The 57671-nt window shown below is 38.5% G+C and carries 47 protein-coding genes and 3 tRNA genes (1 of these 50 only partly in view); 14 read left to right on the forward strand and 36 right to left on the reverse strand.

The annotated features are described in order from the left end of the window. The 4 genes from pgeF to gap all read left to right on the forward strand — a co-directional run. A protein-coding gene (gene pgeF, locus ACYSN2_RS07690) for a peptidoglycan editing factor PgeF (protein WP_461749671.1) crosses the window boundary here: on the forward strand, positions 1-626 show its 3' portion. It extends 202 nt beyond the left edge of the window; only the last 626 of its 828 coding nucleotides appear in the window; the start codon falls outside the window, past its left edge; its stop codon occupies positions 624-626. Between the two features lie 171 nt (positions 627-797). After that, positions 798-2141: a tRNA (N6-isopentenyl adenosine(37)-C2)-methylthiotransferase MiaB gene (gene miaB / locus ACYSN2_RS07695; protein WP_461749672.1), complete on the forward strand. Its 1344-nt coding sequence runs from the start codon at positions 798-800 to the stop codon at positions 2139-2141. A 241-nt stretch (positions 2142-2382) separates the two neighbouring features. After that, a complete protein-coding gene (locus ACYSN2_RS07700) occupies positions 2383-3876 on the forward strand; it encodes a leucyl aminopeptidase (protein WP_461749673.1) in 1494 nt (497 codons plus the stop codon). Positions 3877-4094: 218 nt separating this feature from the next. Beyond that, complete coding sequence (gene gap / locus ACYSN2_RS07705) at positions 4095-5090, forward strand: type I glyceraldehyde-3-phosphate dehydrogenase (protein WP_461749674.1); 996 nt, start codon at positions 4095-4097, stop codon at positions 5088-5090. Positions 5091-5248: 158 nt separating this feature from the next. Here gap and ACYSN2_RS07710 read toward each other — a convergent pair whose 3' ends face one another. The 6 genes from ACYSN2_RS07710 to ACYSN2_RS07735 all read right to left on the reverse strand — a co-directional run bounded on the left by ACYSN2_RS07710 (position 5249) and on the right by ACYSN2_RS07735 (position 11839). Then, on the reverse strand, positions 5249-5689 hold the full coding sequence (locus ACYSN2_RS07710) for a hypothetical protein (RefSeq protein WP_461749675.1): 441 nt from the start codon (positions 5687-5689) through the stop codon (positions 5249-5251). Between the two features lie 83 nt (positions 5690-5772). Beyond that, positions 5773-6201, reverse strand: a complete 429-nt coding sequence (locus tag ACYSN2_RS07715; protein ID WP_461749676.1) for a hypothetical protein — start codon at positions 6199-6201, stop codon at positions 5773-5775. A gap of 35 nt (positions 6202-6236) precedes the next feature. Next, positions 6237-7004, reverse strand: a complete 768-nt coding sequence (locus ACYSN2_RS07720; RefSeq protein WP_461749677.1) for a response regulator transcription factor — start codon at positions 7002-7004, stop codon at positions 6237-6239. Beyond that, positions 7001-8458 (reverse strand): sensor histidine kinase, encoded by a 1458-nt coding sequence (locus ACYSN2_RS07725; protein ID WP_461749678.1) that lies wholly within the window; start codon positions 8456-8458, stop codon positions 7001-7003. Before ACYSN2_RS07725 ends, ACYSN2_RS07720 begins: the two co-directional genes overlap by 4 nt. Before the next feature lie 122 nt (positions 8459-8580). After that, positions 8581-10236, reverse strand: a complete 1656-nt coding sequence (locus ACYSN2_RS07730) for a porin (protein ID WP_461749679.1) — start codon at positions 10234-10236, stop codon at positions 8581-8583. Positions 10237-10585: 349 nt separating this feature from the next. Continuing rightward, a complete protein-coding gene (locus tag ACYSN2_RS07735; protein ID WP_461749680.1) occupies positions 10586-11839 on the reverse strand; it encodes a multidrug effflux MFS transporter in 1254 nt (417 codons plus the stop codon). A gap of 444 nt (positions 11840-12283) precedes the next feature. On the opposite strand from ACYSN2_RS07735, the gene cysS reads away from it, so the two are divergent. The 3 genes from cysS to ACYSN2_RS07750 all read left to right on the forward strand — a co-directional run bounded on the left by cysS (position 12284) and on the right by ACYSN2_RS07750 (position 15320). Further along, on the forward strand, positions 12284-13648 hold the full coding sequence (cysS, locus tag ACYSN2_RS07740; protein WP_461749681.1) for a cysteine--tRNA ligase: 1365 nt from the start codon (positions 12284-12286) through the stop codon (positions 13646-13648). Further along, positions 13645-13920 (forward strand): HP0495 family protein, encoded by a 276-nt coding sequence (locus ACYSN2_RS07745; protein ID WP_461749682.1) that lies wholly within the window; start codon positions 13645-13647, stop codon positions 13918-13920. The genes cysS and ACYSN2_RS07745 overlap by 4 nt, the downstream gene beginning before the upstream one ends. Before the next feature lie 170 nt (positions 13921-14090). Beyond that, a complete protein-coding gene (locus ACYSN2_RS07750; protein WP_461749683.1) occupies positions 14091-15320 on the forward strand; it encodes a hypothetical protein in 1230 nt (409 codons plus the stop codon). 148 nt (positions 15321-15468) lie between these two features. Here ACYSN2_RS07750 and rluA read toward each other — a convergent pair whose 3' ends face one another. Beyond that, positions 15469-16128, reverse strand: coding sequence for a bifunctional tRNA pseudouridine(32) synthase/23S rRNA pseudouridine(746) synthase RluA (rluA, locus tag ACYSN2_RS07755; protein WP_461749684.1), 660 nt, complete (start codon positions 16126-16128; stop codon positions 15469-15471). Between the two features lie 11 nt (positions 16129-16139). Beyond that, positions 16140-16535, reverse strand: a complete 396-nt coding sequence (locus ACYSN2_RS07760) for a DUF4377 domain-containing protein (protein ID WP_461749685.1) — start codon at positions 16533-16535, stop codon at positions 16140-16142. A gap of 82 nt (positions 16536-16617) precedes the next feature. Between ACYSN2_RS07760 and ACYSN2_RS07765 the strand changes: the two genes are divergently transcribed. Further along, the gene (locus tag ACYSN2_RS07765) at positions 16618-16929 is read left to right on the forward strand and encodes an NGG1p interacting factor NIF3 (protein WP_461749686.1); all 312 of its coding nucleotides are present in this window, start codon (positions 16618-16620) and stop codon (positions 16927-16929) included. A gap of 34 nt (positions 16930-16963) precedes the next feature. On the opposite strand, the gene ACYSN2_RS07770 is transcribed toward ACYSN2_RS07765, so the two are convergent. From ACYSN2_RS07770 to ACYSN2_RS07785, 4 genes are all read right to left on the reverse strand, one after another. Next, positions 16964-17284 carry a hypothetical protein gene (locus ACYSN2_RS07770; RefSeq protein WP_461749687.1) on the reverse strand — a complete coding sequence of 107 codons (321 nt, stop codon included), beginning with the start codon at positions 17282-17284 and terminating at the stop codon, positions 16964-16966. Positions 17285-17415: 131 nt separating this feature from the next. Continuing rightward, positions 17416-20856, reverse strand: a complete 3441-nt coding sequence (locus tag ACYSN2_RS07775) for an FAD-dependent oxidoreductase (RefSeq protein WP_461749688.1) — start codon at positions 20854-20856, stop codon at positions 17416-17418. A gap of 137 nt (positions 20857-20993) precedes the next feature. Continuing rightward, entirely contained in the window at positions 20994-21554 is a 561-nt protein-coding gene (locus ACYSN2_RS07780; RefSeq protein ID WP_461749689.1) for a regulatory protein RecX, read from the reverse strand. Next, complete coding sequence (locus tag ACYSN2_RS07785) at positions 21541-22182, reverse strand: hypothetical protein (RefSeq protein WP_461749690.1); 642 nt, start codon at positions 22180-22182, stop codon at positions 21541-21543. The genes ACYSN2_RS07780 and ACYSN2_RS07785 overlap by 14 nt, the downstream gene beginning before the upstream one ends. A 188-nt stretch (positions 22183-22370) precedes the next feature. Between ACYSN2_RS07785 and ACYSN2_RS07790 the strand changes: the two genes are divergently transcribed. After that, entirely contained in the window at positions 22371-24008 is a 1638-nt protein-coding gene (locus ACYSN2_RS07790; RefSeq protein ID WP_461749691.1) for an FMN-binding glutamate synthase family protein, read from the forward strand. Between the two features lie 779 nt (positions 24009-24787). Here the strand turns inward: ACYSN2_RS07790 and gabT are convergent. Further along, positions 24788-26071 carry a 4-aminobutyrate--2-oxoglutarate transaminase gene (gabT, locus tag ACYSN2_RS07795; RefSeq protein ID WP_461749692.1) on the reverse strand — a complete coding sequence of 428 codons (1284 nt, stop codon included), beginning with the start codon at positions 26069-26071 and terminating at the stop codon, positions 24788-24790. A 360-nt stretch (positions 26072-26431) separates the two neighbouring features. Here gabT and ACYSN2_RS07800 point away from each other — a divergent pair, with 360 nt between their 5' ends. After that, complete coding sequence (locus tag ACYSN2_RS07800; protein WP_461749693.1) at positions 26432-27910, forward strand: PucR family transcriptional regulator ligand-binding domain-containing protein; 1479 nt, start codon at positions 26432-26434, stop codon at positions 27908-27910. 53 nt (positions 27911-27963) lie between these two features. On the opposite strand, the gene ACYSN2_RS07805 is transcribed toward ACYSN2_RS07800, so the two are convergent. Genes ACYSN2_RS07805 through ACYSN2_RS07815 form a run of 3 tightly spaced genes read right to left on the reverse strand, consistent with a single transcriptional unit; the run spans position 27964 to position 31398 of the window. Beyond that, positions 27964-28950: an asparaginase gene (locus ACYSN2_RS07805; protein WP_461749694.1), complete on the reverse strand. Its 987-nt coding sequence runs from the start codon at positions 28948-28950 to the stop codon at positions 27964-27966. 14 nt (positions 28951-28964) lie between these two features. Then, positions 28965-30278: an MFS transporter gene (locus tag ACYSN2_RS07810; RefSeq protein ID WP_461749695.1), complete on the reverse strand. Its 1314-nt coding sequence runs from the start codon at positions 30276-30278 to the stop codon at positions 28965-28967. Positions 30279-30306: 28 nt separating this feature from the next. Next, positions 30307-31398, reverse strand: coding sequence for a tartrate dehydrogenase (locus ACYSN2_RS07815; RefSeq protein ID WP_461749696.1), 1092 nt, complete (start codon positions 31396-31398; stop codon positions 30307-30309). A 185-nt stretch (positions 31399-31583) separates the two neighbouring features. Here ACYSN2_RS07815 and ACYSN2_RS07820 point away from each other — a divergent pair, with 185 nt between their 5' ends. After that, positions 31584-32489, forward strand: a complete 906-nt coding sequence (locus ACYSN2_RS07820; protein ID WP_461749697.1) for a LysR substrate-binding domain-containing protein — start codon at positions 31584-31586, stop codon at positions 32487-32489. Between the two features lie 16 nt (positions 32490-32505). On the opposite strand, the gene yddG is transcribed toward ACYSN2_RS07820, so the two are convergent. Then, positions 32506-33393 (reverse strand): aromatic amino acid DMT transporter YddG, encoded by an 888-nt coding sequence (gene yddG, locus ACYSN2_RS07825; protein WP_461749723.1) that lies wholly within the window; start codon positions 33391-33393, stop codon positions 32506-32508. Positions 33394-33411: 18 nt separating this feature from the next. Beyond that, on the reverse strand, positions 33412-33885 hold the full coding sequence (locus tag ACYSN2_RS07830) for a hypothetical protein (protein ID WP_461749698.1): 474 nt from the start codon (positions 33883-33885) through the stop codon (positions 33412-33414). 678 nt (positions 33886-34563) lie between these two features. Between ACYSN2_RS07830 and ACYSN2_RS07835 the strand changes: the two genes are divergently transcribed. Continuing rightward, positions 34564-34743, forward strand: coding sequence for a hypothetical protein (locus ACYSN2_RS07835; protein WP_461749699.1), 180 nt, complete (start codon positions 34564-34566; stop codon positions 34741-34743). A 391-nt stretch (positions 34744-35134) separates the two neighbouring features. Here ACYSN2_RS07835 and ACYSN2_RS07840 read toward each other — a convergent pair whose 3' ends face one another. The 18 genes from ACYSN2_RS07840 to ilvD all read right to left on the reverse strand — a co-directional run bounded on the left by ACYSN2_RS07840 (position 35135) and on the right by ilvD (position 54285). Beyond that, a complete protein-coding gene (locus ACYSN2_RS07840) occupies positions 35135-36985 on the reverse strand; it encodes an SLC13 family permease (RefSeq protein WP_461749700.1) in 1851 nt (616 codons plus the stop codon). 101 nt (positions 36986-37086) lie between these two features. After that, positions 37087-37632: an isochorismatase family protein gene (locus ACYSN2_RS07845; protein WP_461749701.1), complete on the reverse strand. Its 546-nt coding sequence runs from the start codon at positions 37630-37632 to the stop codon at positions 37087-37089. 158 nt (positions 37633-37790) lie between these two features. Continuing rightward, a complete protein-coding gene (locus ACYSN2_RS07850) occupies positions 37791-37994 on the reverse strand; it encodes a hypothetical protein (RefSeq protein WP_461749702.1) in 204 nt (67 codons plus the stop codon). A 662-nt stretch (positions 37995-38656) separates the two neighbouring features. Further along, positions 38657-39469, reverse strand: coding sequence for a tryptophan synthase subunit alpha (gene trpA / locus ACYSN2_RS07855; protein WP_461749703.1), 813 nt, complete (start codon positions 39467-39469; stop codon positions 38657-38659). Position 39470: 1 nt separating this feature from the next. Next, positions 39471-40655 carry a tryptophan synthase subunit beta gene (trpB, locus tag ACYSN2_RS07860; RefSeq protein WP_461749704.1) on the reverse strand — a complete coding sequence of 395 codons (1185 nt, stop codon included), beginning with the start codon at positions 40653-40655 and terminating at the stop codon, positions 39471-39473. Positions 40656-40936: 281 nt separating this feature from the next. Beyond that, positions 40937-42349 (reverse strand): bifunctional indole-3-glycerol-phosphate synthase TrpC/phosphoribosylanthranilate isomerase TrpF, encoded by a 1413-nt coding sequence (gene trpCF / locus ACYSN2_RS07865; RefSeq protein WP_461749705.1) that lies wholly within the window; start codon positions 42347-42349, stop codon positions 40937-40939. Between the two features lie 198 nt (positions 42350-42547). Next, positions 42548-43585 (reverse strand): anthranilate phosphoribosyltransferase, encoded by a 1038-nt coding sequence (gene trpD / locus ACYSN2_RS07870; RefSeq protein WP_461749724.1) that lies wholly within the window; start codon positions 43583-43585, stop codon positions 42548-42550. A 431-nt stretch (positions 43586-44016) separates the two neighbouring features. Beyond that, complete coding sequence (locus ACYSN2_RS07875; RefSeq protein ID WP_461749706.1) at positions 44017-45195, reverse strand: metallophosphoesterase; 1179 nt, start codon at positions 45193-45195, stop codon at positions 44017-44019. A gap of 410 nt (positions 45196-45605) precedes the next feature. After that, positions 45606-46619, reverse strand: a complete 1014-nt coding sequence (locus tag ACYSN2_RS07880) for a hypothetical protein (RefSeq protein WP_461749707.1) — start codon at positions 46617-46619, stop codon at positions 45606-45608. A gap of 80 nt (positions 46620-46699) precedes the next feature. Then, positions 46700-47704, reverse strand: coding sequence for a hypothetical protein (locus tag ACYSN2_RS07885; protein ID WP_461749708.1), 1005 nt, complete (start codon positions 47702-47704; stop codon positions 46700-46702). 254 nt (positions 47705-47958) lie between these two features. Further along, on the reverse strand, positions 47959-48291 hold the full coding sequence (locus tag ACYSN2_RS07890; RefSeq protein WP_461749725.1) for a transposase: 333 nt from the start codon (positions 48289-48291) through the stop codon (positions 47959-47961). A 1-nt stretch (position 48292) separates the two neighbouring features. Beyond that, a complete protein-coding gene (locus tag ACYSN2_RS07895) occupies positions 48293-48484 on the reverse strand; it encodes an IS630 transposase-related protein (RefSeq protein WP_461749726.1) in 192 nt (63 codons plus the stop codon). A gap of 308 nt (positions 48485-48792) precedes the next feature. Next, positions 48793-49575, reverse strand: a complete 783-nt coding sequence (gene nadE / locus ACYSN2_RS07900) for an NAD(+) synthase (protein ID WP_461749709.1) — start codon at positions 49573-49575, stop codon at positions 48793-48795. A gap of 324 nt (positions 49576-49899) precedes the next feature. Continuing rightward, the gene (locus ACYSN2_RS07905; RefSeq protein ID WP_461749727.1) at positions 49900-51012 is read right to left on the reverse strand and encodes a nicotinate phosphoribosyltransferase; all 1113 of its coding nucleotides are present in this window, start codon (positions 51010-51012) and stop codon (positions 49900-49902) included. Between the two features lie 358 nt (positions 51013-51370). Further along, positions 51371-51447, reverse strand: a tRNA-Asn gene (locus tag ACYSN2_RS07910). Between the two features lie 384 nt (positions 51448-51831). After that, positions 51832-51908: transfer RNA gene (locus ACYSN2_RS07915), tRNA-Asn, on the reverse strand. A gap of 350 nt (positions 51909-52258) precedes the next feature. Then, positions 52259-52335: transfer RNA gene (locus ACYSN2_RS07920), tRNA-Asn, on the reverse strand. 96 nt (positions 52336-52431) lie between these two features. Then, positions 52432-54285 (reverse strand): dihydroxy-acid dehydratase, encoded by a 1854-nt coding sequence (gene ilvD, locus ACYSN2_RS07925; protein ID WP_461749710.1) that lies wholly within the window; start codon positions 54283-54285, stop codon positions 52432-52434. A gap of 957 nt (positions 54286-55242) precedes the next feature. On the opposite strand from ilvD, the gene ACYSN2_RS07930 reads away from it, so the two are divergent. Beyond that, positions 55243-56718, forward strand: a complete 1476-nt coding sequence (locus ACYSN2_RS07930; RefSeq protein WP_461749711.1) for a basic amino acid/polyamine antiporter — start codon at positions 55243-55245, stop codon at positions 56716-56718. A 182-nt stretch (positions 56719-56900) separates the two neighbouring features. Next, positions 56901-57557: a fumarylacetoacetate hydrolase family protein gene (locus tag ACYSN2_RS07935; RefSeq protein WP_461749712.1), complete on the forward strand. Its 657-nt coding sequence runs from the start codon at positions 56901-56903 to the stop codon at positions 57555-57557. The last annotated feature ends 114 nt before the right edge of the window (positions 57558-57671 follow it).

Raw genomic sequence — 57671 nt, forward strand, 5'->3', positions numbered from 1 at the left:
GTGAACTGCTCTATGAGACATTTCATGTGCCGAAAAATAATTTCTTTCTCACACAGATTCATTCCAATTTGTGTGTGCCTATTGAAAAAGAGTGGAATCATGCCGGCGCTGATGCGTCTTTCACCAATAAAGTAAATACGCCTTCAGTCATTTTAACGGCAGATTGCTTGCCTGTTTTAATCACCAATCGCCAAGAAACCATTGTTACCGGCATTCACGCAGGTTGGCGTTCTCTGCTCATGGATATTATCGAAAATAGCGTTACCGCATTAGGACAAAATCCTGAAGATCTATTTGTTTGGCTTGGGCCGGCAATCTCGCAGCAAGCGTTTGAAATTGGCGAAGAAGTAAAATCTGCCTTTGCTTTTCGCAATACGTTATTACGCAATATTCCGAAGCAAGATCGCAATCCTGAATCGCTATTCCTACCTTCAAGTAATGCCGGCAAATATTATGCCGACATCTATGCGCTCGCCAAACTTCGTTTGCAAAACCTCGGCATTCCGCTTTCTCAAGTTTACGGCGGAGATCTCTGTACTTATAGCGATCCTGATCGTTTTTACTCTTATCGCCGAGATGGAAATCGTTCCGGCCGTTTAGCGAGCTTTATTTGGATCAATGAATAGAGATCGGCAACAAGTGATGGTATCAATGAATCCATCACTTTTAGAGCATTTCTTACGCACTTCTCTTCAGATCAGAAAGTAACCTGAAGTTCCCCTGAAAATAGGCTAAAATGGGGAATTAAAATTTTCGACATCTATTCGACATTTAACTTACGAGATTCACTAACAATTATGTCTACAGCTCAATATAAAAACTTTTATATTCAAACTCAAGGCTGCCAAATGAATGAGTATGACTCAAAGAAAATGGCAGATTCTCTCAAAGCTTTCTGTAATTTAGATCAGACTCAAGATGTAGATGCAGCTGATGTATATATCTTGAATACCTGTTCTATCCGCGAAAAAGCACAAGAAAAAGTTTTCTCTGAATTGGGTCGTTGGCGCAAATTGAAAGAAAAAAACCCGCATATCGTCATTGCTGTTGGTGGCTGTGTGGCGTCTCAAGAAGGCGAAGCCATTAAAAAACGTGCGCCTTTTGTTGATATTATTTTCGGACCACAAACGCTCCATCGTCTGCCGAAAATGCTTAATGATGTTTGGCAAGGAAATGGCACACAAGTAGACGTTTCTTTCCCTGAAATTGAAAAATTCGATCACCTTCCAAAACCAAGAGCAGAAGGCGTTACGGCATTTGTTTCTATTATGGAAGGCTGTAACAAATATTGCTCTTTCTGCATCGTGCCTTATACACGTGGTGAAGAGATTTCCCGTCCGTTTATTGATGTCATTGGCGAAATTGCAGCATTAGCAGATCAAGGTGTTCGTGAAGTAACGCTTCTCGGTCAAAACGTGAACGATTATCAAGGCGAAATGCCGGATGGTAAAATCGGCGACCTTGCGCTCTTAATTGAATATGTCGCAGAAATTGACGGCATTGAGCGCATTCGTTACACCACATCTCATCCAATTGCTTTCTCAGATCGCTTAATTGAAGCTTATGCAAGAGTACCGAAACTCGTTTCACACCTGCATTTACCGATTCAATCAGGTTCTGATCACATCTTAATGATGATGAAACGCAATCACACGGTTTTAGAATATAAAGCGAAAATCCGTAAACTTCGTGAGCTTCGCCCAGATATCTCTATTACGACAGATCTTATTGTCGGCTTCCCCGGCGAAACAGATGCGGACTTTGAAGCCACGATGAAACTTGTAGAAGATATTCATTACGATCACTCATTTAGCTTTATCTATTCTCCACGCCCAGGAACGCCGGCAGCGAATCTTCCGGATGATGTTTCTATGGAAGAGAAAAAAGCACGTCTTGCTCGCTTACAAGCAAAATTATCGACTCAAGCAAATGCGATTTCTGAAAGCATGGTAGGAACGATTCAGCGCATCTTAGTTGATCGCCCTTCTCGTAATAATCCAAAGGAACTTTCCGGCAGAACCGAGAATAATCGCATCGTGAATTTTGAAGCTCCAGAAGAGCTTATCGGACATTTCTGCGATGTACTCATTACAGAAGCGCAAGCAATCTCATTGAGAGGAAGATTAGTTCTTCCCCAATAAATCACATGAAAGAGATCAACCCTTGTTGATCTCTTCTTGTTTTAGCAATCAGGTAACAAGTTAAAATCCGTTATAACTTCCTGAAATAAGCAATCGGTTTTTAGAAGCTTTTAGAGATTTTTAGAAGTTTTTAGAAATTTTTAGAATCACTCTTAAAACCGATGATGAAATATGACAGGGTTATTACCTGAAATTACATATCACCTGTTTTTAAATTGAAGATCACAAAGAGGAATGAAGCATGAATATTAATAAAATGATGTTCCAAGTATCAAACGATAGCCTTGATCAACACATTACTGATTGTTTAGTTATCGGTGCGTTTGAAGGAGAATTAAGCGATGATGCGAAAACTCTCGATACGGCACTCAATGGTCAATTATCTGCGCTTTTAGAAAGTGGCGATATTACCGGTAAAGCCGGCGATCTATTACCGCTCATTGGCTTAAACAATATTAAAGCAAAGCGCTTACTTGTTGTGGGTCTTGGTAAAAGAGATAAATTCTCTCTTGATATCGTTCGCAAAGCCGTATTAAGCGCAACAAGATGGGCAAAAGCAACGCCGGCAACAACGATTACATTCTCTCTTTTACAACAATGCAAAAGAAAATCTGTATCGATCGCGACGCTAGCACAAGCAGCGGGCGATGCGCTCTACCAATTTGCAGCGCCAAAGAAAGATCCTGTGAAAGCATTAGATCTTGAGCAAATCACAATCCTTGATCAAAATGCAGATCAAGAAGTGCAAGATGCTGTTGCTTACGGACAAGCGCTTGTAAACGGTATGAGCCTTACTAAAGATTTAGCGAATATGCCGGCAAATCTTATGACACCAACAAACCTTGGCGATATGGCGTTAGAGCTTGCGAAAGAGTTCTCTAATATCAAAGTAACGGTTCTTGATAAAGCGGCGATTGAAGCACTCAACATGGGTTCTTTCTTAGCAGTTGCACAAGGTTCTGTGGAAGAGCCACGTTTTATCGTTCTTGAATATAAACATGATTCTAAGAAAGATGAAGCGCCGATTGCGCTTGTGGGTAAAGGTGTCACATTTGATACCGGCGGTATCTCTCTCAAACCAGGCGCCTCCATGGATGAGATGAAATACGACATGGGTGGCGCTGCTTCTGTACTTGGAACATTCCGTGCACTTGCAGAACTCAACATTCCGGCAAATGTTATCGGCTTAATTCCGGCAACAGAAAATATGCCGGCAGGTGATGCGCTTAAACCAGGCGATGTGATCACTTCTATGTCAGGTCAAACGATTGAAGTATTAAATACAGATGCGGAAGGCCGTTTAATTTTATGTGATGCATTAACGTATGCAACACAATTCAAGCCAAAAGCGATTGTGGATATTGCAACGTTAACGGGCGCAATCATCATTGCTTTAGGTCATGATGTTTCAGGTCTTTTTGGTAACAATGAAGAACTCACGAATAAGCTCAAAGCATCAGGCGCAACAACACGCGATCACGTTTGGGAATTCCCAATCTGGAATGATGTTTTCCAACCAATGTTAGATTCTAACTTCGCAGATATGGGTAATATCAGCGCAGGTCGTGGCGCAGGTTCTATTACAGCGGCATGTTTCCTTGAGCGCTTTGTAGAAGATTATCCATGGGCGCATTTAGATGTTGCCGGCACAGCATGGACTTCAGGCAAAGAAAAAGGTTCAACCGCTCGCCCTGTTCCACTTTTATTAGATTTCATCAAAAACTATGAAGCATAACTATGAAGCGTAATTTTCACGACTGATAGCAATATCAATTTGAAAGTTTTACGGTTTCATAATTTATTTTTATAGTTTGTTTTTAGATTTTTTTATCGAACCTTTGAGTTTAAACAGTACAATTTCTGTCAATTCCTTTAAACTCAAAGGGGCATTTTTCAATTTAACTTTTAAGAGTTTTCTCACTCAAGTTCTACTCTCGAAAAGGAGATGTCAAAATGGCAATTCGTGTAGGTATTAATGGTTTTGGTCGTATCGGTCGTTTCGTATTCCGCGCAGCATGCGAGCGCAATGATATTGAAATCGTTGGAATTAACGATCTTATTGACGTTGATTACATGGCGTACATGCTTAAATACGATTCAACTCACGGTCGTTTCAACGGCACAGTTGAAGTAAAAGATGGTCATTTAGTAGTAAACGGCAAAACAATCCGTGTTACTTCAGAGAGAAATCCTGAAGATCTTAAATGGAACGAAATCAACGTTGATGTGGTTGTTGAAGGTACAGGTCTTTTCTTAACAGACGAAACTGCACGTAAACACATCACAGCGGGCGCTAAGAAAGTCGTGTTAACAGGTCCTTCAAAAGACAAAACACCAATGTTTGTTATGGGCGTTAACGAAAACACTTATAACGGCGAAGATATCGTTTCAAACGCATCATGTACAACAAACTGCTTAGCGCCAATCGCTAAAGTATTAAACGATACATGGGGCATTGAATCAGGTCTTATGACAACAGTTCACGCAACAACTGCAACACAAAAAACAGTTGACGGTCCTTCAGCAAAAGACTGGAGAGGCGGACGTGGCGCTGCTCAAAACATCATTCCTTCATCAACAGGTGCTGCGAAAGCTGTGGGCGTTGTAATCCCTGAGTTAAACGGTAAATTAACAGGAATGTCTTTCCGTGTTCCTACACCAGACGTTTCTGTTGTTGACTTAACAGTGAACCTCAAAAACCCAGCAACTTACGCTGAAATCTGTGCAAAAATGAAAGAAATGGCTGAAGGCGAATTAAAAGGCGTTTTAGGCTACACAGAAGATCAAGTAGTATCGACAGATTTCTTAGGCGAAATTTGCACATCAGTATTTGATGCAAAAGCAGGTATCGCATTAACAGATACTTTCGTAAAAGTAGTTGCTTGGTACGATAACGAAATCGGTTACTCAAACAAAGTTCTTGATTTAGTAGCGCACGTTTCTAAATAATTATTTAGTTAGAAACCCGTTAAAAACGGTTTAAAGTTTCAAAACGAATCAAAAAAGCGTTCAGATTTTATTCTGAACGCTTTTTCTTTACCTTTTCGATTCTAGCATCATCTTTCAGCTCAAAGAGTCTTGCGAAAAGTCTTGCGTTAAAATTCACTTCAAAGATTCCAGCCATATTTTCTAGAAGCTATACTCACAAAAAAACAAATAATGCCGACAATCTCCGAAAGATAAATAGCCATTAGCATACCTATCGCAATTCTTTTAGCATTCGATAACTTTTTTTTATAAAAAATATCCTTAATCAAATGAATAGCCAATAACACAACAATCACTAAATTTATAAACAAAATAAGAAATGAGAATAGGATCATCACGAAAAATACAACTAGCAATACCACTACAATTTCATATAAAAATAATACCCCTAAAATCAATACAAACAAAATAGCAATTATGATTGCTATTGCAGGTATATATTTTTTCTCCCTAATCAAACTCGACATTTTAAAGGGCAACCAAAAAAGACCTGCTGGAAGAACAACAACTATAGCTATCCCCAACATAATCAACAGCAGATAGAAAAAAAGAATGAACATACTACTCCTTGCTCTAAGATTAATTTATTTCCCTAAAGATACGAAGAAACTCTCAATCAAAAGACTATTACCTTCGTAACACCTTACAAATCCTTTCTTTCGCTTGAATATAAATACATTCGCCCGCCTTCAACAGCAACACTTTTGGAGCTTACTTCAAGAACCATATCCGAAGCTTTAATGACAATCGGGCTTGAATCTTCCCTTTCTGGTTCTAAGTAAATCTTCCATAAATAACGTTTCAAAGATACGTTCGAATTCTCAGGTTCCTTCGTTATTTTGTAAATAAACTGCGACTCTAAATTCAGATGATCAGTATTCAATCTCGATAGATTTTTAAATCTCAACTTCGCTTTTGTCAGCAAAAACTGAAAAGGAAGATCAATGACTTGCGCTTCTAAGATATAGCCAATATCAATGATTAATTCTCTATCTAGCTCTTCATAAATCATTTGGTATCCATGAATCAAGCAATCATGAAGCTCATATTCATTGAACACTTTTTCCGGCATATCGTTACCCTTTCTTATCATCTTTTCAAAACTACTCAATTGCGGCAATATCGATATCCCATTCCATGCACGGTTTTAATGAGAGCTGGGTTTTGCGGATCTTCTTCAAATAGTTTTCGAATTTTAGAGATATGCTGATCGAGCGTTCTGCTGTTGGGCATGAAATCATATCCCCAAGCGTGATTAAATAATGCATCTCTTGTAACGATATTGTTCTCTTCTTGCACTAATAATTCGATGATTTTCATCTCTCGAATCGTTAGAGAAATAACTTTATGCTCTTTAGTTGCCGTAAGATTTGCGGGAGAAATTTCCCAATCGCCAAGCTGAATAGTCTTTTTGCGTTTTCCTGAAGCATTATTCAAATGATCTAAATCTAGATTATCGCCATTTCCAAAATCTCCAGAATTTCTCATATTGTTAAGATTTCCGGCATTATTTCTATGACACCGTTTTAGAATCGCTTTAATTCTGGCTCTGATTTCATGAATGCCAAAGGGTTTACCGAGATAATCATCTGCACCAAGTTCAAGTCCAATGACACGATCAACTTCTTCATCTTTGGCAGATAGAAAGAGAATCGGCACATGATCATTCACTTTTCGTATTTCTCGGCATACGGAATAGCCATCTTTTACCGGCATCATGATGTCCAAAATAATGAAGTCAGGATTTTCCGCCTGAAATTTCTCTAAAGCAATTGCGCCATTTTCCGCCAAGATCAGCTCGTAACCTTCCGATTTCAGCGCTTGCTCTAAACCAAAGCGAATATTGGGATCATCTTCTGCAATTAATATTTTCATAATATCAGCCTAAATGCCACTCCTTGCTCCTGTGGATGAACGGTAATTTCGCCGTGAATCGCTTCTGCTAATTTTGCAGAAATCGTTAGCCCAATGCCGGTGCCGGCAACGCCTTCGGTAATATTTGAATGAATTCTAAAAAAAGGCGTGAAAATTTTCTGAAGGTATTTTCCTGAAATTCCTATCCCGTAATCTCGTACTTCAATAATCGTTTTTTCTTCTATCATCATTAATGAAAGATCTACTTTTTCGCCCATCGCACCATACTTTTCGGCATTACTTAAAAAATTACTCACAATTTGAATAATGGCATCTTGATCGGAATAGATGTCGAATTTCTCCGGCAATCGTAAGTTCAATTTTAAATTTTTAGAAGTAAAAGAAGGCTCAAATACCACATATAAATTCTGTAACGTTTCTACCAAATCAATCTCTGAAAAATGCATCTTGCGAGCTTTAGTAAAGTTTAAAATATTTTGAATCAAGCGGGATAATCGCAAGCTTTCAGAATGAATAATGCCACTATATTGATTCGTTTCTGAAGATGCATTAGTTTCTTTCAATAGTTCTGAAAAGAGAGAGATATTGGTCAGCGGTGTTTTCAGTTCATGAGACACTTGGCTCACGAAATTCACTTGCTGTTCAGCGGTTCGTTTAGTTGCCTCATATTCCCGATAAATTCGATGTAAAAACCAAATAATCGACAACACAAATATCCCGATAAAGAATGCGCCAAGCAGATAAATCCAAAATGGTTGATACGGCGGACTATAATATTTTAATTGCCAATAACTGAGAGGAAATTCCAGTGTTTTCTCGGCATATAATTGATTACTTTCCCGATTTTCCTGTTGCTGAAAAAGTAGATTCCCATTCTCTTCAATCACAACGACAGAATCATTATTTTCCAAATCCGCCAAACGATTTAAAATCTCCGTCAAAGGATAAATATATGAGATTTGATAGCCAGTAATTCCTTTTTCAGTCTGCGTCCAATAAATCCAAACGGGCAGATTTTGATGATAGAGCAGATACCAACCCTTTGTAACAACCTTGCCATCTTCCCTCGGATATGCTCGATTTAATCTTCCCCGATCTTCCATAATGGGCTGCAATATCTCCATAAATTCTTGCTCTTTATGCGTTAACTGCGTTCCAATCTCTGGATAAACGAGATGGTTATACTCAATCTGAAATAGATTTTCTACTCCTGCCGGCATTTCAAAAGATTCCGTCATCGTAAATTCTTCGAGCATGGTTTCAAGCTTCTGAATCTCTTTCATAATGATACTTTCAACATTCTCTAAAACAGATTCTGCTCTCAAAATTTCCGCTTTATCTTGCATTTCGGCACGATAAGCGATGGTTTGACTTCCCATAAAAATCACAATACCGATGATTGCCAAACTCATCAGAATATATATCACGAAAAATTTAGAAGAACGCTGAATCATATGAGCCTTTATGAGTTCTCAGGATAAATGCCATCAACAATGAAGATCATCACTTCCAATAAAAATAACCTACAAAATGTAGGTTATTAAATATAGATTATTGAATTATGCCATAAATCATTTTAATAATGATGATATCTATGTTTATCTTCTATTATTAAGACTTCTTCCTCTTCTTTTTCATCTTCTGATGTATCTAAATCCTTATCTTTGTCTTCATCTTTATCTTCTGATGGTTCTAAATCTTTGCTAGACGCTTTATTTTGTGTTTTGTTCTGCGTTTTCTGCTCATGAATATTCTGAATCACTTCTTTTCTCACTTGATTCATTTCAGTTGAGTTTTGAGCGCTAGAATTCATCATAATTTTTTGAAGATCTTCCGTAGAACTTTCAAGTTCAGCGAGCTCTTCCAAAGACTGATGGAATGGATTATCTTGCTTTCCTGCCGTGAAAGTTCCCCAATCCCCTGTCATACCCAATATTGCCATCCTAGCGGGAGAACTATTCTCTTGCACAAAACCATATGCTGAATCATAGATTACGGGATTGTTGTTCCCAAGGTCTTCACTTCCTTTTAGTCCAATTCTAGAACCCGCATCACTTAAATTCGCAAGTTCAAGAGAGCGATTTGCAGCATCATAATTCCCTGCTTCAAGATAATCTACCGCTTCTTTTTGTCTTGCAACAATCTCTTGCGTCAGCGCTTTCACAATCACATCTTGATTCAGAGATTGCAGTGCAATTTGATCATCTGCCGTAAATTGCAAACGGATATCCTCATTTTTATCTTTCAATGTTTGGGTAAAAATATCTAAATACTGCGTATGAACATTCGCAACGATTTTGTCATCGCCGGCATTTCCCGTCATTGGTTCAATTTCTAACAACACATATTTTTCTTGATTCGCATAGATTTGATTCATATTTACCGTGACTTCACGACCTTTAATTTCGCCATCACGACCTAACAAGCGAATCGGTTTTACATCTTCCGGCAATTCAATGGTAATCGTGAAGTTTTGCGCCACAACCGACATGGAATCTCGGAACTCTCGATCCATCGCTTTTTCCAAATCTTGAATTTCCGCAATATACGCATGATTTCCGTCGCTATAGTTGGCGATTGCCGCCATTAAGTTTTCATTATAATCATGACCAATCCCTAACGTGCTCACGGAGATATTTTTTTGAGTCGCAAGCTTCGTTAACTCCACTAACTCCGGAACGGATGAAGGTCCGGTATTTGCTTGGCCATCGGATAACAGGATAATTCGATTAACTTTATTCGGATCAATATTTCTACTCACTTCCTCAATGCCTTTGCTTAAACCGGCAAACAGCGCCGTCATTCCTTGAGGTTGTAATCGATTATTAATCTTCTGAATCATGGCTTTTTTATCTTTGACTAATGTCGCTGGAATCACAACTTCCACACCGCTATCGTAAGCCACAATGGATAATGTATCTCTCTCATCCATAATATTCACTGCCATAATCGCAGCTTCTCTCGCTTTTTCGATTCTCTCGCCATGCATAGAACCCGATCTATCCACGACTAATACAAGATTTAACGGCACGCGCTGTTCTGCTTCCGCAAGCTCAAATCCTTTCAAAGATACTCTTAAAAAGTTCGGTTGAGATATCCCAGAGCTTAATACAACAGGATATGCCAACTCCGTTTTAATCGTGATTTCCTGAACTGGCGCCGCCATTGTCATGCCGGCATTCAATCCTAAAAATACCGAAAGCGCCGAAAATATACCCAATAATTTTTTCATAATGATTCCTGTGGTTCGTTGATAATAAGGCTATTATTCCCGAATCATTTTAAAAGTTGTGAAGTCCGTGTATTAACTTGTAAAGAATGTAAAGGCCATCAGAATGTTGCTTTATTTTTAAAAAATTCTTATGAATCATCACTATGAACTAATATAGCAATAATATTCAAAACGAATATTAAATACTGTTTAGATCAAGCATCCTCTCATTGATCATGCCAAAATCATGAAAACGACCGCAACAAAAAAGAGCGTATTTTATTACTCTTTCAAGTAGTAAATACGCTCTTTTAAAATATATTCTCTTCTATTCATGACATTAGATATGTCATCAAACCATCATGCTTTCTTATGCGGACTTCTCTACGGAAGTTGCTTGAGGTTCTTTTTGATCATCATTCTCTTCAACCTTTGATACTTTCTTCCAAGGTTGATACAACCAGAAGTAGGCAATCGCACCAAAAATTCCTGAAACGCCCATTACTGGCACAAGGAGATGCTGATAATGCGTCACGATTAAGCTCGCGATTGATCCTACAAAAAACTGTGTTGCCGAGTTCAGCGCCATTGCCGCACCTGCCCTATTGTAGTTGAGCTCGATAATTTGCGAGACAAGATTATTGCCGATAAATCCGGAAACGCACATTAATAAAAATGTAGAGATAAAGAAGCCAAAGACGGATTTATCGCCAATTGTGAGCATGACGATGCCGGAAATACTCATCCAAATTAAGCCAAAGAGAATGAGCGAAAGCACACTGAATCGGCGAAGTAAGAAGATATTTAAAAGTGCGCTCACGATCACACCGACAATATTCAAGCCAAAGAGAATGCTGAACATAAATTCAGATAATCCATATTGATCTTGATATAAGAATGATGAGCCCGTTACGTAAGCAAACGTGATTCCTGCCGGCAATGCACATCCTAAAATCGCGCCTAAAGAACGGCGATCTTGCAGGATTAAGAAGTAATTTTTAAAGGTTTCGGCAATAGTGATTTGCGGGCGATCTTCCTTTTTATAGGTTTCCGGCAAAAAGAAGAACGTGAGGAGAAATGCCATAGAACCAAAGAAAGTGAGCACCCAGAAAAGCGCTCGCCAGCTATCAAAAATATAGAGCATTGCCACGCCAAGAAGTGGCGCAAGAAGCGGTGCAATCATCATAATGACTTGTACCACAGACATCATGACAGCAACTTGTTTCCCTTTGAAAACATCCCGAATAACCGCTCTTCCCACAACCATACAAGCGCCGGCGCCGATGGCTTGGATTAAACGGAGCCATTGCAATCCTTCAATGCTTGAGACAAATGTGCTCGCAATACTTGTGAAAGAGTAGATTACAGCGCCGATCAAAATGATATTTCTACGCCCATATTTATCTGACAATGTGCCGTAGAACATCATGCCGATACAGAGCCCGACTAAAAAGAGCGTTAAGGTCTTTTTCACTTCTGCATCTGTAGTCGCAAAGCCTTCTTGCATCTGTAAAAATGCCGGCAAATAGAGGTCTATCGACATCGGTGCAAATGCGCCCATCAAAGTAATAATGACGACTAAAAGCGGTGCATTAGGAAGTTTTTTCGGGGTAAAAATAGCCATAAAATCAGAGATTCACTTTAAGTAAAAAATTTGAGAAGTCGTATTTAAGATCATTACAATATGCTTTACAAAATATCATTGTAAGACTTCATTACAAGCGCATTTTTAGAATCATTTTAGAGATATTTCCTGAATGATTCGGCGTGCAAATGAGAATGATAATTATAACACAACGATTCACAATAGGATTTACTACTTGATTCAAATCAATTCATTCATCTTATTCCCATCACATTCATCTATCTGCTCAACCTTCTTTCTCAGACATCTGTCGCCCTTTTGCTGAATATTCTAAATCGGTTATCACGGGATATTTCAGGAAAAAATCCTCCTAAATAGGAGGATTGAGCGATTTATCCTTCGTGCATATCATTGTGAGGAAAGATACGCTAAAATGTTGCATCCACTTGTTCGTGACTAATTAGAGAATTGAGAATAAATACAATGATTCAAGTTTACAATAGCTTAACGCGAAAGAAAGAACCCTTTGCTCCCATCAATCCTAATCACATTAATATGTATGTTTGTGGAATGACGGTTTATGATTATTGTCACATCGGTCATGCTCGCTCTTTAGTTGCATTTGACATGATTAATCGTTATTTCCGCCACAGAAATTTCAATGTAAAATTCGTGCGTAATATCACAGATATCGACGATAAAATCATCGCTCGTGCCAATGAGCGTAATATTACTATCCAAGAATTAACATCTGAATTTATCGACAAGATGAATGAAGATTGTGATGCGCTTAATATCTTAAAACCCGATCAAGAACCTCGAGCAACGGAACATATTGCCGGCATGTTAGAGATGATTCAAGTCCTGATCGACAAAGGTTTGGCTTATCCTGCCGATAATGGCGATGTTTACTATCGTGTTCGTGAATTTAAGGATTACGGCAAGCTTTCTAATCAAGCTATTGATGAACTTCGCTCTGGCGAGCGTGTTGCTGTAGATCAATTTAAAGAAGATCCTTTAGATTTCGTTTTATGGAAGCATGCAAAAGAAGGCGAACCTGCATGGGATTCTCCTTATGGCCCAGGAAGACCAGGATGGCATATTGAATGTTCTGTGATGAGCGCTGAAGAACTCGGCACACATTTTGATATTCATGGCGGCGGTATGGATCTTAAATTCCCGCATCATGAATGTGAAATCGCACAATCAGAAGGTTGTCATGATCATCCAATGGCAAATTACTGGATGCACAATGGCTTTATCAATATTGATAACGAAAAAATGAGTAAATCCCTCGGAAACTTCTTCACAATTCGGGAAATTTTGGAGCGCTATCCTGCGGAAGTATTAAGATTTTTCATTCTTAATGCGCATTATCGTAGTCATATCAACTACTCTGATGAAACCATTGCACAAGCAGGAAATGGGCTTCGCCGCCTTTATACGGCGCTTAGCGAAGTGCCAAAAGAGATTCCGGCATTCCCTGAATCGCATCCATTAGTGGATAAATTTTACGCAGCGATGAATGATGACTTTAATTCTCCACTTGCGATCTCCATATTGTATGAAGCAGCAACGGCATACAACAAAACCAACGACGCGCTCTATTACACAATCTTAAAAGAGCTCGGCGCTGTACTCGGTTTATTACAACAATCACCAGAAGCATTCTTGCAAGGTGATAGCGAAGATCTCGGGATTGATATCGACGCAATGATTGTTGCTAGAAATGACGCGCGCGCCAATAAAAATTGGGCTGAATCAGATCGTATTCGTGATGAACTCAGCGCTCTTGGCATTGCACTTGAAGACAAAGACGGTAAAACTACTTGGAGAAAAATATCATGATTAATCCTGAAACAGGCGAATCCCTCATCGAATTTCCAACCCATTTCGCATTCAAAGTTACCGGCGAAAACACGGATGATTTCGAAGAAACCATTATTGCATTGATGACACAAGTTGATCCAAAATTAGATCACGATCGTATCAAACGCAATTTAAGTAAAACAGGCAAATATCTCTCTTTAACGATTGATGTATTTGTCACTGAACAAGGTCATATCGACAAAGTTTATGAATTACTCAAAGACGAGAAAAAAGTACTTTTCGCAATTTAAGATTCTTTCTTAAGAAATCTTCATAGCTTAAAAAGTTCAAAACTCGTTCTATAAAGACTAAATTTATGCAAAGCCCTTCTCAGGGCTTTTTTATTGTCCGAACAATCCAAAACTTGAAATCCTCTGCTTATAGGCAATAATGCTTTTCATACTATTTTGGGAGAGTAAGTGTGGTTTCAGTTATATTTGGTTTTTTGGTAGCCTGTTTATTGGCTTGCGCTGTAACAATAATATCAGCCTTGATTTTAAATTTTATTTTAGGATGTTGCAAAGTATTGCTATCGTTATCTAAAAAAGGAGAAAAAGAGTTTTTTTCTGTTACTCAAGTGATAACGGGCGCTCTTATAATCGTGGCTATTATAATCGCATCTTTATTATCCTTTACGGAGTTTAGTCCTGAAAGAGCGGTTGGGACAGGTGTTTTATTAGCAGGCAGTATAATATATATTCTCATTCTGATTTATATAATAAATGTAGATATAAAAATTGGAAAAGAGCGCAGAATTGAATGGGGAACTTTGGCTACACTTATATTAGTTTTCATTTCGATAATAACGCTAATATGGGATGATATTATTGATGATAAAAATGACTTGCTAGATGTAGCGAGCACTATAGCTACTATCTTTGCCGTAGAGCTAGCATTACTAGGATTTATGATTGCATTTTTAAGTCACAAGAGAAAATCTGGAATTTATATCGAGTGTGGCATTTATTTAAAAGCAAATGCATTAAATTCAAGAATACTGGATGTATATTTTACAAATTTAAAAGATAGAGCTGTAGTGATCTACGACTATGTGCTTGAAATCAAAAATGTAGAAATAAAAAGATTCCTAGAAAAACCTATAATATTAGATGGTTATAACGCTAAGGTAGATAGTTTTGATTGTAGTTTATTTTTTTATAAGCAAGCTATTTATAACCAAAATAACAAACAGGTACGGCATACTAATTTTATACAAACTGCATTAGATGTTGACTTTAGTGATAGAGTCAGAAAGTTTGGTAGTGATAAGTACTCATCAGATCGTCTTTTACATCCTTTAATTTGCGATATTACTAACGGGATGGGGGTAATTAGAGCTAGAACAAATCATGGGATCAAAATCTTTAAAACTAGAAGAGAAGATCGGCTAGAAAACGAAAAAGAAATGGTTTTATACCCTTATCCTGAGCTTGTGTTGGAAAAAGAAATGCGGGAAATGGAGAGGGTTTATCCTGAACATTATGCTACAGTTGTGAAGAGATTTAATAAAAATCAAGACGATAATAAAATTGATCATTTTGAAAAGGTTAATTTTATAGAGTTTTCTGAGAATGCCTTAAGAAGAAAAGATGATTTTTATGAAATCGTTGATTTAGGTTTTGGTACAAGTTCTGAAAAAGAAAAAAGGTAATTTAACTTTTAAAGTCCTTAGCAAATATTCGTAATAAAAAGCCCTTGATTAGGGCTTTTTATTTAACAATAGTTATAGCAAAAAATCTTATTGAGCTAATCTTATTGCGCCAATAATAACGAATATATCGCTCGTAAACATATCGAAACTAAAACTCTGCCGGTGCTTTGAAATGTAAGGTTTCGCCTGTTTCAGGATGTTGAAAAGCAAGCTCACTTGCGTGAAGTGCTAAACGATCTCTTGAGGTAAATGCTTTGCCTTCTGCATAAAAACGATCGCCTAAAATCACGTGCCCTAACGATAATAGATGCACTCTGAGCTGATGCGATCTTCCGGTAATTGGAGTCAGCTCCACTCGTGTGAAGTTTTCGGCTTCATTGCGAAACAGAACTCGATATTCAGTTTTGGCATTTTTGCCTCTTTCAAAGCACACCATCTGTTTTGGACGCTGTTCCCAATCGCAGATTAATGGCAGATCCACCACGCCACCATCTTCTTCCATCAAGCCCCAAACATCGGCAATATAACGCTTGGAGGTTTCTCGCTCTCTAAATTGGCGCTTTAATTCTCGCTCGGCTGATTTCGTCAGCGCAATGACTAAAATCCCACTTGTAGACATATCTAGCCGATGCACCGTTTCGGCATTGGGATATTGCCACTGCACTCTTGTAATCACGCTATCCCATAGCTCCACCGCTTTTCCGGGAACAGATAATAGCTCCGCCGGCTTGTTTACCACCATGATTTCATCATCGTGATAGAGAATATCAAGCCACGGAACAATGGGCGGATTGTAATAAAATTCCATGAATCACTACTTTATTTTGCTGATCGAAGCTTTGTCATGCTCAAGGTTTTTGGCATATTGTTAGAGGTTTTTGATTCTTTACTCACAACTTTTCCTAAACGATAAATAATAGAAGATTGATCCATTGCCACATTCTCACGTGGCGTTTTTTGCACTTCCACAATATATTCAAACCCTGGCTCATAGTTGAACCCTTCGATATTACTATAAAAATAAGACCATTCCTCAGTCTTATTAGAAGCCGTTTTAATATCGGTAATCTCTTCTACCAATAGGCATTTTTGCGGCACAATACCCACGCAATTAGCTTGTGAAGAAGCAATTTTTAACATCACGGTTTCTCCCGAAAAAGAAGCACATGCTGCAAGAAAACCGCCGAGTAATCCAATTCCTAATAACTTTTTCATTTGATCTCCTAAATTCCCGTAAACTGATTCTTTAATATTGTATCGATGGAACGATCTATTCTACCTAAAAAGGAACCTTTGCATGTATAAACTCATCTTTTTTGTACCCGATTCTCATGTAGAACTTGTAAAAGAAGCGATTTTTCAAGTCGGTGGTGGAAATATTGATAACTACTCCCATTGCGCTTGGCAAGTGCTCGGCGTTGGACAATTTAAACCTCTCGCCGGAAGCGATCCTTATTCCGGAGTGATTGATGAAATTAAAACTGTACCTGAATGGCGAGTAGAATTAGTCGTCAAAAAAGAACTCATTCAAGATGCCGTCAATGCCATGAAACGAGCGCATCCATACGAAGTGCCGGCATATGATGTGATCAAGGTTGAAGATTTCTAAGAGTTTCTAATATCTAATATCTAATATCTAATATCTAATATCTAATATCTAATAAGCATCCTTCATTAAAAAATGCCTGATTGTGAAATATCAGCTGATTCATAGCTGGTTCGAATGCTTGCATGCTTGTAAATATCACACGCCAGCAATGTTTGCTCTTCTTAGTTTTTAAACCAAAACCACTCTGTAAATGGAGCTGATTTATGGCTGGTTCGCATGCTTGTAAATATCCCGTGCCAGCAATATTCGTCCTTCTTAGACTTTTGATCCAAAACCACTCTATAACTGGAACTGATTCATGGCGGGTTCGAATGCTTGCATGCTTGTAAATATCACGCGCCAGAGATGTTTGCATACTTCTGCAGATCTCGTACCAACAGGATCAATCCCTTTACAAAGATAAAAAGCTATCGAATGTTGATCATCCGATAGCTTTTCTTTAATGCTTTTTAGCTTTATCTAAAATTCAGTTTTACAGTTTTAGATTTATGCTTCAGAATCCGAAGATTCATCGAGCTTTTTCTTTTCCGCTAAAACATGCGTTAACCAATGAGAAGAGATAATATCCGGCAATCTGTTTTGACTTGTTCTTGCCGTAAGGTTATCTAAATCTACATTTTTAAGCACTTGATCTTGCTGAGAACAGGTAAATACTGCTTGTGTGCGCTCGCCTGTTACAGGGTCAATCTGCCACTGTAAACATTGCCCACAAACCCCTTTCATCATACATTGCATCGGGCTTCCGATTGTTCCTGTAACATGAACATCTTCTTTGAAGCGATCATGCAATGTGCCGCCTTCTGAAAGCTCTTTTTGGAAGCCTTTGAGCATGCCGGTAGAACCCATCGCCATTAAACGATCTACTTCGCTCATATCGACAATGCCTTGCTCATCAAGCTCTTTAATGAGTTTAATCACATCCCATTCCACCACAGAATGATCTTGCGGACGGCGAGCTTCAATCGGATCGCCTTTTCCTACCGCCCAGATAATTTGATCTGCACCCGCTTCGAGTTCATCCATATGATCCACATCGTTTTTAGAACCCATTGCCGCAAGGTAAATCACTTTATTGCCGGCACTTCTAAGGGCAAAACCGATATCGAGCATCACCGCAGCGCCCCAACGTCCGGCAACGACTAAAATCGTTTTTCCGGTTGGAAGATCTGTCGGCGCTCCTGTTGGACCTGCAAGCACTACTTGATCGCCGGGTTTAAGGGATGGAATCAAGCGCTGACCTGTTCCCCATTGGAATACCAATAAACGCACGGCATCTTCTGTCGAACCTGTGCCGGAAACTGTTAAAAGTGGGATTTGTAAACGCGTGCCATCGACGATTTCACTGCCCGTTTCAAACGTCTGCATTCTAAAGAATTGCCCTGGTTTAAAGTTTTGTGCTGCCATCGGTGCTTTTACCCAAACTTCACAAACCGTTGGATTGGAGGAATCAATAGATTGAATTGTTGCCGTTAAACCTTCTCTCATCGTGAGTGCCAATGCATCATTCGATAATTCATTTACCGGCAATTTTTCTAACGCTTCCATAATAAATGGAGAAGTTTTCTTCGCACTGGCAATCGCTTTTACGACGTTGCCGTTAAACACAGGATGCGTATCACCGATGTAAGAAACGCGTTTTTCGCCTTCACGATAAGATGTGAATGGCGCAAATGCTTCCTTATTATTCGTTCCCCAATTGTACGGCACTAAATTACCGTCAAGATCATATCCTTGGAAATGATGTTTATCTTCAATTTCAATAGAACCCGGATACTCCGTGCCGTAAATCGTATTTGGTGATGTTCCTGCTGCAACTAATACCGCTCTTGCCGGAACTGTGACATCTTCTTCACCTGATTTTTTGAAGCGAATGCCTTTTACATGGCCATATTGGTCTAATTCAACACCTAATGGATTGAGCTCTTCCCCAAAGTGAATCCCTTCTTCAAACGCTTTCGTCACTTCTTCATGGTTTAACGTATATGCCGGAGATTCCTGCATTGTACGGCGATAGGCAATCATTACGCCGCCCCATTTATCAATAAGGGGAATGAAGTTTGGTGCAACGCCGGCAAGTTTTGCTCTTTCACGCTCTTCACGTACTTCTAAACCATGAGCTAAAAATTCTGTTAATGTTTCGTTATCTTCCGGCGATAAATTCTCACGAATCTTCTCTTCGCCGAGAACTTCTACATGATTCAACGTTTTTTCAACTTGTTTAATGTAATACGCTTGCACTTCTGTTGCCGTATCAATCGCCGTTAAACCGCCACCGATCACAACTGCCGGCAATCTTACTTGAAGGTTTGCAATCGAGCTATCTTTCGCAGCGCCCGTTAATTGCATCGCCATTAAGAAGTCTGAAGCTTGTTTCATCCCTTTTGCGAGCGAGTTATCAATCTTGAGAACTCGTGGAAGCCCAGCTCCCACCGCTAACGATACGTGATCAAATCCTAAATCAAAGGCATTTTTGAGCGTTAAAGTTCCGCCCAAACGCACACCGCCGTAAATATCCACATTTTGACGGCGAGAAAGGGTTAAATAGATGAGTTTCAGGAAGTTTTTATCCCAACGAACGGTAATACCATATTCCGCAACACCACCAAATCCGGCAAGTACACGATCGCCAAGTTTCTCTTCTAATGCAGACCAAGACTCAATCGGTTCATTCAACAATTTTGCCGGCAATGGTTCAATTTTAAGTCCATCAATTCCCACAACATGGCAGCCTTGCTGTGCAAGATAATGCGTCATCGTAAATCCTGCAGGTCCCATTCCGGCAACGAGCACTTTACGACCATTCATTTCTGCCGGCAGATAATCTGCTGGCTTAAGTGGATTCCATCTTGCAAGAAGGTTATAAATTTCAACGCCAAATGGTAAGTGTAAAACGGTTGAGAGAACACCTGTTTCAATTTGAGGAATATTCACAGGTTCCGCACGCTGATAGATACACGATTTCATACAATCGTTACAAATACGATGTCCTGTTGCCGGTACCATTGGGTTTTCAACCATGGTAATCGCCAAAGAACCGATGGATAAACCATCTTTCTCAAGGCGTTGCATTTCTGAGATCATCTCATCTAATGGGCAACCTGTTAATGTTTCTTCAAACGGATTTTTACGGAATCCTTGCGCTGGATCGCCTTTTTTAACAGGGAAACCAATGCTACAGAAATCGCCATCATGATCATGACAATATTTACAATATTCGATCTCGCTCGCAATCTCGTAACGATCCATACGATGATCCGTCAAATCAAAACCATCACGCTGACGAAGGGGTTTTGCGCCGACTTTTACCGGAATGCCTTGGAAAGTCGCTTCTTTGGTATCCACTAAATGATCAAAATCTAATCTTGCCGGGAATTTGAAAACAATCCAATCTTTCACACGTTCAATGCCAACAGGATCTTTCTCCGCTAACACTGCCCATTGATAGATTTGTTCAATTTTATTGGCATCTGTTTCAGGATCTAATGTGAGCGCATAATTGGCAATTTCCGCTTCTAACTCGGGATCTTCATCTTTTGCGCCAATGGTTTTAAGTAGAGCCTCATGATGCTCTTCAAACGTTCCTTCAATCGGCTGACGATAACGCTTTGCACCACGTTGAATAAACTGTGATTTAAAGAGCATTAAACGATCATAACCGCCGGCACGGAAAATAAGCGCTTCCGCTTCTTCTTCAATTCCGAACAGCTGCGCAATAAATGTATTGAGATATTTCCCTAACTCAATTTGAAACTCAGACTCTTCAATTGCAGTAAAGCTCGCTTCTCCACGTCTCCACTGTAAGAAAGTTTGTAATACTTCTTCTGGCAGTATTTGTTGATAAAGGGTATCAACTGCGATTAATCCTTCACGATTTTGAAGATCTTGAAAGCTTAAGCCATACTTCTGCAACTGTTCATCTAATACCATGTGTTTTCCTCTAATTCCCAACTCAAAATATTGTGCTATTTATTATACCTAGATTTTTTTAAAACGATGGAGATAGATCAAAAGCGCTCCATTCTTGAATGATAATTGACAATAACGAAGGCAATAAAACGCTCGACTTATTCTTCATCTTCTAAAAATCCACGCCGATAAAGCGCCGCTTTGTATTTATAAGGATCTGTCTGTTTAATCTTTCGCTCGGCAGTGTTTTTGGCTTCTTGCCAATTCACTTCCGAAAAAGCTTCCTGAATCTCTCTGTTCGACAGTTGATGCATGGAAGCGAGCTCATGGCGAATACGAATCGGGCCATATCCTAAACTCGCACGATTTTTACTATAACTATAAGCAAATCGCTCAAGGCTCAAATAGTTCTGTTCATAGAGCCATTCAATAATGTCATCCACTAACCATGCCGGACATTCTCTTTGCGTCAATTTTTGCCGAAGCTCCACTTCACTATGCTCACGGCGCACCAAGAAATTCATCGCTCTTTCTCGCCAATAACGCCAAAGCTTTCGCTCTGCGGCTTCCGCTTCCGCATCGCTCAGAATAGTATCAAAATTTGCTTCATCCACTTCTAATAGCGAATCAGATTCTGATATTTGCTGATGATCCTGATGATCATCTTGAAACGACTCCTCTAATGTGAATGTTTCTTTGAATTCTCTATCGTCTTCCACTGCGGCTCTCATATTGATCTAATTGGGAAGCAAGTTCTGTAATAATCTTGCTTGCTTTCGTACGTTCCATTGCGATTTCCGCTTCATTTTCGGCAATCTCTTCACGCTTTTTCGCCCTTAATGCGCGCTTTTCTTCTTTAGACTTCATCGGCACCGATTTAATTTCCATCAATGCGGCAAGTTCTTTATCAAAAGAACGATCATTAGGATTTTCCGGCATGACAGATACTCTAAAGGGGGGAATACGCCAACGCTTTTTAGAAATTTTATTGAGATGACTCTCGAGAGAATGGCGAATCTCTTTATGATAGAAGTTAAATGCCGCACCAAACTCTGCTCTTGTTGTGCCAATTATCCAATAACGCTTGCCGATAGAGGCCACAAATAGTCGTCCTTTTAGCCTTGGTGGCAAAAAAGCTTGAAACCATGGCTCAATATAAGTGAGTTGAAGGGATCTTTTTAGATAAATCGTGAGCATCTGATAAGGATTCGATGGGCTTCTTCGGCGAGATAACTGCCCAATTTCCATCTGAACATTGCGCAATTTACTACCAGCAACTCGGCTTTCTTCTAATCTTTTACGGGGAACAATCTCGTCATCCCATGGGTTTATTTCATTATTTTTCATAATAAGCATTATATAAGAGTTTCGGGGTAAAAATCTATTGCATGCAACTATAAATAAAAGAGTGTTAGAATAGTGAAAATATGTTCACTTATGCATAAATATTTCTAAAATAAAGTTGTGGAATACGTTATGATAGTGGCTCTTTTACCCTCATCTTATCAACAACAAATTTATAGGAGCTCCCCGACATGCATCTCGCTGCTCGATTTGGGCGTTATCTTCCCTTAATTTTCGTATTATCCTTCACTATTTACGGCATATTTTATGCTGAACATACCACCACAATGTGGGTATTAACAGGAATAACAGGCTTCTTATCGCTTGTTGGGATTATTGATATTTCACAAAATACTTATTCTGTTCGTAGAAACTACCCTATCGTAGGAAATCTTCGTTACATTCTTAAGCATTTCCGTGCGGAAATTCGTCAATACTTTATTGAATCAGATAGCGATCCTGTTCCTTTTACGCATGCACAAAGAAAATTAGTTTATGCACGTGCAAAAAACATTGCGCAAGACTCTGTATTAGCGTTTGGTACATTACAAAATGTATATGAACCTGGATATCAATTTGTAACGCATTCAATGTCTACAGTGCCGGAAGCAGATCCTGCAACCTTCCGTGTAACGATTGGTGGGGATGACTGTTTACACCCTTACTCTGCATCGATCTTAAATATCTCAGCAATGAGCTTTGGTGCTCTTAGTGCTCGTGCCGTTGAATCTTTAAATGGTGGTGCAAAGCTTGGTAACTTCGCACATGATACCGGAGAAGGTGGAATCAGCCCATATCATCGCCGTCAAGGTGGAGATCTGATTTGGGAGCTTGGTAGTGGTTACTTCGGTTGCCGTACTGACGATGGGCATTTTGATCCTGTAAAATTTGAAGAGCAAGCAGCAGATCCTCAAATAAAGATGATTGAAATCAAACTCAGCCAAGGTGCAAAACCAGGTCATGGTGGTGTTCTTCCTAAAGATAAAATTAGTGAAGAAATTGCGGAAACTCGTGGTGTTCCTAGAGATAGAGATTGTATCTCTCCGGCAAACCATAGTGCATTCTCAACACCGATTGAATTGTTAGAATTCATCAAAACACTTCGTGATTTAAGTGGTGGAAAACCAGTTGGATTCAAACTTTGTGTCGGCCATCCGTGGGAATTCATGGCGATTGCAAAAGCAATGCTTTTAACGAATATCCTTCCTGACTTTATCGTTGTCGATGGTAAAGAAGGCGGAACAGGTTCAGCGCCGATTGAGTTCTCTGATCATATCGGAACACCTTTACAAGAAGGCTTACTCTTTGTTCATAACGTTTTAGTAGGAACAGGACTTCGTAGCAAAATCCGTATTGGTGCAAGTGGTAAAATTATCACAGCATTTGATATTACAAAAACACTTGCGATCGGTGCAGACTGGGTAAACTCAGCTCGTGGATTCATGTTCTCATTGGGTTGTATTCAATCACGCAGCTGTCATACAAATACCTGCCCAACAGGAATTGCAACACAAGATCCTATTCGTCAAAAAGCGTTAGTGGTTGAAGACAAAATGGAACGCGTTAAGAGCTTCCATCACAATACACTTCATGCTTTAGCAGAGATTTTATCTTCTGCAGGGGTTTCGCATCCATCTAAATTGTTACCTCAACATCTTGTGATGCGCTCTTCTGAAAATGAAATTCGTCTCTTCTCTAATATGCACTTCTACCTTCCTGAAGGTTCACTTTTAGGCGAAGATATTGACAGCAACTACTACTCAAGTATTTGGAATATTGCACAAGCAGAATCATTCCAGCCAAGAGTCATTATGCCAAAAGCAGATTAATTTCTTAGAGATTTAAATCTCTACTAAGAAGAAACCATAAAGGTCAAGTTTTCTACATGAAACTTGGCTTTTTTTGTATGTGTATAATAAAAGCTAGTCATGATGCAAATTCTAAAGTCCATATTCTATTAAACATCTTACCTTATCGCTCAAGAAAGTACGACTGCACAACATAAGCTGATTTGTAGCTGGTTCGAATGCTTGCATTCTTTTAAAGATCTCGCGCCAGCGATATTGATCCTTCTTATATTTTAAAGATGAAAACAATAAGATCTATGAGAAATACTTACAAGATAAGAATGCGACAAAAGCGCAAGAATTTTTATTATTAGCGGCTAACAATGACAATAACAAGGCAATTTCACACTTGAAAGATGATGCATATTTATCAGAAAATTCTTTGAATATTTCAGAAGAAAAGAGAAAGTATTGCAAAGTGTCAAAGCACGAAAAACTATATCCTTATATTAATAAGATTACGTAATCGCAACGACCTTATATCATTCCCTGTGATACAAGAGAATTGATTTAAAACCGCTTTAAAATAGCTACCAGACATCTGTCATAAAATATAAATAAACAGATATCATCACAAAATTTCCACAAAAAAACGCCCTTCTTTCTCTGTAAAAATGGCTCCATTCCATTTCTTCCATCTCTACGAGAAAAAGGGCGTTACTACTCGGATTATTAATTCTGAAAGCAAAAGATCTTCCCCTTTTTCAAGAGGAAGATGAATTTATGCAGATCGTTTTAAACGATCTTTTTCAGATTTAAAATTATGCGTTAGCAAATGCTTCTGAAAGAATTGCTAAACCTTTTTCTAACTCTGCATCTGTAATTGTTAATGGTGATAAGAAACGAATGACGTTGCTGTGTAAACCTGCATAAAGAAGGAATAAACCGTTGTCGTTCGCATATTTAACAATTTTGCTTGTACGTGCTGCATCTGGTTTACCAGTTTCTGGATCTGTTAATTCTGCTGCAACCATTGCGCCTAAACGACGTACATCACCGATGTATTTATGAGTTTTTTGAGCGTCTGTTAAGTATGCTTCTAATTTCGCACCTAAAACTTCTGCTTGTTCATTCAAACCGTCATTTTCAACGATATCCATCACTGCAAGCGCTGCTGCACATGCTAATGGGTTACCAGAGAATGTACCACCAAGCTCACCTGCTCCTGGCGTGTTTACGATTTCCGCACGACCTACAACCGCACTTAAAGGCATCCCTGCAGCAAGTGATTTAGAAGTTGTCATTAAGTCAGGAACGATTCCGTAATGTTCCATTGCGAATAATTTACCTGTACGTGAGAAACCTGATTGAATTTCATCAGCGATGAAAACAATGCCGTGTTCTTGACAGAAGTTGTAAACATACTCAACGAAACGTTGTGGAGGAACGATAAATCCGCCTTCACCTTGTACTGGCTCCATGATGATACATGCAACAGTTTCAGCAGAAACTGTACCTTGGAAGAATTCATTGAAACGTGCAATTACGTCATCAATGTACTCATCAACGCTCATGTGGCTTGGGCGCTCATATACAAATGGGAATGGTGCTTGGTAGATATCTGAAGCGAATGGACCGAAACCTTCTTTGTATGGTTTAACTTTACTTGTTAAACCCATTGTGAGGTTTGTACGACCGTGGAATGCACGGTTGAATGATACAACGCCCGTTCTTTTAGTGAATTTACGCGCGATTTTTACAGCATTTTCAACAGCTTCAGCACCAGAGTTTAAAAGAATTGCTTTCTTCGCGTGATCACCTGCTGTCATTTCACAAAGTTTTTTACAAACTTGGATATAACCTTCGTACATTACAACGTTGAAACCAGGATGTGTAAAGTTTTGAAGTTCAGCTTGGATTGCAGCAATTACTTTAGGATGGCTGTGACCCACGTTCATTACACCAATCGCACCAGCGAAGTCGATGAACTCTTGTCCGCTTTCTGTCATTACAGTTGCATTTTTTGCAGAAGTTGCAATGTTTAAGTTACCGTTACCAACACCTTGTGCTACGTATTGTTCGCGTAATGCTTTTAAATCTGACATAAAGATTTCTCCAAATTAAATGATTGAAATTTGCGGTTTCGTATTATGCGTTTCAAAAACTCGTTTAAAAACGTTTTATACAAAACCTAAGGCCTAAACTTTAGTGTTATTATTCTTATTTAAAACAGGTGGGAGCAATCTACAAACCTCAACCAACGAGGCGCTCTATGATGTTGCCAGAGTGAGTCTTTCCTATCAGATAACCAGACAACATCATATCGAACCGAATCAGTATCATTTTGCAGATTGCTCTTCCCTGTTCTTGACGTGGATCATCATAAGTTTTTCATGTTTTTCTGACAATTAGCCAAAGATAATGAAATATATGGTATCCTCATACGATCGTATGAAGGAGCTCTTATGACAATGCAATTCACCATCAAAGAATTGATGCAACGTTCAGAATTAAAAATCACATTAAAAGCAGGAAAATTAGGTATTGAACGCCCGATTCTTTGGGCGCATACGTCTGAATTAGAGAATCCAAGTAAGTGGGTTTTGCCGCAATATCTCATCATGACAACAGGATTAGGAATTCCCAAAGATCCTGCGAAACAGAAACAATATCTCCAATATTTAATTGATGCGGAACTTGCCGGTCTTATCATCTCCGATAACATGAATGCACCGAGCGATTTATCAGCGCTCTACGAAATGGCGGATGCCGTTGGTTTTCCGGTCTTAATGAGCCATTACAATACGCCGTTTGTGCATATTGCAAAAATTATTAGTGATGCAAATAAAGATAAAAAAGAATCCATCAATCAGCAGCTCATTAAAGTCTTATACGAACATACAAGATCGCTCATTAAAGAGCATAATATTAATGACTTGGTAGATCGTGTTCGGGTGCTTTTAAATATCGAACTCTATTTAATAGACACATCAAGACCCGATGTACCGCCCTTTCCCGATGCATCTTATCCTACTCACTGGAAGGATTCTCTTGTAAAACTCGATTTTTCAATCCCGAAAACGCAACGTATTGAACAAGGTGATCATTCTTGTACGATTTTCCCGCTGAAAATGCAGGATTATGCCCTTATTTTTATTGATCACACTATTAATAATGATCTTCTACAAAATTTAATTCTACTTTTTAGCTTCTATATTGAAGGAAGAAAGGAGAATTTCTCTCAGCTTATTAAACTTGGGAAAGAGCTATTTGATGACATTTTGCATGATCGCGTGAATGAATCGTATATTGAAAAACGCTTACCTAATTTTAGAATAAATCCGCCCAATAGCCATATTGTGATTTTCCAAAAAAATCCCGATATTCATTATGAAAACTTCTTCTTCAATCATGCGATTTACGGCATTATTCAATCGCAAAATGAGTTTGTCATGATGCTAACAGATCGCGACAACATCGAGCTTCTCAGTACACATACGCAACTTATCGGCATTAGCAATCCTTTAGAAACTCTTTCGAGATTAAATGATGCAATCAAAGAAGCAAAACTTGCTTACAAGAAGAGCTCTAAAAATTACCCAATCCAATATTACGCCGAAGATAGCTATACAAAATATGGCGTTCCTAAAAGTATTGAAGATGCCAAAAAACTCTTTGAGCTCAATTTAGGTGCGCTATATCAGCAAGACCAAGCGAGAAATACACGATATCTCACCACTCTGAAAGTCTTTTTAGACAATGATCGCGCATGGGAGAAGAGCGCAAAACTGCTCTATATTCACAAGCAAACCCTTGTGTATCGTATCCAAAAAATCCAAGAAATCACCGGCAGAAGAACCGACAATATGGAAGATATTGTCGAGCTCTGGATTGCCCTTAAAGCCGGCGAAATTTTAGGATTGATTGAAGAGAGCCATTCATAAAACAAGAAGTATAGAAAAACTCGTCTATACCTCTTGTTTGACAGATAAGATAATCAATAAGTCATGATTTTCTGGTACTGCTCAAAATAATCCGCTACATCTGCATTATTAGATAAGGCTATGGTTGCCAAAATTCGAGATTTTTTAGGAGATATCCAGCCACTCATCACAGCTCCTCTTTTCTGGAGATCCATTTCACTTCCTATATAACCATATGTCTTATATGCCGTAGAACCAGACAATGTAGATGAGGCGATAACTACAGGAATATGCTCTGTAATTATTGATAGTTTTTCGGCTACCTCCTTCGAAACATGCCCAGCGCCAACTCCTGAAATAACCACCCCATCTATCTCTTTAAAAATTAAATCTAAGATATCTGAAGTGTCATTTAGGGTTGCTTGATATAAAAAAACCTTTTTATTCATCAAATTAGGTTTTGGGAAATAACAGCGTTGAGAAGATTGTTTAAAATAACTAACGCCCTGTTCAAATACTATTCCTAAAGGTCCTACTTGGGAGTGAAATGCGTCCACATCTGAAGTATGCTTTTTTTCCACCCACTTTGCTTCGTATACCCAATTGTTCATAACAACAAGGACACCACGATTTCTACTATTATCTGCAGATGCTACTAGCAATGCCGCTAGTAAATTCGCTGATCCATCAGCACTTAATTGATCAGGCGATCTCATCGCTCCTGTAAGAACCAGCGGTACATCTAAATCCCAGATTAAATCTAATAAAAATGCAGTCTCCTCAAGAGTATCGGTTCCTTGAGTTAAAACAATTCCCTGAACTCCTTGTTCCACTTGCTCTTTTGCCCAATCATAACATTCTAAAATATTTTCAAAACTAATATGGCTGCTTGGAACCTGAAATAGATTCTTAGAAATAATTTCCACGTTTTTTAATGATTGGTTATTTTGAATAGTAGCAAGTAAATCTTCTGCTCTTAATGAAGGAGTCACTCCTTCTTCCGGAACAGATTTTGTCATACTGACAGTACCACCTAATGATCCTATCGCTATTATTTTCATCTTTATTCCCCTTTTTATTTTAACTGCCCAGGTCTTACTAACAACATTGAAAACATTCCGATACCAGTCACGACCGCAGCGGCTGTAAACATCGCACTGTAGCCCGATTGACTGACTAAATATCCAGTTAAAGTTGGCGCTAAGACAGCCCCAATGTTAGATAAAAAATGCATCATCCCGCTGTAAGTTCCTATCTTATTCGTAGGTGTCGTATCAATAACAACAGTCCAATACACGGTATTTGCGAGGGCATTTAAAGCATTCCCTATTGAAATCAAAGCAATAACAGCAGCTGCACTCGTTACTAAATTTACCGATAAAAAACAAAGGGTCGTCAATAACAGAACGATTGCCGCAAAGACACTTCTCGCAATTCTTAATTTCCCTGTTTTTTGGAAAAGCCAATCCGAAAATCTCCCCCCTATCAAAACGGTAAAACAAGCTCCAACCCAAGGAATCATTCCCATGTACCATAATGATGACAAATTATAATCAAACTGATCCTGTAAAAATCGTGGGGTCCAAGTTAATAATAGAAAATTCACATAAATGAAGGCAAAATAACCAATAGTATTAAAAACTAATGTTCTACTCTTAAAAAAATCAAACCACTTTAAATTGCTTTCTTGCGCAGTAATAGTGCCAGATTCAGTTGATGATCGATCTTGTCCTGCTTCAATTTCTAATAATTCCTCTGCGGATACATACTTATTTTCTCTAGGCGTATTAGTAAAATAACGCATAAGAATTATGATAGCTAAAAGCCCTACAACCCCTAAAATAATAAACATCGCTCGCCAGCTACCGGTTAATGTTAATAAACCAACTGCAACAGGCGCTGTTAATAAAGCTCCTAATGGAGTACTTAATAATCCAATTCCTACAACGAATCCTCTCTCTTTTTTAGTCGCCCAACTTCCTATCGTTTTATTAATAACCGAATATGCCGGTCCCTCAGAAAAACCAAAAAATATACGCATTACAGCGAATCCAGCTAGGGCAGACCCTCCAAAAAGCATCATCCCTATCTCACCAGCGTAAGCCGTCATAATCTCAAAAACAGACCAAGCTACTCCCGCGACAATCCAAACTTTCTTGGCTCCCCACCTATCTGCTAACGCACCCCCAATTAATGCTCCAAACATATATCCGTAACCAAAATAACCTAATAAGCTCCCCCAATCTTTATTATTAAATCCAAACTCCTCCATGATTTCTGCACCAGCATATGACAATGCTCCGCGATCAATATAGTTAATTAGTGCTACGACTAAAACCAATAAAAATATTGTATATCTGAAATTTTTTCTTTTATTTTCTATTTTCATAACTTCTCTCCTTTGGATTTATTATTTATTAACGCTTAATCAATTTAACAATCTCCTCCCCAATTTCTTCTGTTGAAGCAATACCTCCTAAGTCTTTAGTATGCGGCCCATTCGCTAGAACTGATTCTATGACTTCTAAAATTAGGTCATGAGCTTTCTTATATTGCTCACAGCCTTCTATATCTCCAAAAAAGTCCAGCATCATAGCTCCTGACCAAATCATAGCAATAGGATTCGCGATATTTTGTCCATAAATATCCGGTGCTGAACCATGAACAGGTTCAAATAATGAGGGAAATGTTCTTTCCGGATTAATATTTGCAGATGGTGCTAACCCCATAGTTCCCGTACAAGCAGGGCCTAAATCCGATAAAATATCTCCAAATAAATTTGAAGCAACGACAACATTAAATCGCTCAGGGCTCATTACAAATCTTGCAGATAAAATATCAATATGCTGTTTATCCCACACAATATTAGGATAAGATTTTGCGACTTCTTCAACTCTCTCATCCCAATAAGGCATACTAATTGCTAAACCATTTGATTTCGTTGCACTCGTTAGCTTTTTTCGGGGTCTTTTTTCTGCCAACTCAAAAGCATAATGTAAAATTCTATCAATACCACGCTTACTAAAAATGGATTCTTGTAGCACAAATTCATGCTCCGTTCCTTCATATACTTTCCCACCAATCGCCGAATATTCACCTTCTGTATTTTCACGAACAACGTAAAAATCAATATCTCCCGGCTCTTTATTGGCAAGTGGGGATTGAACTCCCGCAAATAATCGAACGGGACGCAAATTGACGTATTGATCAAACCTTCTGCGAAATTGTAAAAGAGATCCCCATAGTGAAATATGATCCGGCACGACATCTGGCCAGCCTACTGCCCCATAATATATAGCGTCAAAAGGTTGTAATATCTCAAACCAATCTTCGGGCATCATCGAACCATGCTTTAAATAATAATCACAATTTGCCCAATCAAAAATTTCAAATTCAAGATTCAGCTGAAATTTTTCAGATACCGCTTTTAAAACGGCTAATCCCTGCGGCATAACTTCTTTACCAATACCATCCCCAGCTAATACCGCTATTTTAAATACTTTAGTCATTATTATTCCCTTGTATATGCTATCTATTAAATTACTAATAACTATTTAAAAATATAATGGCAGAAATTATTACGGATATCAGTCACAATAAAGAAACCATACATTTACAAAATGCGAACAATATTTATTTGTCTTCAAATAGATAGATACTTTGCTCATTCGCCAACTTACACAAAGGAAATAGAATGGAACTTCCCCAAACTCATGATCTCTACGTCTTTTTAATTGTCGTCAAGAATAAAAGCTTTATTAAAGCCGCTGATGAGCTTGGATTTTCTCGTTCTTATATTTCTAAAAGAATTCAAATTCTTGAAGAAACTCTTAACTATAAATTACTTCATAGAACCTCTAGAACAATTGAAGTCACTCACCAAGGTGAAAAGGTATTTGCATGGGCACAAGAAATTTTGCTAGATATTCGGAAAATGTCTGAAGACTTAATTGATAACGTCGATGATCCTCAAGGAAATCTTTCGATTACGAGTAGTTTAGGATTCGGAAGACAACATATAGCACCGCTTCTATCCGATTTTATAAAGCAATATCCTAAAATCACTATACGCTTTGATACCATCGATAAAATGCAAGATCTTGTTGCTCAGCATGTTGATCTTGATATTCATATTGGAAATAAAATAGCGCCCAATCTCATTGCTAAAAAATTAGCTCAAAATATCCGTATTCTGTGTGCTTCTCCAGAATATCTAGCACAATATGGAACACCAAAAGACTTACAAGATCTTCTCTATCACTCTTGCCTAGTCATTCAAGAACGTGACTCCTCTTATGCGACCTGGAAACTAAATTCTCAAAACGGTGAACAGCAAATTAAAGTTTCCGGAAACCTATCCTCCAATAATGGAGAATTAGTCCGCCACTGGGCGCTAGAAGGTCAAGGGATTATGCTCCGTTCTCTATGGGATATTTCCCATGAAATCAAAGAAAAAAACCTTATTAGAGTTTTACCGGAATATTATCAAGATGCAGATATTTGGGCGATTTATCCCACTCGTCTCAATAATTCAGCAAAATTAAAAGCTTGTGTGAAATTTTTAGAAAAAGAATTATCAACTCGTCTAAAAAATGGCTAATAAGCCATTAACAACCCTATTTTCGAGTAGATCTCGTAGAAAAATAACAGAGTACAGAACCGATACTCACCATCATCACACCTTGCCAAAACCCAAAAGTCAGCGATGTACTTAATACAATTGACGCAATGACAGTTGAGAGAATGGGGATGAAATAGGAGGCAACTGCAAGAATAAGTACATTACCGTGTAACATCCCAATATTCCACGCTGCACAGCCTAATCCTATTGCTAATGCTGCTAATACCAAATAGAGAATGGAAGTACCGGTAAAATCTAGTGGGTTATTCGCCAATGAAAAATATTGAATCCAAAATGCGATAGCCGCTAAACAGAAAAAGAACGCAATGCCATTCTTTCCTTCTGATATTCTTGCTGTCATCACGCAATAACTCGCCCAAATCATAGATCCCATGAAAGCTAAACCATAGCTTAAAGGATTTGTTTTAATATTTGCGATAAGTCCTGTAATATTCAATGCTTCCCCATTTCCTAAAACCCAAAACACCCCTAAAAGCGATAGTATAAATCCAGGAATAATGAGCCAAGAGGCTTTTTGTTTATTAAAAATAATGGCAGCAATAATGGTAAAAGTGGGCCAAAGATAATTAACCATACTCACCTCAATCGCTTGCTGACCATTATGGCTATAGCCTATGGCTAACGATAAACAGATTTCATAAGTCACAAATAAAGTGGATCCAAGCCATAAATAACGCCTTGGAAATGTCCGCAAGTTAGGAATTCCTACAATCCATATCAATAGTAATGCCGCTAACGTATAAATTAATGCTGCCCCACCCATTGCCCCAAAACTTTCACTGACACTTTTAATGAGAGCCACCAAAGAGCTCCACAATAAAATAGCTGAAATCCCGATACAGGTTGCTTTGATAGATGTTATGGATGACATATAAGTTCTCTAGTAATAAAATTCTAATGAATCATTTATTTCCAATGATTCATCTGTAAATAAGTAATCGATGTATTGTGATAACAAAATTGAAAGCCCTAAGATCACAAGCCATATCACAACATAGTATTGCCTCTGTTTTAAAAATCGTGATCGGACAATCAAATATCCCGGCAATAATACAATCCAAAATAAAGAAAACAACTGTTTTTGCGGATTCTTCTCTTTAATAGATTCCCGGTCCATATATGTTAGTAAAAATATGAGAGCATTGCTCATGATAAAAAGTAACTCATTAATACCTGAAACTTCGGATATCGCTGCCCAATATTCAATCCCCATACCAAGCAAGATCACCATAAAAATGGCATATATATAGCCATTGGTATAATAAGGATTGGTTGCAACATTAGCAGAAATAGCTGTCATAGGATCTTCTAAAGGAGATTTTGAAGATGACTTTGTGCGATTCAAAATATTCATATTTTCATCATTATTGGGATTATAAAATTCTCTTAATCCTACCGATAAACCTTCGGTAAAGAAACTTAAATGATATTTATTCTAGAAAGATATCCGTCCATAAATTCGTAACTACTTGACATTGAATAGATAGCTCTATACTATTGCCGAGTTGAATTTAGAAATACTTTTTAATTCTATGTTGAGCATCTCAAAACTTATAACCGATAATACGAGATGTAGAATTAACATAAAACTTTCAAGATTATTAAATACCGCATATAAATTCTAAAATATATGCTAAAAATCTATTAATGATCCCCGATATTTTATCCATTTCTAAAATATTTTTATAAATGTATGTTTCTGTAACACAGCTGAATATCACAGTTCTGTAACAAGCCGATCATATATAGATCAACAATCATTAACTTATTATGATTAATATCAAATGTTATTAAATAAATACTGATTTTTCAGAAAAAATATATACAAATCTTTTTAAAAGAGTTAAGTTAATCAGGTCGTATTACAAAATTGACGACTATTGATGTTGCTCTCGCTCATTGAAAAGAAAATGAAGTGCGTTAAGCGACAAGCAATATAAAACACTCTTTTAGGCGAGCTTAATCAGGCAAAGCCATATTCCTATGAATATAAAACTCTGGATATAAAAAGAAAAAACTAGGAGAAACAAACATGATTAAAAAACAACCTATTGACCGTAACGGTCATCTTATCAGCATCGGCGGTTCACTCATGAGAAATGAAGAGTGGGATACTATCATTCGTATCGATGAGAACACCGAACAAGTTTGGTACAAAAATGGCGGATTTAACTGGTTCGAAGAGATGAAACAGTTCGTCCAATTCTCGTAATTTTATAAGTTTCACAGACCTCTTTTAGTAGCTTGCCTCTCACACAAGTTTAGGAGCTCACAATGGACTTTTAGTCAGCCCATCCTTCGATGGGCTTTTTATCGTCTGAAGAAAGCTTAGTGACACAAACATCATAATGCTTGTCCGTTCGAATGCTTGTATTTTTATCAAGATAGGGTGCCGGAAATGAGCGTTTCATCACTTACAAAAAGAGCGTTATTCCACCGAAATAACGCTCTTTTTTTACTATCTATCTATGACATAAATATTACGTAGATATTACACATTGCATCCATTCACGAATCATTCATCTACTGACTTATCAGCTATCTTATCCAAAGATATTTGATCCGATGTCCTTTGTTTAATGTCCTCTGTCTAAGACCCTTTATTAAAAGGGAAATAGAAGTGGAATCAAGAAGACCGCAATTGCCATTACAATACACACAAATGGCACACCGATCTTAATAAAATCGCCGAAGCTATATTTACCGGGTGCAACCACAAGGGTATTCACTGGCGATGATACCGGCGTCATAAATGCCGCAGATGCTGCGATTGCTACCGCCATTGCAAAAGGATATGGCGAAACACCTAAAGAAGATGCTGTTTGAATAGCGATAGGCGCCAATAGAATCGCCGTGGCGGTATTGGAGATAAAGAGTCCAATAATTGCCGTAAATCCAAAGATCATTGCCAAAATAAACCGAGGACTTGCGCCCCCACTCATATCGAGCAGGAATTTTACCGCTAAATCTACACCACCTGTATTTTGAAGTGCAACGGCAAAGGGGAACATCCCGACAATCAGAATAATACTCTGCCAATGAATCGATTTATAGGCACTATCCATGGTAATACAGCCAAATGCGCCCATTAATAACGCGCCAAAGATCGCAACTAATACATTTGGGAAAACACCAGAAATCATGAGCGCAACGGTTATTAAAAGCGCCACAATCGCGTATGGTGCTTTTTCCATTGCCGGCGCTACTTCATCAATTTCTGCCGGGATTGTCAAAACAACGAAATCATTCGTCATCGTTTGTAATTGACGAATCGCACGCCACATTCCAAATACTAAAAGTGTATCACCTCGCTTGAGCTTTTCATTCAAAATTTCATGCTCTAAAAGCTTTCCTTGTCGTCTAATGCCCATCACATTTAGACCATAATTTGATCTAAAGGCATTTTCTAAAACCGTTTTATCAATTAACTGAGAATCAGGATGAATCGTCACTTCAACCATTCCTATTTCCCGGGAATGTTCATTAAAGTAACTGCTCATTAACGGCAATGAAATGAGATTAAATTTCTGTAAAAAACGATCTACCTTTTCAGGATAAAAGAAGTCAAATAACAATACGTCATTCTCTTGAATCACACGATCAGGAACTGCATCAAGCACAATATTACGAAGACGGTTTAATCGTCTTTCAACCACAATGATATTTGCGCTATGCCCGCCCCGAAGATTCATCTCCGCCAAGCGTTTTCCGATTAATGGCGAACCTTTACCCACTTGCGCACGATAATTACGTCCTTTCAAATGATATTCGGCTGCCAAGTCATCAAAATTTAAACGCGTTTTTCCAGACCCACTCTTATCCGCTGTTTTCTTACCCAGAAAACGTCTGGCAAACAGCATATAGAAAATTCCCACAACAAGAATCACAAGCCCTATTGGTGTGAAAGAAAAGAATTGAAACCCTTCAAAATTCGCAAGCTGTAATTGGCTCGAAACCACAAGGTTTGGCGCCGTTGCAACAAGTGTTAACATCCCACTGATTAATCCAGCAAAACTAAGCGGCATCATTAAACGGCGAGTATCCGCCTTCATCTTTGCCGCAACGCTTAAAATAATCGGGATAAAGATCGCCACAACGCCGGTAGAACTCATCACAGATCCAAGTACCGCAACCGATAACATCAGTAAGACAATCAGCCTTGTTTCACTATTTTTAGATTGTTTGACAAGCCAATCCCCTACCCTAAAAGCAACGCCGGTACGGACTAATCCATCGCCGATCACAAAGAATACGGCAACAATAATCACACTGCTATCACTAAATCCTGCAAGCGCCTGATCAAGAGAAATACTTCCAGTCAAAGGAAGCGCCAACAGCGCACAAACCGCCACCACATCCATACGTGGCTTATTCATCATAAAGGCGACAACTGCCGCAAACAGGAGCGCTAAAACGATAATCAATTCATGATTATCCATAATTTGTTGCATCATATCTGTGATTTCTTTTGGGATTTTTAGAGTTTAAATAAGGGAACATGAAATTCCGGCAGATAGATGATTGTCTGCCGGAAAAATAATATCAAAATACTGTGTTATCGAATCAATTTACTAATCACTTTAAACTTCGGATTTTCAGCGGTTTCCAAAAGTTCAAACAGGAACATCTCTGTGCTTGTTAAAGTTGCGCCTAATTGAATCATTTTATTGAGTCCGAGTTCAGTGTTTGCTTCTACTCTTGAAGAAACCGCATCTGAAACAACTTCCACCTCATATTCTAAATCTAAGAGATCTCGAACCGTTTGATACACACAAACATGTGTTTCAACGCCGGCAACAATAAAATGCACATGATCATATTTCTCTAAGAGCGTTTGAAATTCTGGCGCCGGAACACCGCTAAACGTCATTTTCTCAATGGGCGATAAGCCTTTCTCTTCGAGCAGTGTTTTTAATGGCTCAATAGTTCTTCCCAATCCTCGTGGATATTGCTCTAACCACACAATGGGGATTTCAAGCTCTAACGCGCCTTTTACTAAAATCTCTAAATTCTTTGAGACTAATGCTTCTTTATCGATTGCCGGCATCAATTTTTCTTGAACATCTACGAGGACTAATACGGTATGATCTTGTTTCGACATGCTCTACTCCTAAATAATTGCTAAGTGTGTTATCACTAATTTGATAATTATAGATTCTTTCTCATCGCCTGCCTTCTTAAAATTCTCATGAAGTTTGACGAAACGCATCAATCATCTATAAAAAAATATCATGTCCTTTCGAACATGATATTTCGTGCTTATTCTTCGCTCTTTTTACGACCTTTCGTAAGTTCAACTTCCCGATGGAATTGAGATTCTAATCCGCCTTCCGGCATGTAATAAGTTACCTCGCCTACTTCTTCTGTTTGGTCATTGTAATGAAGCAAAAATGGCATTGTGACCATATATATGAACACGCCAACCATGCCGAGAAAGAGGAGTGAGAGAAAAAATCTATGCATTGATAATCCTTATTGTGATCATTTTATAACGATAAATTATCAGTTAATATTCTGCCCCTGATTATACGACAAAATTTTATTTTTTGTCAGTGAAGAGATGCGCACGTTTCGCATTTAATCTCAGTGATTCATCCGATCAATATTCATCTTAAAGCTTCTCAAAGCGTTACAGGTTGATCTTTCTCCATAAACACAGAAGTCACTTCTTAGTTGCCTAAATAAAGCGCTGATAACACAAACTCAATTACAAAATAAGGGCTGATTCATCGCTGGATCGAATGTTTGCATTTTTCTGAAAATCTCGTGCCAGCAGTATGAAGCCTTTTTAGAATGTTAAACCGAAATAACCATACAGAACCAAGATCTGTTGAATATTCAAAAATTAGTAACTATAACCTACTGAAAATATTTCAATCATGACGTCTGCCATAATGCCAATCACGATCTTTGAAACGGCAAGTTACATCAATATTCAACAATCCCTAACCATACAAATTCCCGATAAAGTCATCCATAAAAAAATCAGCCATGAAAAATGACAATTTCATTCATCATGACTGATTTTAAAGTATGTTCTCTAATCCGCTCTCATCTATTCTAATCCGCTTTAACGTTCGTTTTTAGAGTTAGACTTAATAAGACTTTAATACAAAACCCTTGATCTACTCCGGTTTTGTTGCCGCTTTCATCGCCGTAATAAATGCCGCAAGTCTTTCCAATAAAACGGTTGGATTTTCCACATTTTCTCGGATAATTTGCGTGACTGCAGAACCACTAATCACGCCAGAAACGCCGCAAGAGAGATAATATTTCGCTTGCTCCGGCGTTGCAATTCCAAATCCTTGAACAATCGGCGGTGCGCCTGCTGTTTGCAGTTTTTCGATATTCTCTTCTAAAGAACCACCTTCAAGCGCCTGATCAACACCCGTCACGCCGGCGCGAGAAACTAAATAAGTATAACCACTTCCCTCTTCTGCAATGCCGGCAATGGTTGCATCCGTTGCGTCCGGCGGGCAGATAAAGATCGGCGCAATGCCATTCTCATCCGCAGCTTTCTTAAAGAGCTCTGATTCTCGTAAAGGCACATCCGCCACAAGCACGGAATCAATGCCGGCAACGGCACATTTTTGATAAAACTGCTCAATGCCGGCAGCATGAATAAGATTTGCGTACATCAATAAGCCAATCGGCACTTCGGGATAGAGCGTGCGAATTTCCGTGAGAAGCTCAAAAGAACGCGCAACATTCATGCCATTGCCAATCGCTCTCAGCACAGCACCTTGAATTTCAGGGCCATCGGCAAGAGGATCGGAAAAAGGAATACTCACTTCTAACGCATCCGCGCCAGATTCAATGAGCGTGATTAAAATTGCCTTGGAAATCTCATAAGTAGGATCGCCAAGCACCACAAATGGCACAAATGCCCCTTCATTTTTTTGAGATAAACGGCTAAATAGGGTTTGATAACGGCTCATATTATGGGGTTTCCTTCAAAATTTTATGTACTGAGAAAATATCTTTATCACCACGACCAGAAAGGTTCACAACTAACAACTGCTCTTTCTCGGGATTCTCGGCAATCATCTTGAGCGCATAAGCAAGCGCATGAGAGGATTCCAATGCCGGCAAGATTCCCTCTTTTTTCGCTAATTGTTGGAAAGCATCTAATGCTTCTTCATCCGTAACGGATACATAATCCGCACGGCCAATATTGTGAAGATGAACATGTTGCGGCCCAACGGATGGGAAATCTAATCCCGCAGAAACAGAATATGAGCCTTTAATTTGTCCTTCATCAGTCTGCATTAAGTGGGATTTCATGCCAAAGTAAATTCCCGGCGTTCCATGCTTTAAAGATGCACCATGTTCGCCGGTATGAATCCCTTTTCCACCCGGTTCAACGCCAATTAAACGCACATTTTCTTCCGGAATAAAATCTGTAAACATACCAATGGCATTCGATCCTCCGCCGATACATGCCAATACCGCATCCGGTAAGCGACCTTCTCTTCTTAAGATTTCTGCTTTTGTTTCTTCGCCGATCATCTTCTGGAATTCACGCACAATGGTTGGGAAAGGATGGGGACCTGCCGCTGTTCCTAAAAGATAATGCGTCGTTTTATAACTTCCAGACCAATCCCGAAGCGCTTCATTACAGGCATCTTTCAAAGTTCCTGAACCGCTCGTAACCGGAATAATCGTGGCACCCATGAGCTCCATACGAAACACATTCGGTGCTTGGCGCTCAATATCTTTGGCGCCCATATAGATTCGGCATTTCATATTCAAAAGTGCACATGCAAGCGCCGTTGCAACACCATGTTGCCCCGCGCCCGTTTCCGCAATGATCTCCGTTTTGCCCATGCGCTTTGCAAGAAGCGCTTGTCCAAGCACCTGATTCGTCTTATGTGCTCCGCCATGAAGTAAATCTTCTCGTTTCAGATAAAGTTTACTCTTTGTGCCGGCAGTTAAGTTCCGGCAAAGGGTTAATGCAGTTGGTCTTCCGGCATAGTTTTTCAATAAATCCATAAATTCCGCCTGAAATTCAGGATCATTTTGCGCTTTGATAAACTCTGCTTCAAGCTGATCAAGTGCCGGAATTAAAAGCTCAGGAACATATTGTCCGCCGAACTCACCAAAATAAGGATCTAACTGTCTCATGATTGTCTCTTTTTTATTGAATGTTTAATTGGATGTTTATATTGAGTGTTTATTGAATTTTGATCTGTTTGTTTAAAATGGGATGTTTGTTAGTAACTGATTCACGCAACTGTATCTAGATATCGATTGAAATGTTCATTTGAAAAATAGAAGTGATTCATCGCTGGGTCGAATGCTTGCATATTTCTATATATCTCGTGCCAGCAATGGTGATTCCCTTTTTCATTTCTAATTCTCAAACCGTAATGTTCTCTATTTCCGTTGATCGATTACTTAGTTGTTTAATGATTGTTGAGATTGGGCTGTTTATATTTCACGATTTTTTGGAAGATTTCCGTGAGTTTGTCGGCATCTTTCTTTCCGGGAGCACTTTCAACACCGGAGTTGATATCTAACCCTAAAGGCTGATAACTCAAGGCTTCTTCTACATTACTGCTCGCAATGCCGCCGGCTAAAAAGAGATTCGATAGATCTAAGCCTTTCAAAAGCGACCAATCAAATGGCTCTCCGCTGCCACCTTTTTTACCATCTAACAGATAGTAATCCACATCTGTATAATTCATTGCCGGTAAGCTTTCAGCGCCATTTTGAATATTGACCGCTTTAATGATCTTCACATTTTCCGGCAATTTTTGACGAAGCTCTGAAATAAATGCTTGCGGCTCATTCCCGTGAAGTTGTACGGCAAATAATCCCACTTTTTCCGTGATATAAACAATGGAATCGATATCATCATTTTGGAAAACACCGATAAAATTCAGAGGTACTTCCTTCGCAATTTCCGCCGCCGTATGATGTGTGATTCCTCGTGGACTTGAGAGAATAAAGATGAAGCCACCGTAAATTGCGCCGGCATCCAATGCTGCTTTAGCATCTATCACGGATGTTAAACCACACACTTTATGACCGCCCGTTAAAAGCTCTTGGAGCGCACGACCTAAATGATCGCTTCCCATTAAATGACTGCCGATAAGAAAACCATCGGCAAAATGCGAAATACGGCGAATATCACCATAGCTACGAATACCGGATTCACTAATCACAACCTGCTCTTTTGGCATTAATGCACGGAGTTTTTCCGTTTTATCGAGATCAATAGAGAGATCCCTTAAATCCCGATTATTCACGCCGATCACTTTTGCTTGTAACTTCAGCGCTCTTGCCACTTCCGCTTCATCATTCACTTCCGTTAAAACGCCCATTCCAAGCTCGTGCGCAATCTTTGCTAAATAGCGATATTCATCATCACGGAGAACAGATAACATTAAAAGTACGGCATTTGCGCCATAATGACGCGCTAAATAGATTTGATAGACATCTACGATAAAGTCTTTACAGAGAATTGGCGCTGTTGTGAAATTTTTAGCAATGGCGATATTTTCAAAATCTCCGCCAAAGTGACGATTTTCTGTTAATACGGAAATGGCCGTTGCATAAGGATCATAAGCACTGACGATTTTTACTAAATCAAAATCTTCCCGAATCAATCCTTTTGAAGGAGAAGAACGCTTACATTCTAGAATATATGCCGGTAAATTTTGGGCTTTTCTTGCAGTAATATTTTGATAAAAATCTCGATCAGCCTCGCTCACTATTAAAGTCTCTTTAAAAGTGCTTAACGGCTTCTCTTTCGCCATTTGTACTACATCTATTCGTCTTAACTCTACGATTTTATCTAATACTGTTCCGCTCATGCCCTTTTCCCTATTTCCCTGTTTATTTACTATATATTTATCTGTTATATAAATGCTGATTCTGTTCTAATGCGCTTGAATCGATCTCTATCCAATCATTGATTCAATCACTTATTCAATTACTTTAGTTGTAAAGATCTGACAAAATATTTCGCTTCCAATCTCTCTAGATGTTTCTCTCAAAACCTCACTTCCGCTTTATGCAATTTTCTCAAAAGATAATACCGCTTCATCTTGAAACTGATTGCCGGTAATTTTTTCTAATAAGTGTAATGCTCTGCCTTCTGAAATTGCCGATAATGCCGTTTGTGCATTTTCCTTTAAATCGTCAAACCCAAAGAGCTTTAAGACCATCGCCACATTAATCGCAACCGCATGACGATGCGCTTCCGGCGCTTTACCATGAAGCATGGTTAATAATGTTTGACGATTTTCAGCAGCATCTCCGCCGCGAATGGCTTCTAGTGGATGCTCATTGAGTGCAAAATCTGAAGGTTTTACATAATAAGTTGAAATCACGCCATCTTTTAATTCCGATACTTTTGTCGGCGCATGAAGTGCTACTTCATCCATGCCACCGCCGTGAACCACTAATACATGTTCATAACCCAGAAGCTTTGCGGTTTCCGCCATCAACTCTGTTAAGCTTGCATCATAAACGCCCATCAATGCCCGTTTTGGTCTTGCGGGATTTGTTAAAGGTCCTAAAAGATTGAAGATCGTACGAGTTTTAAGCTCTGAACGGGTTTTTGCCGCATGCTTAAAACCTGAATGATAATGCTGAGCAAAGAGGAAAGTGATTTGATCATTATCTAAAGAATTTCGTGCTTCTGTGGGTGTTTTCAATAAGTTCACGCCAAGCGCTTGTAAGAGATCTGAAGAACCCGTTAAGCTCGAAACACTGCGGTTACCATGCTTTGCCACAGAAACACCGCAACTTGCTGCAACGAGAGAACTTGCCGTTGAGATATTCACCGTATTTAAGCCATCTCCGCCCGTTCCGACGATATCCGCAAATGGGTAATTAGGTGATTCAAATGCTTTCGCTTCATTGATAAAAGCTTCCGCAGCGCCGGCAACTTCAGCGGCTGTTTCGCCGCGAAGTTTCATAGAAATGAGCGCAGCACTCAATTGTGACTCGCTCACTTCCCCACGCGCAATGGCGGTAAATAATGTTTTGCTCTCTACTTGAGTTAAGTGTTCACCGCAATATAATTTTTGGAAAATCTCTTTCATCACATCATTCATGGCTTTCTGCTCCAATCTCTTCATCAATTTAAACTGTTTTAATTATTTTTGATTTGATGCGGGATTTTAGCCACTGTTTCTTTAGACATAAAAAAACCCGCATTTTCTTGCGGGTTCTTCGATATTTGTACCTAGATTATTTCACTTTATAACCGTGCACATTGATATCTCCCGCTGATTGCGAGATAAGCCACCAATAGTTATAAAAGTTCATCGTTTGCATCTAAGTTCTTCCTATTCTGTAAAATGATTTGCGTCTGTTACTTTCTCAGTTCGCTTCAATTTTCGTACCCTTAAAGTTATAGATCGCTTTGCAAAAAGTGTCAACTATTTTCCAAATTCTTTTTTAAAACGTTCTAGATTCTTACTGACAATTCCGGCATTAAAATCCTATAACTCTATCTTTCATCTATAAAAATTTACTGACAAATATTCAATATACGATAATCAGATCGAGTACCAATTCTAAACTTTCCACCCCAAATACCAATGCCGGCACTGATGAGAAGTTGGCTTTGATTAAAATCCCATAACCCCGATGACACGCCGTTAATGTTTTTCGCCATGTAATTATAGGGCCAAACTTGTCCATCATGGGTGTGACCTGAAAACTGTAAAAATTGCCCTAATTTCGAAAGTTCTGCAAAATTAATCGGCTGATGATCTAGCACAATCGCCGGAACATTTGGATCTAAACCTTCCATCAATTCTGATAACTCCGCACGATTGCGATTCATTTTGTCATCTCTGCCAATGAGATAGATATTCTCCGGCAATAACACAACGTCATCACGCAATAAATGCCAATTTGTTTTGTTTAAAAACGCAATGCTATTCTCAACACCGGCAATATATTCATGATTTCCCAATACAGCATAAACCCCTTTTTTCGCTTTGAATTCGCTTAATAATTCTTCGATATTTTCGGCATACAAAGGACGTACATCATTATCAATCACATCGCCGCTCACAAAGATATAATCGGCATTTTCAGCATTAATCAATTCTTTCCAAACTTCCAATTCTTCGCGACCAATGGTATGCCCTAAATGCAGATCGCTTAACATTACGATTTTAAGGGGGAATGATGTTTGAGATTGATCTATTGAACATGCTTCTACCGGTAATTTAAGCTCTGAATCATCCATCAAAGTTGCTGTTTTACTTGCTAAATCATACTGATATTCCACACGGATTTTGTCATGATAATGTTGATTTCCCCAGAAGATAATGCCGGCATACAGCAGAATTAAGCACGATAACAACCAACCATTATGCGTACGAAAAGCATTGATTTTATCCGCTGAAATCCACTGCCCGAAATGATTCAAAATCCTGAAAATATCAAGCAATAACACGGGCACAAAAACATACAACAGGATAACCATCCATGTTGAACCAATCATATAGAGCGGTTTTACAAGCCAAAGTGGCAGATCTCGTGCCATAAAAATCGAAAGTGGCAAACTTACAGAAAGCACAAGCGCAACAAGCAACCCAATAATCTGCAAACCCTTATTTGCCGGAAGTAGTTGGTAATAACGCCAAAGCACATAGGTTTGTGCTAAATAGTAAAAAATGAGAATAAATTTAAACATCCAGTATTACCTTTATAAATCAATCTGCTGAGTTTACTACAAAATGACTTAAAATAAGTTTATAACTTCAATCAGGATATCTATAAAATTTATAGTGAAAATCATTGGTAAAATGATCTCTATTGCCGAGCTAATATTTTTCAGATAAGGTCTGACAACTGAGCGTTTCATTATCAAAACAGTTTTCTGAATAAAACAGCTCCTAATATGATCCGTTGGCTTATAAAAAAACTGCTCAAAAGCGACTCTCTTAATTAGGGCCTGTTGAACATTTGCATGTAACTTGCTGTTTTAAAAGGTTATGATTGATTTTCTGTAAGTCGTAAAAATCGATATATTTTCAGTAGGCTATAGTTACCAATTTTTGAATGTTCAACAGACCCTAAGTTATAAAAGTGCTCAAACGATACCTACAAAATACCGACTCGGATCTTGCCATCAATCTCAGTGAAATAAAAGTTATAGGTACCATAATCATCATCGACAACATATTTTAAAGGAGATACATCAAACAGATATCCTAAATTTAACCGAAAAAGTTTTCCGTGATTCGCCCGCTCTAATCTAAAGTCAGATTTAGGTTCAGGAATATGAGTAAATCCTCTTCTACTCCAGCCAGAATTAAATACCACCATCATCTCCGTCATTCGGCGAGATCCCCTACCTGCATATCCTGTATAAATATCTCGCTCTTTTGCTGCAGGCAGCAATAATTTCTCTAACTTTTGCGTATCGTGATTTGTAAACGCTTCAATAAATTCCTCATACACTTGCCACAGCCGTGCGATATTCTCAGGCGTCTCTTCAAAGGGCTCTGCTTGCGTCCAGCCAAAGGCTCTATGAGGATGATTAATCCGTAAGTTACGCGTTAACGAGACATCATTATTAACCCAATCCACCTCAAATTCTTTTTGATCTAATTCAACAAACTGCACACTATCGGTAACAGATGGCTCTGGATATTGATGACTCTCTTCTGCGGTAAACTTTCCTTCCCCATTGATAGAGGCACGTAAATGGGTAACTTCTTTAGATTCCACGTCCCCCGTATCCCAATTAGTCGCTGTTGCCGTAACCGTTAGCTCACAATAAGAGGATGAGCCATTTGTCATCACCTTCGGAATTTGTATCGCTATTAATTCTAGCTTGTTATCTCCTTCTTGCAGTAATCCCCCAATATCATCGGAATAGACAATGCCTTCTGGCTCCCAACCCGGTTGAAGTAGTAACGTCGAAGTGGTGTATAACAGGTCATTAATTCGATATAAACAGTGCATATTATTTAAAGAAAATGTTCCCATATAACTCACGGAAAAATCTCTATTTCCTGTCTCAAATAATCTATCTTCTTTCCCGAAAGACAAAGAGGTTTGCAATAACAGTAATAGCCCTAGCGCTTGCAACCATTTTAATTTCATCTTCATAATCTTTTATTCCAAAGTTAAGCGCCGGCATTCGGTCATGAAGGCGCTTAAAATAGTAAATAGTAAATAGTAAATAGTATTTACAAAATACCTACCCGAATTTTGCTATCAATCTCAGTGAAATAAAAGTTATAGGTACCATAATCATCATCGACAACATATTTTAAAGGAGATACATGAAAAAAATATCCTAAATTTAACCGAAAAAGTTTTCCGTGATTCGCCCGCTCTAATCTAAAGTCAGATTTAGGTTCAGGAATATGAGTAAATCCTCTTCGACTCCAGCCAGAATTAAACACTACCATCATCTCCGTCATTCTTCGGGAGCCTCTACCTGCATATCCTGTATAAATATCTCGCTCTTTTGCTGCAGGCAGCAATAATTTCTCTAACTTTTTCTGATCATTATTGGTAAAAGCTTCTATAAATTCCTCATACACTTGCCAAAGCCGTGCAATATTCTCAGGAGTCTCTTCAAAGGGCTCTGCTTCTGTCCAACCAAATGCTCGATGCGGATGATTAATTCTTAAATTTCGCGTCAAAGAGACATTATTATTGACCCAATCCTCATCAAAATCTTTTTTATCTAATTCAACAAACTGCACACTATCGGTGACAGATAGCTCTGGATATTGATGGCTCTCTTCTGCGGTAAACTTTCCTTCCCCATTGATAGAGGCACGTAAATGGGTGACTTCTTTAGATTCCACGTCCCCCGTATCCCAATTAGTCGCTGTTGCCGTAGCCGTTAGCTCACAATAAGAAGATGAGCCATTTGTCATCACTTTTGGAATTTGAACAGCAAGCAACTCAATCTTATTATCCCCTTCTTGCAGTAATCCCCCAATATCATCGGAATAGACAATACCCTCCGGCTCCCAACCTGGTTGAAGTAGTAACGTCGAGGTGGTGTATAACAAGTCATTAATAAAAAATGCACAATGCATATTATTTAAAGAAAATGTTCCCATATATTCAACTGTAATATTCTTTTGATCATTTTTCATAAATAGCGTCTCTTTCGTACTTCCCATTGATAAACCTGTCACTAACAGCATTAACAATAGTAAAACTTTTTGAGTCATTTTTAGTCTTCCCATTTTTTACCCTCCCTCCAAAAACGCACAGTATCCTAGAAACCTTCCACTTTTCCTTCAGATTGAAGTCTATTTAATATCTTTTGGATTTCCACAAAAAAACACATTGATAAGAAATTTTTATTACGATAAAACTAATAATACTTCTGCTTTTCCACCCCTTTACCATAGGTATCAATGCCAAAATTTTCCCACTCTTTATCTGTCAAAATTGTTGCCATCCTATTATAGATGGAATCGGTTTAAAAAAGACTATAAAGAGCATCATTAAAATTTGAAAATTGAGGTAATACTTGTTTCATTTTTTCTTTAAGATTTGCCCAGTATTTCTCTATAGGATTCAAGTCTGGGAAATATGGTGCTAAAAAAAGTAAAAGATGTCCTTTTGCAATTGTGATCTTTTCTAGCTCTGTTTTACGATAAAATCTCGCATTATCCATGATAACCACACTACTTGTAGGTAGTTCTGGAATTAAACACATACTAAACCACTGTTCAAATAGGACACTATCCTTCATGCCTTCATACTGCAGAGGTGCTATGAGCTTTTTTCTATTTAACAAACCTACTACCAGACTAACCCTTTGAAATCATTCGCTTTTTTAATCTTAATTTCCAGTATTTTATACTCTTCTTTTTACGCGTGAAGCCGAGCTTCACCAAAGCTTCATGAATAGAAGATGTTGCACATTGAAATTCTTCGGCAAGCTCTGATAAATAAGCGTCAGGATTATCCTTGATAAAGGCGCTCAATTTCTCAGGATCAATTTTTTAAAAGTACGTTTACGATAGCACTAAAAAATATGGCAAGAGGAGGCTTCTAATGGTCTCTCGATTAAAAGAACATATGCTGTAAACAACTCCTTATTCCTACAACTAAAAAATATAGTTTGGGAAACCAATTTTGATATTCCGTAGTAGACCGAGAAGGATCTTCACATTCTTGAATTACGAAAATATCTGCATCAATATCATTAAATAAATGATACTTTTTCCTGAAAGCGCCATTACAGTTCCAATTTAAAATTTTCCAGTACATTTTGCTAACTCCTCAATACCGATACTACTTAATGTATCTACATCGGCTTTTCCGGGAATCTCGGCATTGCTCTTTTGTGGTGCGAGCGATTGTGCCAGAAGTTAATTCTTTCAAGCTCTGCTTCTGTGACGGATTCTCCTCGTAAATGGCGATTTAAAGCGTTGTAAGTGACGCCCATTTCATCTTCATCCGTTTGTGCTTCCCATAATCCCGCCGAAGGTTTTTTATCAATAATAGACTCTGGAACGCCTAACATTTTGGCGAGTGCGAATACTTCATCTTTATCCAAATGAATGAGCGGTGCGATATCTACGCCACCATCGCCAAATTTTGTAAAATATCCCGTATGCCATTCCACGGCATTATCCGTGCCAACGACAACGCCATTTCGGGTTTGCGCAATGGTATAGAGCGTTGTCATGCGAAGTCTTGCACTATTATTGCCGAAAATTACCCGATCTTTCATCACATCGCCAGTATGATTATATTCATCTCCAATCGCCGTCATTAACGCATCGTGAGTTTTCGTTAAATCAACGATATGATATGGCAGATTTGCCGCTTCCATCACAAGCTTTGCATCTTCTAAATCCTGACTATGACTGTGAGATGGCATCATAATACCAATCGCACGATCTCTAAAATTGCGAGCCAATAACATTGCAATCACCGCAGAATCCACGCCGCCGCTCACGCCGAAGATAAAGTTTTCTGCGCCTCGATAATCGAGCTCCTCTTGCAACCATTTCTCTAAAGTCACAATATAGTTTTCAAGCACTTGTAAATGCTCTACGGAAAGCACTAATTTTGATGAAGTCATCGTGATTATCCTCGTATATTTGACATCTTTATAAGATATCTTCTTAATGATTTTCTAAATACGAAAAAAGCGTAAAAAGCTTTTTTTACGCTTTATCTATTTAGTTTAAATAGGTTTTGTAGGATAGCTATAATTTATCTTTATTCTTACAAACAGGAGATTTAACAATATATTCTTTTATTTTTTTTATAAGAATATACTGCTTATATTGTATATACGTAATGAATCCTATAAAAGTAATGATCATTACTATCATGAAATACAACAACATTTCTTCAAATAACATAAATATTTCCTAAAATTTAATTTAGTTCAGAACGATTCTTATGCTTTTACAGAATTATCATCATAAAGCACTCGCTCTAAACGAGGATTCGGACGATATTTACGTCCTGCTTTCGCTTGCTCTTCGCCATCTACTAACACATTGTCGCCGGTAAAGCTGATGTTCACTTTGAGTAAGCTTGAACCCACGCCGTAAATATCTACCGGCGTATTCTCTTTCTCAAAATAAGTAATCTTCTCGGCATTAAAACCACCGCTTACGACAATCTTCACATTTTGAAAGCCTTCCTTATCTAATGCTTCACGAAGGGCAAAAATCAGTGTTGGATTTGAACCACGCGGGTCAAATGTGCCAAGCTTATCTTGATGGCGCATGAAATATTGATCGACCATTGTATTGGAAGTATCCACACGAACTGCCGATAATTGATCGCCAAAATAACGCGCTACTCGAAGAGATTCTTCGATCACATCATTATTGTAATCCACTAAAACCATGAGTTTATCTTGTGGGAATACCTTGTGATATGCTTTTGCCGCTTCCAATGTATCGCCGTTAAAAAGCTGAATAAGCGCATGAGGCATTGTGCCTAAGCCTTCAATTCCCCACCATTCATTCATCGCATGAGTCGCTTGCGCTGTTGAACCGCCAATAAATGCCGCATAACCATCGCCCGCTTGCTGACTGAAATGATCATCACGGTCGCCCATAAAGATAATCTCTTTATCGCCGGCAGCTTCCACCACTTCAAGCACATGAGTTGCAACCGAAGTACGTCTTGCTAAGATGCCGTCAATAATGCCTTCTAAATAACCAAAATCTTGGTAATTGCCGGTAATCGTTAAGACACTTTCAAAGGCATTAATGCGATCGCCATCATTCAGCGCCCAAATTTCAAGGTTTTCAGGATGATTGGCAAAGGTATGAAGGAGTGAAATCGCTTCATCAATACCGCACAAAACCGCCCCATTTTTACGTTGGAAAAATTGCATTGTCACAACACGATCTGGTACGCATTGTTTTGCGATTTCTGCAGTTTTCAAAAAGTAAACCGCCGAGAACCAGCCTTCGCCGATGCGTTCATCAAACTTGAACGTTTGGTTCGTTAATCGTTTAATCTTACCGCGATGTTTTAACTCGTATTCTTTAATGTCACTAGCAATGGTTACAGTCATTATGCGGTTCTCTCATTCCTTAAAGGTCGAAACAGGTTAGTTATGTTCAAAGTGAGTACTATATCAAGTAACCTCGATTCGTTTCAATGATTGTTACAATTTACGAGCGATTTTGTCACAAAAAACGATTCAGAAAAAATGTCAGAAAGAATACTGTCTTTGATACAACCCTCTGACTTTTCAAACATTCCTTCAATCAAGGACAAAACCAGACAAATAATCAAACAACAATCAGATAACAACTCATGAAAAACTTTCCAAAGTCATCAAAATATCCTCGATAAATTCAGATACAAAAAATCCCAAGTAATTGCTTACTTGGGATTTTCTATTCTGGCTCCTCGACCTGGGCTCGAACCAGGGACCCCTTGATTAACAGTCAAGTGCTACTACCAACTGAGCTATCGAGGAATAGAGAAACAATTCTAACCTGTTTTTAAAATAAGACAAGTCCATGACAGATCAATTTTTAAACATACTATTTCATAAATACATTACTTATTGATTTGATTAATAATTATATCGATTCATGCTTTATAAAAAGAAATCATTTCAAAATAAAACTTCATTTAAGATTTCATTAAAAGCTAAAAGCGCCCTTCCCTTAGACTTTAAAAGTATCAATACCAGAGAAACTTTTTTCTAAGAATACTTTCCTAATAATTCCACATTCCAAATGCCAAGTTTCTCATTATTGCCATCATTTATAATGGAGAGATTACGCTAGTTGTTTCGGTTTAAAATCTTATAGACAGAAAAAATCCCAAGCAATTTCTTACTTGGGATTTTTTATTCTGGCTCCTCGACCTGGGCTCGAACCAGGGACCCCTTGATTAACAGTCAAGTGCTACTACCAACTGAGCTATCGAGGAATAGAGAAACAATTCTAATCTATTTTTGAAATAAGACAAGCGCATATCCGTGCAAATTTTAATCATTAATATCAAATAGCGTTAAATTTCAGCAAATCCCATGGTAAACCCAATCTTCTTCGCTTCCAATCTCATCAATCTCACGTCATTTTTAGTTCAACATTCATTGATTCACAGATTCATTTCATTGAAATTATTTAGCTCAATTTTACACTTGTAAAATGATCACTGCCCTAAACCGATTTCCTGATATGTATTCTCAATTTCCCACCGCTCATTTCTCTATCTAAATTTTAAATCTTACAGACAGAAAAAATCCCAAGCAATTGCTTACTTGGGATTTTCTATTCTGGCTCCTCGACCTGGGCTCGAACCAGGGACCCCTTGATTAACAGTCAAGTGCTACTACCAACTGAGCTATCGAGGAATAGAGAAACAATTCTAATCTATTTTTAAAATAAGACAAGCCTCTAAAAGACTCATTTTTACTCAAACTTCATTAAAAAGTTATAAGCCATTCATATTACTTTAATTTATCTAAGCGAGAAACATCTCTTACCGCACCAAATGCCGCTGAAGTTGCCAATGCTCCATAGACTTTTAATGCATTGGAAATTTTACGTGGGCGTGGTTTTGCCGGCACAAAGCCTTTTTCACTCTGAATTGCACGGCGCTTAGAGATCTCTTCATCCGCAACATTCAGATGAATCGAACGATTTGGAATATCAATGATGATTTCATCGCCATTTTCTACAAGTCCGATTAATCCGCCATCTGCTGCTTCTGGGGAAACGTGGCCAATAGATAAACCCGATGTGCCGCCTGAGAATCTACCATCTGTTAACAGTGCGCATTGCGCATCGATCTTCTTACTTTTGAGGTAAGACGTTGGATAGAGCATCTCTTGCATTCCAGGACCACCTTTAGGACCTTCGTAGCGAATAATCACCACTTCCCAAGGTTGCACTTCATCGCCTAAAATGCCGGCAACTGCGCTATCTTGGCTCTCATACACGCGCGCTTTACCGACAAACTTTAAGATCGATTCATCAACGCCGGCAGTTTTAACAATACAACCATCTTCCGCCAAGTTTCCATAAAGAATCGCAATACCGCCATCTTGACTATATGCATGCTCAACATCACGAATACAACCATTTTCACGATCTAAATCTAATTCATCAAAATGACGATCTTGTGAGAAGGCTTCTGTCGTACGAACGCCACCCGGCGCTGCTTTATAGAAATCATGATGTTTGTCATTACGCACGATATCCCACTCATCTAACCCTTCTTTCATCGTCGAATGCGCAACCGTTGGCTGATCTGTATGGAGGATTCCCAAACGATCTAACTCGCCTAAAATGCCGTAAATACCGCCGGCACGATGGACATCTTCCATATGATAAAGGCTTGTTGAAGGAGATACTTTCGATAAATGTGGCACTTGACGAGATAAGCGATCAATATCTTGCATCGTAAAATCAACGCCGGCTTCATGTGCCGCTGCTAAAAGATGCAGAACGGTATTGGACGATCCGCCCATTGCGATATCAATCATCATCGCATTTTCAAACGCATTGAAGTTTGCGATATTTCTTGGAAGAACCGCATCATTCCCATTTTCGTAATGATCTTTCGTGATCTTCACAATGGTTCTTGCCGCTTCTAAGAAGAGCTCTTTACGGCGAGCATGGGTTGCAAGAAGTGAACCATTCCCCGGTAATGCAAGTCCTAATGCTTCTGTTAAACAGTTCATAGAGTTTGCAGTAAACATCCCTGAACATGATCCGCACGTTGGGCATGCTGCGCTTTCAATGGCAGATACTTTCGCATCATCTGCATCATTACTTGCAGCAATGACCATTGCATCCACAAGGTCAAGCTTCATATCTACGCCATCCCAAGTCACTTTCCCAGCTTCCATCGGACCGCCTGAGATAAAGATTGTCGGAATATTTAAACGAAGCGATGCCATGAGCATTCCCGGCGTGATTTTGTCACAGTTCGAGATACAAATTAACGCGTCCGCGCAGTGTGCATTGACCATATATTCTACGGAATCTGCGATTAAATCACGGCTAGGTAATGAATAAAGCATACCATCATGCCCCATTGCGATACCGTCATCTACGGCGATTGTATTAAATTCTTTCGCAACACCGCCGGCAGCTTCGATTTCACGCGCAACCATTTGACCGAGATCCTTCAGGTGAACATGTCCCGGCACAAACTGTGTGAAGGAGTTTGCGACTGCAATGATTGGCTTTTTGAAATCTTCATCCTTCATTCCCGTTGCACGCCATAAAGATCGCGCGCCTGCCATGTTACGTCCCTGTGTTGATGTATGTGATCGATACTTTGGATCCTGAATCATGTTGTTCCCTCTGCTCTCCGTATAAATGTTGTCACCATTTTCATCCAAACTTTCTCCTATGCATCCACTAAACTTCAACAAGAGGATATTAAGAAAATATTGATAAAACGGCTGACCTTATTTTTTTGAATTAACTTGCTAGTGTATTTAACTGTGATATTTACTAAAAGATACTTAATCTTTAACATACATCTACCGCAAAATAGAATCCCAAATATTGATATAAATTGCGCAAAAATGTGTGTTCCGATATCTCCTCTCAGTGAATCGTTGAGTCATCATTATCCGCTAAACCAACCCACTGAAATACTGAGATATTGACTTCATGAATAAACTAATTGAATTATGGAATATCCCACGACAAATCAGGTTTTGAATACCTTTTACATGTCTCTTCAATGCTTTTTAAACACCGTTTCACTAAGCTTATCAATAAATTTTATAGATTGATGATGATCTTGATAAAGCACTTTTAATACTACTCACTTTTACCGCATTCATATTTCTACTGAGGTTTTGATTATTGTTAAATAAAACCTGCGTAGAGGAGAATCTTTTTAAGATTTTTCAGGCTTCACCAGATGATGTAAACCTAATATTAGGCACTACGATAGACCTAATACAAATATTAAAAATCGTGAATGCATCAATTTTTAATAATTAATCATGAATGGTAGAGGTTGTCTTACCGCTGAATAGAATAACAGTACTTTTAATAATTTTCACTCTCTCGTCAAAAAGTCGTTAACTTTAACGATCTCTAATCCTTATTTCTTATCTAGGGATAATTAAAATAATAAAAGCATAAAATGAAATAACTTACGAAAAACAAAATATCAATGACATTAAAGAATATTAACTTATAGACAGAAACACCATTGATTAAATATTTATATACAATAATATGATAATTTACATTAATTGATATATTAAAATTATTTTGTAATAAGGAATAGCATGAGCACCCCAAACAATACATCTAAGGCACCTAAAACTGTCGAAAAACTCAGCTTAGCAATGCTAATCGCGATTGTTGTAAGTTCTATGATTGGAAGTGGCGTAGATGGTCTCCCCCAAAATATGTCTGCCACATCGGAAGTAGGCCCCATTTTAATCGCTTGGGCGCTCACGGGATTTGGTGTGTTTTTTATTGCAAAAACGTTTATCACATTGTCAGATATCCGACCCGATCTACAAGCTGGTATCTACATGTACTCCCAAGAAGGATTTGGCAACTTTATTGCCTTTATTGTCGCTTGGGGATATTGGCTCATGACAATTTTTAGTAATGTTGCGTTCGCCATTATGGCAATGGATGTCCTTAATTATTTTTTACCCGGAGATTTTACAGGTGGCAATAATATTGCTTCTATCATTGGCGCTTCCATTCTCATTTGGGGATTTAATATTTTAGTGCAGTCCGGCACAAAAGTCGCAGGGTTACTGAATTTTATTGGAACCATTGCCAAACTCATCCCCCTTTGTATCTTTGTTATCATTGTCGTTTACTTTTTTGAATCTGCTCAATTTAATGACAACTTCTGGGGCACTACCCCTCTTCCAACAGAAACTGAAACCTCCAACTCTCTCTATCATCAAATTATTGCGCCCTTAAACGTCGCTCTTTGGTGCTTTATCGGCATTGAAAGTGCGGTAGCATTATCAGGAAGAGCGAAAAGCAAAGCAGATATTAGTAAAGCGACTTTATGGGGATTTATCTTATCTCTCTTTATCTGTATTTTAATCTCAGTTCTCCCATTTGGCGTACTATCCCAAGAAAAATTAAGTCTGCTTCCGACGCCTTCTACTTCCGGCGTAATGCAAGAAATTGTTGGGAATTGGGGAGAAATACTCGTCAATCTCGGGGTCCTTATCTCCATTCTTTCGAGCTGGTTAACTTGGACCATGATTTGCGCTGAAATTCCCATGGTTGCCGCAAAAAATGGTACTTTCCCTAAGCTTTTCGCAAAAACCAATAAAAACAATGCCGCATCTTTCTCTTTAATACTCAGCACGTTAGTGATGCAAGCTACGCTCGTACTTGTGTACTTTGCAAATAATGCGTGGCTCACAATGCTCTCTATCACAACTATTGCAGTCTTGCCAGCTTATCTAGGCTCAACAGCATATTTGCTAAAATTAGGCGTTACGGGAGAATTCACAAAATATCGCGCGAAAGGAAGATGGTTAGCTTGCATCACAGGCGCCATCGGCATCTTTTTCTGCGTCTTTATGGCTTATGTGAGCAAAATTGAGTATGTCATCTTAATGCCCATTTTATTAACTATCGGCATTCCTTTCTATATCTGGACAAGACGCCGTAATAATGTGTCAGAAAAGGTCTTTAATTCTTTAGAACTTATCTATCTCGCAATCCTTTTACTCATAGATATTATTTCTATTATTTATTACTTCAACGTTCTTCAACATTAAAATAAGCAATATGAAACTCTTACACAGCAAACTCATGAGAAATAGATCTCTTACGATCACTCAACGCTCTTTTGAAGAGTTGAAAAGAGTAAACACAATGAAGTAGTATCATTAATATTTACAATTATAAGTCTTATAAAAACCCATTTTAAATATAAACACATCATCAAAGGAGATTCCCGATGGCGAGAAAAATTATTACATTAGATCATCAAGAGCTTCCAATTCAGAACATTTTCTGTATTGGTCGTAACTATGCGAAACACATTGAAGAATTGAACAATGAAACGCCACTTGAGCCATTAGTATTTTTAAAACCAACATCAGCACTTGCGCAAGCTGGCGATACCATCACATTGCCGGAGTTTTCAAATTCTGTCCATTATGAAGCGGAGCTTGTGCTCTATATCGATCAAGATGCTCGTAATTTAGCACCTAGTGAAGCGCTTTCTGTTGTTGGCGGATATGCCGTTGGCCTTGATTTAACAGCACGCGATCTACAAGATACCATCAAAAGCAAAGGCGAGCCTTGGACAAAATGTAAAGGTTTTCCCGGTGCTGCGATTGTGAGTGATTTTATCAGCGCAGATAAAATTAATGATGCCGAAGATATCTCTTTCACATTCACTCAAAATGGCGTTTTAAAACAAAATGGTAATACCAGCATGATGCTCTATCCGATTGCCGAGATTGTGAGTTATTTATCGCAAGTTTATGGGCTTTCTGAAGGCGACTTAATCTATACAGGAACGCCGGAAGGTGTTGGCGAGCTTTCAACAGGCGATGTTCTCAAACTCACGTTAGAAGATCTCGTTGCAGAAGATTTTAAAATCGACTAAGTCATTCATAAACGATTTTCCGATTTTTTCAAAGATCATCAAAAAAGCATCTCTAACTTGAGATGCTTTTTTCTTGTTTCTTTCTTACCAATTAATTATTTATTAACAAAATTT

The sequence above is a fragment of the Ignatzschineria sp. LJL83 genome (assembly GCF_054871845.1).

Bases quoted from the DNA above. Each gene is read 5' to 3' on its own strand.
- ACYSN2_RS07790 (WP_461749691.1), top strand. From the start codon at position 22,371: ATGCATCTCGCTGCTCGATTTGGGCGTTATCTTCCCTTAATTTTCGTA.
- ACYSN2_RS07710 (WP_461749675.1), bottom strand. From the start codon at position 5,689: ATGTTCATTCTTTTTTTCTATCTGCTGTTGATTATGTTGGGGATAGCT.
- ACYSN2_RS07720 (WP_461749677.1), bottom strand. From the start codon at position 7,004: ATGAAAATATTAATTGCAGAAGATGATCCCAATATTCGCTTTGGTTTA.
- ACYSN2_RS07785 (WP_461749690.1), bottom strand. From the start codon at position 22,182: ATGAAAAATAATGAAATAAACCCATGGGATGACGAGATTGTTCCCCGT.
- rluA (WP_461749684.1), bottom strand. From the start codon at position 16,128: ATGGAATTTTATTACAATCCGCCCATTGTTCCGTGGCTTGATATTCTC.
- miaB (WP_461749672.1), top strand. From the start codon at position 798: ATGTCTACAGCTCAATATAAAAACTTTTATATTCAAACTCAAGGCTGC.
- ACYSN2_RS07770 (WP_461749687.1), bottom strand. From the start codon at position 17,284: ATGCAAACATCTCTGGCGCGTGATATTTACAAGCATGCAAGCATTCGA.
- ACYSN2_RS07850 (WP_461749702.1), bottom strand. From the start codon at position 37,994: ATGCATAGATTTTTTCTCTCACTCCTCTTTCTCGGCATGGTTGGCGTG.
- ACYSN2_RS07715 (WP_461749676.1), bottom strand. From the start codon at position 6,201: ATGCCGGAAAAAGTGTTCAATGAATATGAGCTTCATGATTGCTTGATT.
- trpB (WP_461749704.1), bottom strand. From the start codon at position 40,655: ATGAGACAGTTAGATCCTTATTTTGGTGAGTTCGGCGGACAATATGTT.
- ACYSN2_RS07830 (WP_461749698.1), bottom strand. From the start codon at position 33,885: ATGAATATTTTGAATCGCACAAAGTCATCTTCAAAATCTCCTTTAGAA.
- ACYSN2_RS07815 (WP_461749696.1), bottom strand. From the start codon at position 31,398: ATGACTAAAGTATTTAAAATAGCGGTATTAGCTGGGGATGGTATTGGT.
- ACYSN2_RS07745 (WP_461749682.1), top strand. From the start codon at position 13,645: ATGATTAATCCTGAAACAGGCGAATCCCTCATCGAATTTCCAACCCAT.
- ACYSN2_RS07885 (WP_461749708.1), bottom strand. From the start codon at position 47,704: ATGACTCAAAAAGTTTTACTATTGTTAATGCTGTTAGTGACAGGTTTA.
- gap (WP_461749674.1), top strand. From the start codon at position 4,095: ATGGCAATTCGTGTAGGTATTAATGGTTTTGGTCGTATCGGTCGTTTC.
- nadE (WP_461749709.1), bottom strand. From the start codon at position 49,575: ATGACTTCATCAAAATTAGTGCTTTCCGTAGAGCATTTACAAGTGCTT.
- ACYSN2_RS07880 (WP_461749707.1), bottom strand. From the start codon at position 46,619: ATGAAGATGAAATTAAAATGGTTGCAAGCGCTAGGGCTATTACTGTTA.
- gabT (WP_461749692.1), bottom strand. From the start codon at position 26,071: ATGTCAGATTTAAAAGCATTACGCGAACAATACGTAGCACAAGGTGTT.
- trpCF (WP_461749705.1), bottom strand. From the start codon at position 42,349: ATGAGCGGAACAGTATTAGATAAAATCGTAGAGTTAAGACGAATAGAT.
- ACYSN2_RS07810 (WP_461749695.1), bottom strand. From the start codon at position 30,278: ATGAAAATAGAAAATAAAAGAAAAAATTTCAGATATACAATATTTTTA.
- ACYSN2_RS07805 (WP_461749694.1), bottom strand. From the start codon at position 28,950: ATGAAAATAATAGCGATAGGATCATTAGGTGGTACTGTCAGTATGACA.
- ACYSN2_RS07840 (WP_461749700.1), bottom strand. From the start codon at position 36,985: ATGATGCAACAAATTATGGATAATCATGAATTGATTATCGTTTTAGCG.
- cysS (WP_461749681.1), top strand. From the start codon at position 12,284: ATGATTCAAGTTTACAATAGCTTAACGCGAAAGAAAGAACCCTTTGCT.
- ACYSN2_RS07765 (WP_461749686.1), top strand. From the start codon at position 16,618: ATGTATAAACTCATCTTTTTTGTACCCGATTCTCATGTAGAACTTGTA.
- ACYSN2_RS07875 (WP_461749706.1), bottom strand. From the start codon at position 45,195: ATGTTTAAATTTATTCTCATTTTTTACTATTTAGCACAAACCTATGTG.
- trpA (WP_461749703.1), bottom strand. From the start codon at position 39,469: ATGAGCCGTTATCAAACCCTATTTAGCCGTTTATCTCAAAAAAATGAA.
- ACYSN2_RS07935 (WP_461749712.1), top strand. From the start codon at position 56,901: ATGGCGAGAAAAATTATTACATTAGATCATCAAGAGCTTCCAATTCAG.
- ACYSN2_RS07775 (WP_461749688.1), bottom strand. From the start codon at position 20,856: ATGGTATTAGATGAACAGTTGCAGAAGTATGGCTTAAGCTTTCAAGAT.
- ACYSN2_RS07820 (WP_461749697.1), top strand. From the start codon at position 31,584: ATGGAACTTCCCCAAACTCATGATCTCTACGTCTTTTTAATTGTCGTC.
- ilvD (WP_461749710.1), bottom strand. From the start codon at position 54,285: ATGATTCAGGATCCAAAGTATCGATCACATACATCAACACAGGGACGT.
- ACYSN2_RS07800 (WP_461749693.1), top strand. From the start codon at position 26,432: ATGACAATGCAATTCACCATCAAAGAATTGATGCAACGTTCAGAATTA.
- ACYSN2_RS07700 (WP_461749673.1), top strand. From the start codon at position 2,383: ATGAATATTAATAAAATGATGTTCCAAGTATCAAACGATAGCCTTGAT.
- ACYSN2_RS07930 (WP_461749711.1), top strand. From the start codon at position 55,243: ATGAGCACCCCAAACAATACATCTAAGGCACCTAAAACTGTCGAAAAA.
- ACYSN2_RS07845 (WP_461749701.1), bottom strand. From the start codon at position 37,632: ATGTCGAAACAAGATCATACCGTATTAGTCCTCGTAGATGTTCAAGAA.
- ACYSN2_RS07760 (WP_461749685.1), bottom strand. From the start codon at position 16,535: ATGAAAAAGTTATTAGGAATTGGATTACTCGGCGGTTTTCTTGCAGCA.
- ACYSN2_RS07725 (WP_461749678.1), bottom strand. From the start codon at position 8,458: ATGATTCAGCGTTCTTCTAAATTTTTCGTGATATATATTCTGATGAGT.
- ACYSN2_RS07835 (WP_461749699.1), top strand. From the start codon at position 34,564: ATGATTAAAAAACAACCTATTGACCGTAACGGTCATCTTATCAGCATC.
- trpD (WP_461749724.1), bottom strand. From the start codon at position 43,585: ATGAAAGAGATTTTCCAAAAATTATATTGCGGTGAACACTTAACTCAA.
- ACYSN2_RS07735 (WP_461749680.1), bottom strand. From the start codon at position 11,839: ATGGCTATTTTTACCCCGAAAAAACTTCCTAATGCACCGCTTTTAGTC.
- ACYSN2_RS07730 (WP_461749679.1), bottom strand. From the start codon at position 10,236: ATGAAAAAATTATTGGGTATATTTTCGGCGCTTTCGGTATTTTTAGGA.